The organism is Acinetobacter sp. ANC 4204, assembly GCF_002135205.1.
Lineage (GTDB): Bacteria > Pseudomonadota > Gammaproteobacteria > Pseudomonadales > Moraxellaceae > Acinetobacter.
In genome coordinates this window covers 57,672-115,342 of record NZ_NEFZ01000007.1, presented here as the reverse complement: position 1 = coordinate 115,342, position 57,671 = coordinate 57,672, and the positions used below count along the sequence as shown (strand labels likewise).

The 57,671-nt window shown below is 39.9% G+C and carries 55 protein-coding genes (2 of these 55 cut by a window edge); 31 read left to right on the top strand and 24 right to left on the bottom strand.

Features of this window, described 5'->3' with window-relative positions:
* Positions 1 to 292, bottom strand: partial view of a lysine exporter LysO family protein gene (locus B9T36_RS14220; RefSeq protein ID WP_086210124.1) — the 5' end (the start) only. 617 nt of this gene lie to the left of the window's left edge; only the first 292 of its 909 coding nucleotides appear in the window; it begins with the start codon at positions 290 to 292; its stop codon lies beyond the left edge, outside the window.
* A gap of 45 nt (positions 293 to 337) precedes the next feature.
* Complete coding sequence (locus B9T36_RS14215; protein WP_086210123.1) at positions 338 to 1,852, bottom strand: flavin-containing monooxygenase; 1,515 nt, start codon at positions 1,850 to 1,852, stop codon at positions 338 to 340.
* 149 nt (positions 1,853 to 2,001) lie between these two features.
* On the opposite strand from B9T36_RS14215, the gene B9T36_RS14210 reads away from it, so the two are divergent.
* The 5 genes from B9T36_RS14210 (at position 2,002) to B9T36_RS14190 (ending at position 8,793) form a co-directional block, all read left to right on the top strand.
* A complete protein-coding gene (locus B9T36_RS14210) occupies positions 2,002 to 3,009 on the top strand; it encodes an AraC family transcriptional regulator (protein ID WP_086210122.1) in 1,008 nt (335 codons plus the stop codon).
* A gap of 85 nt (positions 3,010 to 3,094) precedes the next feature.
* A complete protein-coding gene (gene zapE / locus B9T36_RS14205) occupies positions 3,095 to 4,246 on the top strand; it encodes a cell division protein ZapE (RefSeq protein ID WP_086210121.1) in 1,152 nt (383 codons plus the stop codon).
* A 363-nt stretch (positions 4,247 to 4,609) separates the two neighbouring features.
* Entirely contained in the window at positions 4,610 to 6,772 is a 2,163-nt protein-coding gene (locus B9T36_RS14200; RefSeq protein WP_086210120.1) for a malate synthase G, read from the top strand.
* Between the two features lie 76 nt (positions 6,773 to 6,848).
* Positions 6,849 to 7,325 (top strand): hypothetical protein, encoded by a 477-nt coding sequence (locus B9T36_RS14195; protein WP_086210119.1) that lies wholly within the window; start codon positions 6,849 to 6,851, stop codon positions 7,323 to 7,325.
* Between the two features lie 805 nt (positions 7,326 to 8,130).
* The gene (locus B9T36_RS14190; protein ID WP_086210118.1) at positions 8,131 to 8,793 is read left to right on the top strand and encodes an SOS response-associated peptidase family protein; all 663 of its coding nucleotides are present in this window, start codon (positions 8,131 to 8,133) and stop codon (positions 8,791 to 8,793) included.
* 5 nt (positions 8,794 to 8,798) lie between these two features.
* On the opposite strand, the gene B9T36_RS14185 is transcribed toward B9T36_RS14190, so the two are convergent.
* The gene (locus tag B9T36_RS14185) at positions 8,799 to 9,263 is read right to left on the bottom strand and encodes a MarR family winged helix-turn-helix transcriptional regulator (protein ID WP_086210117.1); all 465 of its coding nucleotides are present in this window, start codon (positions 9,261 to 9,263) and stop codon (positions 8,799 to 8,801) included.
* Positions 9,264 to 9,416: 153 nt separating this feature from the next.
* The gene (locus tag B9T36_RS14180) at positions 9,417 to 9,719 is read right to left on the bottom strand and encodes a hypothetical protein (protein ID WP_086210116.1); all 303 of its coding nucleotides are present in this window, start codon (positions 9,717 to 9,719) and stop codon (positions 9,417 to 9,419) included.
* Between the two features lie 537 nt (positions 9,720 to 10,256).
* On the opposite strand from B9T36_RS14180, the gene B9T36_RS14175 reads away from it, so the two are divergent.
* Positions 10,257 to 11,783, top strand: a complete 1,527-nt coding sequence (locus B9T36_RS14175; protein ID WP_086210115.1) for a TerC family protein — start codon at positions 10,257 to 10,259, stop codon at positions 11,781 to 11,783.
* A gap of 241 nt (positions 11,784 to 12,024) precedes the next feature.
* Positions 12,025 to 12,756 carry a hypothetical protein gene (locus B9T36_RS14170; protein ID WP_086210114.1) on the top strand — a complete coding sequence of 244 codons (732 nt, stop codon included), beginning with the start codon at positions 12,025 to 12,027 and terminating at the stop codon, positions 12,754 to 12,756.
* Between the two features lie 33 nt (positions 12,757 to 12,789).
* Here the strand turns inward: B9T36_RS14170 and thiM are convergent, their stop codons facing one another.
* From thiM to B9T36_RS14155, 3 genes are all read right to left on the bottom strand, one after another.
* On the bottom strand, positions 12,790 to 13,662 hold the full coding sequence (thiM, locus tag B9T36_RS14165; protein WP_086210113.1) for a hydroxyethylthiazole kinase: 873 nt from the start codon (positions 13,660 to 13,662) through the stop codon (positions 12,790 to 12,792).
* An 11-nt stretch (positions 13,663 to 13,673) separates the two neighbouring features.
* Positions 13,674 to 14,831: a hypothetical protein gene (locus tag B9T36_RS14160; RefSeq protein WP_086210112.1), complete on the bottom strand. Its 1,158-nt coding sequence runs from the start codon at positions 14,829 to 14,831 to the stop codon at positions 13,674 to 13,676.
* A gap of 185 nt (positions 14,832 to 15,016) precedes the next feature.
* Complete coding sequence (locus tag B9T36_RS14155) at positions 15,017 to 15,274, bottom strand: hypothetical protein (protein WP_086210111.1); 258 nt, start codon at positions 15,272 to 15,274, stop codon at positions 15,017 to 15,019.
* A gap of 421 nt (positions 15,275 to 15,695) precedes the next feature.
* Between B9T36_RS14155 and pepN the strand changes: the two genes are divergently transcribed.
* Positions 15,696 to 18,305: an aminopeptidase N gene (pepN, locus tag B9T36_RS14150; protein WP_086210110.1), complete on the top strand. Its 2,610-nt coding sequence runs from the start codon at positions 15,696 to 15,698 to the stop codon at positions 18,303 to 18,305.
* 251 nt (positions 18,306 to 18,556) lie between these two features.
* Entirely contained in the window at positions 18,557 to 18,772 is a 216-nt protein-coding gene (locus tag B9T36_RS14145) for a hypothetical protein (protein WP_086210109.1), read from the top strand.
* Between the two features lie 67 nt (positions 18,773 to 18,839).
* On the opposite strand, the gene B9T36_RS14140 is transcribed toward B9T36_RS14145, so the two are convergent.
* Positions 18,840 to 19,283 (bottom strand): universal stress protein, encoded by a 444-nt coding sequence (locus B9T36_RS14140; protein WP_086210108.1) that lies wholly within the window; start codon positions 19,281 to 19,283, stop codon positions 18,840 to 18,842.
* Between the two features lie 82 nt (positions 19,284 to 19,365).
* On the bottom strand, positions 19,366 to 19,809 hold the full coding sequence (locus B9T36_RS14135; RefSeq protein WP_086210107.1) for a universal stress protein: 444 nt from the start codon (positions 19,807 to 19,809) through the stop codon (positions 19,366 to 19,368).
* 296 nt (positions 19,810 to 20,105) lie between these two features.
* Between B9T36_RS14135 and B9T36_RS14125 the strand changes: the two genes are divergently transcribed.
* From B9T36_RS14125 to B9T36_RS14115, 3 genes are all read left to right on the top strand, one after another.
* The gene (locus tag B9T36_RS14125) at positions 20,106 to 21,125 is read left to right on the top strand and encodes an alpha/beta hydrolase (RefSeq protein WP_086210105.1); all 1,020 of its coding nucleotides are present in this window, start codon (positions 20,106 to 20,108) and stop codon (positions 21,123 to 21,125) included.
* A gap of 79 nt (positions 21,126 to 21,204) precedes the next feature.
* A complete protein-coding gene (locus B9T36_RS14120; RefSeq protein ID WP_086210104.1) occupies positions 21,205 to 21,549 on the top strand; it encodes a DMT family transporter in 345 nt (114 codons plus the stop codon).
* 5 nt (positions 21,550 to 21,554) lie between these two features.
* Positions 21,555 to 22,112: a TetR/AcrR family transcriptional regulator gene (locus B9T36_RS14115; RefSeq protein WP_086210103.1), complete on the top strand. Its 558-nt coding sequence runs from the start codon at positions 21,555 to 21,557 to the stop codon at positions 22,110 to 22,112.
* Positions 22,113 to 22,178: 66 nt separating this feature from the next.
* On the opposite strand, the gene B9T36_RS14110 is transcribed toward B9T36_RS14115, so the two are convergent.
* The 4 genes from B9T36_RS14110 to B9T36_RS14095 form a co-directional block, all read right to left on the bottom strand.
* On the bottom strand, positions 22,179 to 23,354 hold the full coding sequence (locus tag B9T36_RS14110) for a benzoate/H(+) symporter BenE family transporter (protein ID WP_086210102.1): 1,176 nt from the start codon (positions 23,352 to 23,354) through the stop codon (positions 22,179 to 22,181).
* Between the two features lie 125 nt (positions 23,355 to 23,479).
* Entirely contained in the window at positions 23,480 to 24,130 is a 651-nt protein-coding gene (leuE, locus tag B9T36_RS14105; protein ID WP_086210101.1) for a leucine efflux protein LeuE, read from the bottom strand.
* A gap of 70 nt (positions 24,131 to 24,200) precedes the next feature.
* Positions 24,201 to 25,187 carry a transaldolase gene (tal, locus tag B9T36_RS14100; RefSeq protein WP_010326829.1) on the bottom strand — a complete coding sequence of 329 codons (987 nt, stop codon included), beginning with the start codon at positions 25,185 to 25,187 and terminating at the stop codon, positions 24,201 to 24,203.
* Between the two features lie 92 nt (positions 25,188 to 25,279).
* Positions 25,280 to 26,167 (bottom strand): LysR family transcriptional regulator, encoded by an 888-nt coding sequence (locus B9T36_RS14095; protein WP_063454283.1) that lies wholly within the window; start codon positions 26,165 to 26,167, stop codon positions 25,280 to 25,282.
* A 99-nt stretch (positions 26,168 to 26,266) separates the two neighbouring features.
* Here B9T36_RS14095 and aceI point away from each other — a divergent pair, with 99 nt between their 5' ends.
* On the top strand, positions 26,267 to 26,701 hold the full coding sequence (gene aceI, locus B9T36_RS14090; RefSeq protein ID WP_086210100.1) for a chlorhexidine efflux PACE transporter AceI: 435 nt from the start codon (positions 26,267 to 26,269) through the stop codon (positions 26,699 to 26,701).
* A 706-nt stretch (positions 26,702 to 27,407) separates the two neighbouring features.
* Here the strand turns inward: aceI and B9T36_RS14080 are convergent.
* Complete coding sequence (locus tag B9T36_RS14080; protein WP_086210099.1) at positions 27,408 to 28,925, bottom strand: acetyl-CoA C-acetyltransferase; 1,518 nt, start codon at positions 28,923 to 28,925, stop codon at positions 27,408 to 27,410.
* 240 nt (positions 28,926 to 29,165) lie between these two features.
* On the opposite strand from B9T36_RS14080, the gene B9T36_RS14075 reads away from it, so the two are divergent.
* The 5 genes from B9T36_RS14075 (at position 29,166) to dnaX (ending at position 35,761) form a co-directional block, all read left to right on the top strand.
* Positions 29,166 to 30,557 carry a 3-oxoacyl-ACP reductase gene (locus B9T36_RS14075; RefSeq protein ID WP_086210098.1) on the top strand — a complete coding sequence of 464 codons (1,392 nt, stop codon included), beginning with the start codon at positions 29,166 to 29,168 and terminating at the stop codon, positions 30,555 to 30,557.
* A 148-nt stretch (positions 30,558 to 30,705) separates the two neighbouring features.
* Positions 30,706 to 31,560: a MaoC family dehydratase gene (locus B9T36_RS14070; protein ID WP_086210097.1), complete on the top strand. Its 855-nt coding sequence runs from the start codon at positions 30,706 to 30,708 to the stop codon at positions 31,558 to 31,560.
* A 68-nt stretch (positions 31,561 to 31,628) separates the two neighbouring features.
* Positions 31,629 to 32,879 (top strand): serine hydrolase domain-containing protein, encoded by a 1,251-nt coding sequence (locus B9T36_RS14065; protein ID WP_086210096.1) that lies wholly within the window; start codon positions 31,629 to 31,631, stop codon positions 32,877 to 32,879.
* Between the two features lie 71 nt (positions 32,880 to 32,950).
* Entirely contained in the window at positions 32,951 to 33,406 is a 456-nt protein-coding gene (locus B9T36_RS14060) for a copper resistance protein NlpE N-terminal domain-containing protein (protein WP_086210095.1), read from the top strand.
* A gap of 261 nt (positions 33,407 to 33,667) precedes the next feature.
* On the top strand, positions 33,668 to 35,761 hold the full coding sequence (gene dnaX / locus B9T36_RS14055) for a DNA polymerase III subunit gamma/tau (protein WP_086210094.1): 2,094 nt from the start codon (positions 33,668 to 33,670) through the stop codon (positions 35,759 to 35,761).
* Here the strand turns inward: dnaX and B9T36_RS14050 are convergent.
* Together B9T36_RS14050 and B9T36_RS14045 are read right to left on the bottom strand one after the other, a co-directional pair.
* Positions 35,754 to 36,197, bottom strand: coding sequence for an acyl-CoA thioesterase (locus B9T36_RS14050; RefSeq protein WP_086210093.1), 444 nt, complete (start codon positions 36,195 to 36,197; stop codon positions 35,754 to 35,756). The two genes, dnaX and B9T36_RS14050, sit on opposite strands and share 8 nt — an antisense overlap.
* 51 nt (positions 36,198 to 36,248) lie before the next feature.
* On the bottom strand, positions 36,249 to 37,409 hold the full coding sequence (locus tag B9T36_RS14045) for an iron-containing alcohol dehydrogenase (protein ID WP_086210092.1): 1,161 nt from the start codon (positions 37,407 to 37,409) through the stop codon (positions 36,249 to 36,251).
* Positions 37,410 to 37,522: 113 nt separating this feature from the next.
* Between B9T36_RS14045 and B9T36_RS14040 the strand changes: the two genes are divergently transcribed.
* Genes B9T36_RS14040 through B9T36_RS14025 form a run of 4 tightly spaced genes read left to right on the top strand, consistent with a single transcriptional unit; the run spans position 37,523 to position 41,230 of the window.
* Entirely contained in the window at positions 37,523 to 38,035 is a 513-nt protein-coding gene (locus B9T36_RS14040) for a low molecular weight protein-tyrosine-phosphatase (protein WP_086210091.1), read from the top strand.
* Between the two features lie 9 nt (positions 38,036 to 38,044).
* Positions 38,045 to 39,082: a UDP-N-acetylmuramate dehydrogenase gene (gene murB, locus B9T36_RS14035; RefSeq protein WP_086210090.1), complete on the top strand. Its 1,038-nt coding sequence runs from the start codon at positions 38,045 to 38,047 to the stop codon at positions 39,080 to 39,082.
* A gap of 4 nt (positions 39,083 to 39,086) precedes the next feature.
* Complete coding sequence (locus B9T36_RS14030; protein WP_086210089.1) at positions 39,087 to 40,199, top strand: YdcF family protein; 1,113 nt, start codon at positions 39,087 to 39,089, stop codon at positions 40,197 to 40,199.
* Positions 40,199 to 41,230, top strand: a complete 1,032-nt coding sequence (locus tag B9T36_RS14025) for an alpha/beta hydrolase (RefSeq protein ID WP_086210088.1) — start codon at positions 40,199 to 40,201, stop codon at positions 41,228 to 41,230. Before B9T36_RS14030 ends, B9T36_RS14025 begins: the two co-directional genes overlap by 1 nt.
* A 58-nt stretch (positions 41,231 to 41,288) precedes the next feature.
* Here B9T36_RS14025 and B9T36_RS14020 read toward each other — a convergent pair whose 3' ends face one another.
* Positions 41,289 to 42,959 carry an FMN-binding glutamate synthase family protein gene (locus B9T36_RS14020; protein ID WP_086210087.1) on the bottom strand — a complete coding sequence of 557 codons (1,671 nt, stop codon included), beginning with the start codon at positions 42,957 to 42,959 and terminating at the stop codon, positions 41,289 to 41,291.
* A 298-nt stretch (positions 42,960 to 43,257) separates the two neighbouring features.
* Here B9T36_RS14020 and B9T36_RS14015 point away from each other — a divergent pair, with 298 nt between their 5' ends.
* Together B9T36_RS14015 and B9T36_RS14010 are read left to right on the top strand one after the other, a co-directional pair.
* On the top strand, positions 43,258 to 43,944 hold the full coding sequence (locus B9T36_RS14015) for a LuxR C-terminal-related transcriptional regulator (protein ID WP_086210086.1): 687 nt from the start codon (positions 43,258 to 43,260) through the stop codon (positions 43,942 to 43,944).
* A complete protein-coding gene (locus B9T36_RS14010; RefSeq protein WP_086210085.1) occupies positions 43,941 to 45,839 on the top strand; it encodes a 7TM diverse intracellular signaling domain-containing protein in 1,899 nt (632 codons plus the stop codon). Before B9T36_RS14015 ends, B9T36_RS14010 begins: the two co-directional genes overlap by 4 nt.
* Positions 45,840 to 45,860: 21 nt before the next feature.
* On the opposite strand, the gene B9T36_RS14005 is transcribed toward B9T36_RS14010, so the two are convergent.
* The 3 genes from B9T36_RS14005 to B9T36_RS13995 form a co-directional block, all read right to left on the bottom strand.
* Positions 45,861 to 47,027 carry a cupin domain-containing protein gene (locus B9T36_RS14005; RefSeq protein WP_086210084.1) on the bottom strand — a complete coding sequence of 389 codons (1,167 nt, stop codon included), beginning with the start codon at positions 47,025 to 47,027 and terminating at the stop codon, positions 45,861 to 45,863.
* A 372-nt stretch (positions 47,028 to 47,399) separates the two neighbouring features.
* A complete protein-coding gene (locus tag B9T36_RS14000) occupies positions 47,400 to 47,993 on the bottom strand; it encodes a Maf family protein (RefSeq protein ID WP_086210083.1) in 594 nt (197 codons plus the stop codon).
* Complete coding sequence (locus B9T36_RS13995) at positions 47,990 to 48,376, bottom strand: DUF2237 family protein (RefSeq protein ID WP_086210082.1); 387 nt, start codon at positions 48,374 to 48,376, stop codon at positions 47,990 to 47,992. Before B9T36_RS13995 ends, B9T36_RS14000 begins: the two co-directional genes overlap by 4 nt.
* Positions 48,377 to 48,515: 139 nt before the next feature.
* Between B9T36_RS13995 and B9T36_RS13990 the strand changes: the two genes are divergently transcribed.
* From B9T36_RS13990 to B9T36_RS13975, 4 genes are all read left to right on the top strand, one after another.
* Positions 48,516 to 49,706 carry a phosphoglycerate kinase gene (locus B9T36_RS13990; RefSeq protein WP_086210081.1) on the top strand — a complete coding sequence of 397 codons (1,191 nt, stop codon included), beginning with the start codon at positions 48,516 to 48,518 and terminating at the stop codon, positions 49,704 to 49,706.
* Positions 49,707 to 49,854: 148 nt separating this feature from the next.
* A complete protein-coding gene (locus B9T36_RS13985) occupies positions 49,855 to 50,130 on the top strand; it encodes a hypothetical protein (RefSeq protein WP_086210080.1) in 276 nt (91 codons plus the stop codon).
* A gap of 121 nt (positions 50,131 to 50,251) precedes the next feature.
* Positions 50,252 to 51,289 carry a class II fructose-bisphosphate aldolase gene (gene fba / locus B9T36_RS13980; protein WP_086210079.1) on the top strand — a complete coding sequence of 346 codons (1,038 nt, stop codon included), beginning with the start codon at positions 50,252 to 50,254 and terminating at the stop codon, positions 51,287 to 51,289.
* 93 nt (positions 51,290 to 51,382) lie between these two features.
* Positions 51,383 to 52,240, top strand: coding sequence for a DMT family transporter (locus tag B9T36_RS13975; protein WP_086210078.1), 858 nt, complete (start codon positions 51,383 to 51,385; stop codon positions 52,238 to 52,240).
* On the opposite strand, the gene B9T36_RS19270 is transcribed toward B9T36_RS13975, so the two are convergent.
* Positions 52,200 to 52,433 carry a hypothetical protein gene (locus tag B9T36_RS19270; RefSeq protein ID WP_086210077.1) on the bottom strand — a complete coding sequence of 78 codons (234 nt, stop codon included), beginning with the start codon at positions 52,431 to 52,433 and terminating at the stop codon, positions 52,200 to 52,202. The two genes, B9T36_RS13975 and B9T36_RS19270, sit on opposite strands and share 41 nt — an antisense overlap.
* A 123-nt stretch (positions 52,434 to 52,556) precedes the next feature.
* Positions 52,557 to 53,210, bottom strand: coding sequence for an oxygen-insensitive NAD(P)H nitroreductase (gene nfsB, locus B9T36_RS13965; RefSeq protein ID WP_086210076.1), 654 nt, complete (start codon positions 53,208 to 53,210; stop codon positions 52,557 to 52,559).
* A 338-nt stretch (positions 53,211 to 53,548) separates the two neighbouring features.
* Between nfsB and B9T36_RS13960 the strand changes: the two genes are divergently transcribed.
* Positions 53,549 to 54,070 (top strand): YbhB/YbcL family Raf kinase inhibitor-like protein, encoded by a 522-nt coding sequence (locus tag B9T36_RS13960; protein ID WP_228147013.1) that lies wholly within the window; start codon positions 53,549 to 53,551, stop codon positions 54,068 to 54,070.
* Positions 54,071 to 54,208: 138 nt separating this feature from the next.
* The gene (locus B9T36_RS13955) at positions 54,209 to 55,018 is read left to right on the top strand and encodes a helix-turn-helix transcriptional regulator (protein WP_086210074.1); all 810 of its coding nucleotides are present in this window, start codon (positions 54,209 to 54,211) and stop codon (positions 55,016 to 55,018) included.
* A 66-nt stretch (positions 55,019 to 55,084) separates the two neighbouring features.
* Here B9T36_RS13955 and B9T36_RS13950 read toward each other — a convergent pair whose 3' ends face one another.
* Positions 55,085 to 55,804: a UDP-2,3-diacylglucosamine diphosphatase gene (locus B9T36_RS13950; RefSeq protein ID WP_086210239.1), complete on the bottom strand. Its 720-nt coding sequence runs from the start codon at positions 55,802 to 55,804 to the stop codon at positions 55,085 to 55,087.
* Positions 55,805 to 55,893: 89 nt separating this feature from the next.
* Positions 55,894 to 56,403, bottom strand: a complete 510-nt coding sequence (locus B9T36_RS13945) for a peptidylprolyl isomerase (protein ID WP_086210073.1) — start codon at positions 56,401 to 56,403, stop codon at positions 55,894 to 55,896.
* Between the two features lie 233 nt (positions 56,404 to 56,636).
* On the opposite strand from B9T36_RS13945, the gene B9T36_RS13940 reads away from it, so the two are divergent.
* On the top strand, positions 56,637 to 57,671 hold the 5' portion of the coding sequence (locus B9T36_RS13940) for a glutamine--tRNA ligase/YqeY domain fusion protein (RefSeq protein WP_086210072.1). 684 nt of this gene lie beyond the right edge of the window; 1,035 of the gene's 1,719 nt are visible here — the first part of the coding sequence; its start codon is at positions 56,637 to 56,639; its stop codon lies beyond the right edge, outside the window.

Genomic DNA, 57,671 nt, shown 5'->3' with positions numbered 1-57,671 from the left:
TGCCATGACTTGGTTGATAACCTAAAAGTTTGAATAAGATATAGCAACAAACAAAAGCCCCGAGGCTGGTCATAACTGCTAAAAGAGCCGCATGATTAAGTATCTGCAAAGGTTGGGCAATGCTATGTAATGTGGTTGAGAATTCAACCGCAATTGCAATTAAGAGAATATAGGTAAAATAAGGCAGGATTTGAAACGCAAGTCGTTCAAGCCATTTGGGTAAACGACGCGCCAAAACAAATCCAAGTGCCAAACAAATAAGAAGCTGGAAAATCAACCAAAAAGATTGCATGTCAAATAAAGTGTGAAAAAATACTGACTTATTATGACCGCGATCTTAATTGATTGCTTGACTATCTTGCTTGGAATTTAAAAAACGATAGTCTGCAGGATTTACTTTTCGTGTTTTCAGCCAATATTTCCAGGTATAGGTAGGCCATAAAGAGAAATTTTTCCCGTCCTCTTGTTGATACCAACTCACACAGCCAGATTGCCAAATGGTATTGGTAAATTGACTTTGTAGATGTTGATTAAACTGATCTTGAGTATCTGCTTTCACAACGATCGCTTGAGATTGCGTTTTTTGTGTCATCTCGATGAGCTGTAAAATGTAATTCACTTGTGACTCAATCATAAAAATAACCGAGTTATGACCTAAGACCGTATTGGGCCCTAAAAGCTGGAATAAGTTAGGGAAGCCTTTGGTGCTAATCCCATAGTAACTTTCGGCGCCATTTTTTTTCCATGCCTCTGTCAGCTCGACATGATTTAGTCCTGTACAGCTAAAAGATTTGAGATAAATACGAGGGTCAGTCACAAAACCTGTGCCATAGATCAGGCAGTCAATTGCACGCTTTTTCCCATCTTGGGTGATGATACTGTCCTCAGTTAACTCCAAAATATCATCGGTAACCAATTCAACATTTTTACGGTTAAAGCTTGGATAATACTTGTTAGAGACCAATATTCGTTTACAACCCATAATATAGTTAGGAACTAATTTCTCAGCAGTCGCAGGGTCTTTGACTTGATGGCGAATATAGGCTTCTGCTAGTTTTTGTGCATATTTCATGACCTGTGGTTTCATAATGGGAACTACACGAGATTCATTTGTCCAATAGAGTCGGGCACGATGAATTTTTCGAAACCAATCAAATCGATCAAACAGCCTTTTTTCAATCGGTAAATAACGACGTTCATCCCGAGGAATAACCCATGCAGCTGTCCTTTGTAGTACGTAAAGTTGTTTCACTTTTTCTGCAATTTCAGGAATATATTGAATCGCACTGCCGCCTGTGCCAATGGAAGCAACATTTTTATTGTTAAGGTCGTAATTATGATCCCACTGTGATGAGTGGAAAACTTTGCCTGTAAATTTCTCAATGCCTGCAATATACGGGATTTGTGGTACATGCAATGGACCTGAAGCAAAAATCACAAATTGAGCAGTCAGTATTTCTGTTTGATTGAGTTTCAACTCCCAAATGCATTTATTTTCTAAGTAACGGGCTGAGCTGACTTCGGTATTAAAACGGATATAAGACTGCAATTGATGTTGAGTAGTCAGTGTTTGCATGTATTGATAAATTTCAGGTGCTTCAGCATAACGTTTAGACCAATCAGTCTTGGGTGAAAAAGATAGAGAATATAAGTGAGACTGCACATCGCAAGCAGCGCCTGGATATTGGTTCTCACGCCAAGTTCCGCCTATTTCACTGGCTTTTTCTAAAATGATAAAGTCTTGAATATTACTTTCTAACAGGCGAATCGCCATAGCTAAGCCACCAAAACCTGCGCCAATAATAGCGATCCGTGCATGAGGAGCGTTTAAGCTTGAATTTGCTGCCTGCATAAGAATTTCCTTTTTTGTTCTGATTGATTGTAGAGCAATGTTTAACAAGATCTATGATAGAGCTGACATTAAAATTGATAGATTCGGCAATTGTTGAGTGCTGGATGGTTGTAGTAAAACATAGCCCAATATTTTGCTTTTAATTGATTATGAAACGTTCTGTACTTGGCTTGATGTATTTGATTCAAGGAATGCGTAAAGCAGGAGTCGCAGTCGATCAAAAGTTACAAAGCATTGGTTTGCGTGTAGAGTCGCTTGATCCGAATGCGATCATCCATCCTGCTCTAGAGTGGGATATTTTGAAAATCATTGCAGAAGGTATTGAGCCTGAGCAGGGCTTGTTCATCGGTCAGCATTACGCTCTGGCAGGTTACGGTCCTTTACTCATGTTATTGATGACCAGCCCGACGACACACACAGCATTGGAACAGGGTATCCGCTATCAGAGTTTGACGCATTTAAGTGGCTTATTAGGTTTGAAAAAACAAAATGAGCAAGTGGCACTGTGTTATTTACCACGTGACTTGCAAACACCATTGGGACAGTTACGAGCACATTCTGAAATCGCGGGAACCTATAAGTTCCTACAAGATATTTATAAGATGATTGGGTTAGAGATGCCTGAGATTCGGATGACTTTACCTGTTGCACGACCTGAAGATGCGAAGAAGCTTGCGCTCTATCGGCAGGTTTATGGTCAGCAAGTGAGTTTTGGTACACAGCAAGCTGAATTTTGGTTTGATGAGCGTATGCTTAATATACCTATTCCTTCAGCAGATGCTATGACCTTCAACGTGTATGCGGGCAAATGTCAGGCAGAATTGCAACGTTTGGAAGAAACCGCTGAACAGCCAAGTTTGATTCAACGTGTACAAGATTATTTGGAGTTGCAGCGGGGGTTACTACCGACTATGGCAGAAACAGCACAAGCGCTGAACTTGCCAGAGCGAACATTGAGGCACCAGTTGCAACAGTTAAATAGCAGTTATAAACAAATTCGTGAGCAATTAATGAAAGATCGTGCACTACATTTGATGGAATATCAGGAATATTCCATTGAAATGATTGCAGAGTTATTGGGCTATTCAGAGCCAGCAGCTTTCAATCATGCGTTTAAGCGTTGGTTTGGTTATAGTCCACGACAATATGGGAAATAGCCTAAGCATAATCATGCCAAAGTGTTATAGATTAACTTTTCCACTCCGCTATAATTGATATAGCCTAAAAATAGTATTAAATGATATGTCAGATTTTAATTCACCTACCGCATTCAGCCCTTTATCTCCTGCCGAGCGTTATGCTCAAGCCTTAGCATCTGGACAGTTTATGCCCGATGACGCGCAAGCACAGGCCGTACACGAGTTGGATCGCGTTTGGCATGAATTAATTCAACGTTTTAAGGCATCAAAAAAGGCATTCCGTCGTTTCCGCCGTCAAACCTCTCCACGTGGTGTATATATGTGGGGTGGTGTAGGCCGGGGTAAAACATGGCTGATGGATCAGTTTTATGACTCAATTCCGTTTCGCCGTAAAACGCGCATGCACTTTCATCATTTTATGCAACACGTGCATCGTGAGCTCAACAAGCTTTCAGGTCAGCGTAATCCTTTAGATGCAGTTGCGGATCAAATTTATAAAGAAGCGGTGGTCATTTGTTTCGATGAGTTTTTCGTCTCGAATGTGACGGATGCCATGATTCTCAGTGATTTGTTCCAAAAGCTTTTTGCACGTGGCATTACCTTGGTGGCGACCTCAAACATTGCACCAGATGGTTTATATAAAAATGGCATTCACCGTGATCGTTTCATTCCAACCATTGAAATGGTGAAACAACAGTGTGTGATTTTAAATGTGGATGCGGGCGTGGACTACCGTTTACGTGTTTTAAAACAGGCGCAACTCTTTAAATCGCCTTTAACACATGAACACCAACGTTGGATCGCACAGCGTTTTAGCGCATTGACACAAACCCAAACCATTTCAGATGAGCCGATTATTATTAATAATCGTATTGTGGAAACGGTGGGACATACTGAAGATGTCTTATGGTGTGAGTATTCTGAGCTGTGTTTAAAACCACGGAGTCCTGCTGACTTTATTGAAATTGCAAATATTTATAATACGGTGTTGGTAAGCAATGTACCGCACTTAACAGACTATCTTTCTGAAGGGACACGTCGTTTTATTTATTTGGTCGATGAGTTTTATGACCGTGGGGTAAAACTGATTTTAACCTCAGAAGATACGATTATTGATTTGTACTCTGGTGATAAATTAGCCTTTGAAATTGAACGCACGCGTTCACGTTTATTGGAAATGCAATCAGATGATTACTTGAATGAAGCGCATCGACAAATACAAGCTGAAGCAAGTAAACAACAAGAAGAAATCTAAAAGTTAAAGCATCCGAAAGGATGCTTTTTTTATGTGCATTTTCATTGTTTATTTTATCGACTTTTTTTTATAAACATGGCTTAATCAGGGTTGAAAAACAGGGAGAATATTGGTTTTAAGTGTGAAATATAAGCAAAACTGCACTTAAGTCTAATTTCGACATTTCAAAAACTTAATAAACTATTAAAGAGCATTTTGTAAATTGATAGTGCTTGTGCTTTGAGCAGTATATTATTTGGTAGCTTTTTTACGGTATTAAATAAAAAATGATCACTATTTCGCACGGTGATATTACTATTCAGCCAAGTTTAAATCGGTATACTAGAATCTCTTGTATAAAAAGTAGCAATATCAGGAAAGACAATGACTGCACGTATTCAAAAAGGCAAGTTAGCGATTGCTAAAGAACTTTACGATTTCATCGAAAATGAAGCACTTCCAGGTTCAGGTTTGGACAGTGAAGCTTACTGGAAGAACTTTGAACAAGTCGTTGTCGATCTTAGCCCAAAGAACAAAGCACTATTGGCTAAGCGTGACGACATTCAAGCGAAGATTGATGAATGGCACCGCAACAACAAATTTGAACTTGGAGCTTACAAAGCTTTCCTTACTGAAATTGGCTACTTGGTACCAGAAGTAGAAGATTTCCAAATCAGCACAGAAAATGTAGATGAAGAAATCGCATTATTGGCTGGTGCGCAATTGGTGGTACCTGTACGTAATGCACGTTACTGCTTAAATGCTGCAAACGCGCGTTGGGGCTCTTTATACGACGCACTTTACGGCTTTGACGTGATCCCTGAAGACGGTGGCGCTGAGAAAGGTAAAGGCTATAACCCAGTACGTGGCGATAAAGTTATTGCATTTGCTAAAAACTTCTTAAATGAAACCTTCCCATTAGCAAATGGTTCACATGCTGATGCGACAAAATATGCAGTTGAAGGCAAAAAGTTAGTTGTGACCTTGAAAGATGGTTCAACAACAGGCTTAGCACACGAAGCACAATTTGTAGGTTTCAATGGCGAAGAATCTGCTCCAACAGAAATCGTACTTTTAAATAACGGCCTACACGTTATTATCGAAATTGATGCAAATAGCCCAATTGGTCAAACAGATGCGGCTGGCGTAAAAGATTTGGTTCTTGAGTCTGCATTAACCACAATTCAAGATTTAGAAGACTCGATCGCTGCTGTAGATGCAGAAGAGAAAGTTGAAGGCTACCGTAACTGGTTAGGGTTGATGAAGGGTACACTTTCAGAGTCTATCGAGAAAAATGGTAAAACCGTTACGCGTACTTTGAATAAAGACCGTACGCACAAAAACTTGATCGGCGGTGAAACGAAACTTCATGGCCGTTCATTGATGCTTCTTCGTAACGTGGGTCACCTCATGACCAACCCTGCGATCCTTGTAGATGGTGCTGAAATCTACGAAGGGATTATGGATGCATTAATCACTCCGCTATTGTCTTTTGCAGATATTAAAGGTGAAAACGAAAACAAGAACTCGCGTAAAGGTTCAATGTATATCGTAAAACCTAAAATGCATGGCCCTGAAGAAGTTGCTTTTGCGGTTGAGTTGTTTGAGCGTTCAGAACAAGCGCTTGGCTTGCCTGCAAAAACGTTAAAAATCGGTATCATGGATGAAGAGCGTCGTACTTCTGTAAACTTGAAAAACTGTATTGCTCAAGCAAAAGACCGTACTATCTTCATTAATACAGGTTTCATGGACCGTACAGGTGATGAAATTCATACTTTCATGGAAGCAGGTCCATTTGTTCGTAAGGGCGAAGTGAAAGCACAAATTTGGTTCCCAGCATATGAAAACCGCAATGTGATGATCGGTCTTCAAGCGGGCTTACGTGGTAAAGCACAAATTGGTAAAGGCATGTGGCCAAAACCAGACATGCTTCTAGACATGTACAAAACCAAGATTGAACATCCAGAAGCGGGTGCAAGCTGTGCATGGGTTCCATCTCCATCTGGTGCTGTCATTCATGCGATTCACTATCACCAATGCAACGTGTCTGAGCGTCAAAAAGAACTCTTGAATACTCAGCCTTTATCATTAGACGATTTGTTAACACCGCCTTTAGCGACAGATACTAACTGGACTGAAGAAGAGAAAACCAAAGAACTTGAAAATAACCTTCAAGGGATCTTAGGTTATGTTGTACGTTGGGTTGACTTAGGTGTAGGTTGTTCGAAAGTTCCAGACATCAACAATGTTGGTTTAATGGAAGACCGTGCAACTTTGCGTATTTCATCTCAACACGTTGCAAACTGGTTGCGTCATGGCATCGTATCTGCAGCGCAAGTTGAAGAAGTGATGCAGCGTATGGCGAAAATCGTTGATGAGCAAAACGCAAACGATCCGCTTTATACACCAATGGCACCAAGCTTCGATGGTTATGCATACAAAGCAGCTTATGACCTAGTGTTTAAAGGTGGTGAGCAACCATCAGGTTATACAGAGCCACTTCTACATGCTGCACGTTTGAAGTTAAAAGGTTATACAGGTGACTAATCTGTAAACCTAAAAAAGCCTCTTCGGAGGCTTTTTTTATCAGCAATTTTAAATAGTATAAGAACAAGGAATAACAATGTACTTCTGGAATGTTAATAAATTAGTAGAAGATTTGAAGTTAAATAAAGTCTCAGAAACAGATTTTAAAAATTATTATATCGTGAGTGCCATTATTATCTTGTTGAGTTCTTTAGCACTTACACTTGCACCCGAATCTACCGTATCCGCAGCGTGGGCATCATTTATTCTGCAAATTGGTTTGTTGATTAGCTGGATAAATGCAATCTTTAAAGTGAATGGGGGTGAAAAAGGTCGTGATTTTTTAAAGCGTATTATTGCTTTGAGTCTACCTATTACAATTCAATCACTTGTGTTGTTTTTGATAGTTGGTATTTCCTTGCAAGTCATAATTTTGGTTTTTGCTTCCAGTTTGGAAGAGGCAATGCTTAAGCAATTAAATATAGTCATGGATCTTATTTTTGAAGTTATTATCAGTACATATATTTATTGGCGAATTTATGTGGCAGTAAAACAAATTAATCAACTGAGATGAAAAAGGTTTATATTCATAGAGAACTTTTATTGAGCTTTCGACAGGATATATAGTCCACCAAGCACTTGGTTTGCTCTAAAGCCAAGAGTAAAAATAAGGTCTATGTCTACTAGATTTGTTCTAAGATAAATGGATTTCTTGCATAAGTCATTTTTTGAGCTGTATTGAAATCACAATGAAAGTTCCTTCTTCTTTTAAAAGGAGAAGGCTAGGGAGAGGATTGATAGGAAGAATCCGTCATTCTAAGGTTTTCACCAAGAGTGAAGTGACGTTCAGCACTTATTATATTACCAATGCATGATCATTTTTTGACTTTTGCAAGAGCTCTAATGCATGTATTGGCCTTACAGAGCGTATCAATCTTGATTGCTATATGGTGCGAATTTATGGATGAAGTTTCGACATCAATAAGCTGACCTCGATTTAAATATTTCACTAACTGATTGGAAAAAATATCTTATCGAGTCTTTATCCCATTTTATTTTTAGTCGCTTTGACTGGTGCAGACTCATTATTTAGGGCTGAAACTTAGATAAATAGCTAAGATTATACTTTTTCCGTACGGTAGTAGAAAAGTATGCTTTAACAAAAGCTAGGTTGTCGTTTGTTGTGCTCAATATTGGCAGATGGTATCTACAGGTCTCGCATATCTTTTCTAGCTCAAGCTAAGTGATGTATTTTGAAGGCTTTAGTTTGGGCTTTTGTTGATTATGCCTTATGGGTAAAATATCCAAGATGATATGTTACTCTATTGATTAATTTTAGAACTTCGCTTGAGACAAAAAAGCGAAAATGATTTGATGCTATGTGTGCTAATTTTAAACCTCTAACCCTTGCTCAAGTACAGCAGTTTGGTCTACCTGAAATTCCTTTTGATTATGTGGAAGAGGTGTATCCAGGTTATGAGCTGCCCTTATTGTTCAAATCAAATATAGGATTTGAATGGCGTAAGGTGCATTTTGGTTTAATACCGAAATGGGCAGAAGATAAGAGTATTGCAAGCAAAACCTATAATGCCCGAAGTGAGACACTTCTGCAAAAGGCTAGTTTTATTGAAGCGACTTCAAAATATCAGTTTGGGGTAATTCCAGTTTTTGAATTCTATGAGTCAAAATATATAGAGCAAAAACCACAGAGATGGGGTGTTAGACGACGGGATGGGAAGGTTGTTTTTGTTGCCGCTCTTTATGAAATCTGTCGCATAGCAGGCGAGGTAGTGCGGTCAGCAACCATGCTGACGATGGATGCTATAGACCACCCAATGATGCGGGAGTTCCATGAGCCGGGGGATGTGAAGCGCTCAGTGATTGTGATTCCACATGACCGTTTAGAGGAATGGCTTAGCTGGAAATCGTCAAATATTCAATCTTTTGTACAAGGCTTTCCTGTTGAAGAGTTTGAATGTTCTTATGTACCCAAAATAAAAGTCGAAAAAGAGAGTCCCCAGCTCAACTTTTTCGACTTTTAAACGGTTTAGCGCGCTAAATTTTTAAACACGTGTTTCAAGCTTTCCATCATTTTTTCAATTTGCAAAGGTGTTAAACCTTCAAATGATTGCTCAAGTACTACACTGGTTAAATCATTAATTTTACTGGTCATCTCCGTGCCTTTTTCTGTGAGGAGGACACGAGTGATACGTGCATCATCTTCACAAGAATAAGTTTCAACCAATCCTTCATCTTTCAAACGATAAACAATTTTGGTGGTTGTCGACATTTTTGAGACGACCATGTCAGATAGATCAGAAACACTGGCATGTGGTTTTGATTTGAGAGCAAGTAAAATACGACGACGAGAGTTGTCTAAACCATATTTTTTCAAAGCGTGATCGACATTGAGTACATATTGAGCATGTACTTGAGTTACCCAGTAAAATGGAAAGTTTTCCAGTGAAAAATCTTCAGAACCTGGTAGGAACTTACTATACTTTTTGGTCATGTGACGGATTCCCCGTGAATCGTATTTTTATTTTATAAATCAATTGAACACATTTTATGTGAACACTCATATACTTAGCAATATAAAATTACTGTTAAAAGAGATTTGCAGATGAAATATCTTTTAACAGTAATTTGAAGCTAAGTGTGGCTATTAAACAGATAGGGTATAACTGCTTTTATTTTGGTGAAAGCCAACAATAGTCTGCGCAAATTGTATAACTTCATCTTCTACTTCAGCATTCTGGTGAGAATCTAAAGAAAGTTTAGCCATTGGGGTACCGTCTTGTAGAACGATAGGTAGGAGCATTTCAAACTTTTGGTTATTATGCGAAACCACAATTTTAACTTGATGCTGATCAAATGATGAGTCTAAGTTGAGATATGAGCCTTCATAGCTAGTATTGCTAAGCATTTTTGACGTTTTATTAAAAGTCAAAGCCTTTTCATTGGTCATAGCAATGAATCCTATTCTGTATTACTTGATTGGATTAGAAATCCGCGCATCCTTGGTTTTAGCAATTGATTATTTTTACAACAATCTTGGCTGTGTTTCATTTTAGTGAAAAAAATGGATTTGTGAACTAGTGTTTTTAACAAAAAGTTTCAATGCGTAAGGTCATAAATATTATAAATTGATTTTTTTTAACTATTATTAAAATAAATAATGTATAAAAAACATTTATTTGATTCAAATAAATTGAGTCTGAAAATTAATTTTTTAAAAAATGACCAATGCGTCTAGAATTTTTAAACATCGAATATTGGCATTAAGTGACAATATCTAAAGTCAAGTTTGGCGCTTTAAGGGTAAATTTCACTCTATAAGTATCTAAATATTAAAATTTTGTTAAAAACCATAAAAAAAATATTACAAAGCAAACATCTCAGGCATAATTATTTCATCTTTAGTTGAACAGGTCACAAAAATGGATCCGTCGCCGTGTGGGTTTATGCTTTTAAAACAGAAACATAATTCTGGAGTAATGAAATAATGGAATTTCTATTAGATCCGGGAATATGGGTTGGTTTGCTTACTCTTATTATATTAGAAATTGTTTTAGGTATTGATAACCTAGTCTTTATTGCCATTTTGGCTGAAAAACTTCCCCCTGAACAACGTGATAAAGCGCGTGTCATAGGTTTATCCCTTGCACTTATTATGCGTTTGGGTTTGTTATTTGCAATTTCTTGGTTAGTCACATTGACTCAACCGCTTATTTCTATATTGGAATGGACATTCTCTGGACGCGACCTCATTTTACTTTTTGGTGGCTTATTCTTGGTATATAAAGCCGTTACTGAGTTGCACGAAAAAATTGAAGGTAAGCCTGAGCTTAAAGTTACAAGCAATGTTGTCTATGCAGGTTTCACCGCAGTCGTTGCACAAATTGTTATTCTAGATGCTGTTTTTTCACTGGACTCAGTAATTACCGCCATTGGTATGGTAGATAACATTTATGTCATGATGGCAGCGATGATTGTTGCGATGGCCGTGATGTTGTTGGCATCTAAGCCTTTAACTGCTTTCGTAAACCGTCATCCAACCGTGGTTATTTTGTGTCTTAGTTTCCTGTTATTGATTGGTATCAGCCTAATTGCGGAAGGTTTCGGCTTCCATATTCCTAAGGGTTATATCTATTCGGGTATTGGTGTCGCGATTGCGATCGAGGCATTTAACCAGTTTGGTGAGCGTAATGCGGCAAAACATGAAGCTAAAATTCCACTACGTCATCGTACTGCGGATTCTATTTTAAAACTCATGGGCGGAAAAATCGAAGCTGAAGACCCGGAACAGCGTCAAGCACAAGAAGCTTTTGCGGATGAAGAGCGTTATATGATCGGTGGTGTGCTGACATTGGCCGAACGCTCTGTGGCTTCAATCATGACGCCACGTAGCCAAATTTCATGGGTCAATTTAGACGATTCCCCTGAAAAAATTCGTGAGCAGGTATTGTCTGTACCACACAGCTTATTTCCAGTGTGTCGTGGTAGTCTAGACAAGGTCATAAGTATTGCACGTGCCAAAGAGCTGCTTGATGTACTCGATGATGAAGAACAGTTAAAAGATCTGATCAAGCGTCATCGCCCAATTTACATCTTCGAAAAAATGAAAGTGATTGATGCCATTAATACTTTGAGAACATCAAAAGGTTCTTTGGTCTTGGTGAGTGATGAGTTTGGTAATGTACAAGGCTTGGTGTCACCGCTTGATGTGTTTGAAGCAATTGCTGGTGAGTTTCCTGACGCTGATGAACAGCTTGATTTGATCAAAATAGATGATCAGACTTGGAAGGCGACAGGAATGCTAGACTTGTACCAACTTGAACTCGAACTTGGAATGCTGGATTTGGTCGAGGAAGATGCAGGCTATATCAGTGTAGCTGGATTAATTCTTGATAAAACCCATGGTGATGTTCAGGTTGGAACTCAGTTAGACTATCGTGGTGTTCATTTTGAAGTGCTTGAGTTAGATTCAAATCGAATTAAAACTGTCAGTATTGTTCATCGTCTAGTTTAAGATTTGCTTTAAGCTTTTGTAAAAAAATGTCAGCTTTATGTTGGCATTTTTTTTGTATATAAATTAACCATTAGATGTTTGATTAAAAAATCGCTATGCTATGCGCAAAATTTAGTGGCGATGTGCGTTTATCCTTTTTGAGCTGGTGAAGTTTAGTAAAGGTAGGTTTTTATCCCATAATTTAATATCAGATAATAAATAAAGGTAGTGTGGCTACCAAAAATAAAAATGGAAAGAGCTCATGCATCTTATGGAAAAAATGGTTGATTTCACTAAGCTTTCGACTGAGAAGCAACAGGCCTTATTTAAGAAATTGGAAAGCTTTGATCGGAAAATTTTTCCAAATGCAGTTCAAAATGAGTTATATCAACTGCTTTATAATCATGATGTCGTTGCATTACCGATTATTCGTTTTTATCATCGAGGTAAAATCGTCGGTCAAAATATTATTGCCATTTTAAAGCTTAATAGAGAGCAGCAGACCTTGTATATCGTGAATTCACGAGCAGCCTTTTTACCTGATTATAGGAATCAAAACAGAAGTTTGATGTCTGCGATACGAGTGGCTTTAGGTTATCGCCTCAAATATCCCACGCGACAGCTGTGGTTTGTTTCAAGCTTGATGCAACCGAAAGTGTATCGCTTGTTTGCTTCACGCTCTAAGCGATTTTATCCACGTGTTGGTGCTAAGATGCCTGAAGAGTATTTGCAGGTGCTTGAGCTCATGCAAAATCGTCATGAGAATGTACAGCAACGTAGTGAGGATGTATTTGTACATCCTTGTGTGCTGCCACAAACAACCCCTGAACAATTAATTCGACTACGTAATCGGGCGAGTCCACATATCAACTTTTATATGCAGCATGCACCTGACTATTTTATCGGTATGGGGTTGATCTGTATTTGTAAATTAGATCTTTTTACATTAGTAGATGCTGCACTTAACTTGCTCTTAGGGCGAGAAGTCGCCTAACAAGCGAGTCAAGAACAGCTTTATTTGCGCTTATCAAGATGTTTGAATCAGTTGTATATTTGCATATTCATAAATCATTTCAGCTTTGAGTTGGTGAATTTGATCCATAAAAGCTACGGCAAAGCTTCCAATGCTTTGACTTTGGGTATAAGCAAGTTGTCCAGCAATCGCAAAGTGAATATGCGCAGACAGTGCTGCAATAACAGGATTGGTCACCGCACTATAGGCAGCGATCAATGCGCCTAAAGCACAGCCTGTAGCGGTTACTTTCGGTTGTAAATATGAACCACCATTGACTTGAATCACAGCATTAAGTTCTTGAGACAGGATATAGTCAGATTCACCTGAGATAGCAATCACACCTGAATGTGCAAAAAGCGTTTTTGCTTGTTGGTAGACATCTGCGCTATTGGCAGTACTGTCCACACCTTTGGTTTCGATGTGGTTGCCTGCAAGTGTGCTGATCTCTGAAGCATTGCCACGGATAATCGTGGGTTTAAAGGCTAAAAGCTGATCGACCATTTCAGAGCGCCATTTTAAAAATGCACCATAACCAACAGGATCTAGAACCCATGGAATGCCTTGTTGCTGCGCAGTTTGAGCTGAGATTTGCATGGCTTGCATTTGTTCAGAGGTTGGTGTTCCTAGGTTGATACTAAGTGCTGCACTAATGCGGGTGAAACTTTCCGCTTCAAAGGGATTATCAATCATGGCAGGTGAGGCACCCGAAGCCAATAAAACGTTAGCTGCATAGTTGGCTGCAACACTGTTGGTGATACATTGCACCAAAGGTTGTTGTGTTTGCAGGGCAGTCCAAGCTTCAGCAACATATTCCACCAAGACATCGGTTTGGTCTTGAATTGATTGTTTTGAGTTAAGCAAGGAAAGGTCTAAAAGCTCGGTCATAGTGGGTGCCCTTATTTGGTGAAATAGTGGTCTTGGTGCTTACATTTACGACAAAATAATGTCACATATTGGTCAGCATCGTAGTCTACAGTGAGTTCATTTGAACCACAGTACATACAGCGCTTTTGCGAATAGAAACTTAAACGCGGTTCAATTTTTTGCCATGAACGTGAAACAGGTTGGAAGAAAATAGTTTCGTCATAACCCAAGAAGCGGAAAAACAAAATTTCGCTCATTTTACTGAATGCTAAGTTATGAGGACGAGGCAGAGTTGAGGTTTCCCATTTTTCAGCCACACTACGTTCACGGTATTGTTGCAAGGTTTTTTTCAACAAGTTGGTATTGATAAAGTTTTCATTGCGTATTTGTAAGGCTTTACGTTCGTACAAATACTCCAATGCAGTTTGGATTAAATAATAAATTTGTCCGACTGCGAGTACATCGAGTAAACGATAACAAAACACTTGGAAACTGTTATTTCCCGCAATTTGAATGCCCCAAGTACGGCAGTAAAACTGCATAAACTGGATAATTTCCTGATAAAGCAATTGGTACAAGGCATTTTTGACTTCATCTGAGGTTTTAAATGGAACACCGAGGCTCAGGTTCTCGTAAAACCAATAACGAAGCTGTTGGGTAATGCTAAATAAGCTGGGTTCCGAATAACCATCTAAACGGACATTGATATAGTACTGATGTGCTTCACTGGCAAAATCTTTGGCAACGAGGATTTGTTCTTTTACCAGTTGTTTAACAAGGCTATTTTGAAACAGGTAATTGGGGCTGATGCTAAAATATTTGATCTGTTCCCAATCAATAAACTCTTGGTGTTGAGTATGTTCTTGTACGTAGTCATCAAGCAGGGCCAATAAAAATAATTTATGCATAAAACTGAGCTGGCCCAGTTCAAACTCATAAATGTCCTTAGTTTTGGTTTTCCGTTGTTCTTGCTGGCGAGTTTCTTTTAATATTTTTTTGCGCTGCGCTAAACAGCTGTCACAGTGACAATTTAGATTTGAATTACTAAAAACACGATGTTGGCAGTGGCTACATTCATGAAAGTTAATTTCTTTATCGTATTGTTCAGCATCCACCCAAAACATAGCCGCCTGACACAGTGGACATGGCGTGCTTTCATCAAGTTGTTTGTGCAAAATTTGAAGCGACATAGGATGAATCTGAAACTCAGGATTTTCTCAAATTATACACGCTAAAATTTCAGAAAGGCGTTGTAAATTGCAGTGTAATTGAACAAGCAGAGGCGCTTTGTGACGACGAGTTAGAAGAAGGGATACAGGGGCGAATATCGGGCAAAAAAATACGGCATGCGCCGTATTTTTTGTAGAAGTCGAATTTAAACGGGGCAAGGCAAAGAGTCGTCTTCTCTACCTAATTTTTTGGCTTCAATCATAGCTTGAACCTTCCTGTTGGGGAGCTTTTTGCGACTAAGGTTGTCATAGTGGTTTAAGATACTGGTGACGTCATGTGCTTGTAATGGCATTCCTTCACAGCTCATAAACATAGCAATCACTTTATGATCAATTTTTGCAGCATCCAGTGCTTGCAGCATTTTTATATTTTCGACGCGGACGATATGGTCTTTTAAATACATCTCACACCTCTTTTATTTTCTCTAAGTTTTATCATGCGCTATGCATAATGAGATACAAGCAAGAACTGTGCACAAAATGTAGACGATTTGAAAATTAAGTTATAAATTCGAAAACGTCTTTCTTATAGTGCTATAGGGTTTTGAGAAAGCCTGATTTTATTGAATTTGTACCATTTGTATGAAATTGGTTTTGAGTGCTGGTGTAAATATTGCAGAACAACACCAGCACAATGAACGGAATTGCCTATTTCTTATTCAATTGATAAAGATAGTGGATAGCGACAAGGGAAATACAATTGAAAAGCCAATTCAATGTGCCCATATAAATATCATTCAACGAACACAGACAGCATGACAAACTTGTCGTATGATCAAAACATACACAATATAAAGCTGTAGACCAATAGCATTAGGACATGACATGAATATTGCGGCAAATCCAATTATTGAGGCAGATCAAACTGTTTATTTAAAAGACTACCAAAAGACATCTTTTTTAGTAGACAGCATTCACCTCGATATTCAAGTCTATGATGAGCATAGCAAAGTTGATGCTGTACTGGAGTTAACGCGCCAAGCTGAAGGTGATTTGGTTCTACTCGGGCGTGATTTAGAGCTAAAGCGTTTAGTGCTGAATGGTCAGCAACTCAGCCAAGAGCAATATGTACTTGATGCTGAGAAGTTGGTAATTCGCAATGCACCAAATCAGATCAAGCTTGAGACATCAGTGATCATTCATCCTGAGTCAAATACACAACTTGAAGGTTTATACCAAGCCGCATCAGATTTGTTCGTAACCCAAAATGAGCCTGAAGGTTTCCGTAAAATTACCTTTTACCCAGACCGTCCTGATGTTCTTTCAGTGTTTACCACACGTGTAGAAGCTGACAAAAAATATCCTGTGCTACTTGCCAATGGTAACTTAATTGAAGCGGGCGAGGCAGGAGAAGGTCGTCACTATACCGTTTGGCAAGACCCAACCAAAAAACCAGCGTATTTATTTGCTTGTGTGATTGGTGATTTGGCTGTTTTAAAAGACCGTTATGTGACTTCCGAAGGTCGTGATGTGGCTTTGGAAATTTATGCCGAAGAAAAAGATATTCCGAAATGTCATATTGCGATGGAAGCTTTAAAGCATTCAATGCGTTGGGATGAAGAACACTATGGTCGTCCCTATGACCTAGACAATTATATGATTGTGGCGACCAGTGCTTTCAACATGGGGGCGATGGAAAACAAAGGTCTCAATATTTTTAATACCTCATGTGTTTTGGCTGATGAAGAATACACGACAGATGCCGCGATCATGCGTGTACAGTCGGTAATTGCCCATGAATACTTCCATAACTGGACAGGAAACCGAATTACTTGCCGTGATTGGTTCCAATTGTGTTTAAAAGAAGGCTTAACGGTTTTCCGTGATCAATCTTTCTCAGAAGATTTACAGTCTGCTGCAGTTCAACGTATTGACGACGTTGCGGTACTCAAAGCGCATCAGTTCCCAGAAGATTCAGGCCCATTGTCTCATCCACCGCGTCCAGACCATTTTGTGGAAATCAATAACTTCTATACGGCAACAGTCTATGAAAAAGGTGCGGAAATTAACCGCATGATGGCAACCTTATTAGGCAAAGAAAAATTCCGTAAAGGAACCGATGAATACTTTGAACGCCATGATGGTCAAGCTGTGACAGTTGAAGATTGGGTCGCTGCTTTGACCGCGGGTTCAGGTGTAGATTTATCCAACTTCTTAACGTGGTATAACCAACCAGGTACACCAAAGTTAGAAGCTGAAGGTCACTATGATGCTGCTGCACAAACTTATACCTTAAAATTTAAGCAAAGTTTAAAAGCACATCCTAAGTATCCGAACCTAAAAGCTGTTCCAATTCCTGTTGCTTTAGCACTGTTCGATGCTGCAACAGGTGAGCAATTGCTTTTAAACTCAGACAGTTTATTTGAAAATGCAGTCAAAGACGGTGTGTATCTTTTTGATCAAGACCAAGCCAGCATTGTATTTAGCGGTTTAAGCACGAAGCCGGTCGTGTCATTACTGCGTAATTTCTCTGCGCCCGTCAACTTAGAGTTCAACTATACCGATGAAGAGTTGGCGTTCCTGATTCAATACGAAACCAATGGATTTAACCAATGGCAAGCAACGCAAACACTGCTTGAGCGTATTTTACTCAATGGTCATGATGCGCATATTTATATTCAAGCCATTAAAAACACATTGCCTGCGCTTGTTGAGCAAGATCCACTCTTGGCATCGCGTTTATTTGATGTGCCAAGTGAAGGATATTTAGGTAGCCGTATCGACACCGATTATGAACCTGAGAAAGTTCAAGAACAGCGTAATGCTTTGATTGATAAACTTGCACGTGAGTTAGGGGCGTTCTGTAAAGACACGTATTTGGCTTTAGACCCAGATTTGCAAAAAGAGTTCTCACAAGCCATGGGTGTCCGTGCACTGAAAAATATCATGCTCAGTATGATGGCTCGCCAAGGTGATGAAACTGCTTTTGAACTGGCGTATCAGCAATATGAAGCCACAGGCAATATGTCTGAACGTTTAGGCGCATTACGTGTCTTGGTGTGGAACGATGCACCACAAGCAGAAGCTGCATTACGTGATTTTTATCTACGTTTTAAAGATGAGGCTTTGTCATTAGATCAGTGGTTTATGCTACAAGCGGCACATCCTTGTGCGACAGAAGAGACGATTAATTACCTTACTTCACATGCAGACTATGATTTGGGTGTACCAAACCGCATCCGTTCAGTGAGTGGTGGCTTAAATGCAAACCCAGTGAACACATGGAGTTTTGGTGTGGATCATTTCATTGGACTGGCAAAGTATTTGGATGAGAAAAACCCAATTGTAGGCTCTCGTTTATTGCAAGTTTTGTCACGTTGGTACACATTGGCAGAACCACAGCGTAGCGAAGTGAAAGCAAAGCTTGAGGACTTAAAACCACAAGTGAAATCTAAAAATGTCAGTGAGACTTTAAGTAGTATGCTAAGCATTTAACAGATTTCTTTTAATAAAAAACCAGTCATATGACTGGTTTTTTTTTATTAAAACTGAAGAATGACTGCATGAGGTAAATCTATATCAGTATTTATTTTAATAATGACTTTTCATGTGAATAGTGTGAAATGAATCGCATTTTATGAGCTATAATAATCTGCAATAATCATTGATTAGCTCATATTCTGCATTTTTTTCGGCCTATGTATGCAGGATGTTGAGTGAATAGAACATGTAGAGTGTAAACAGATATGTTAGTTAAGATTGAAGATGGGTTTTATTTAAATACTGTTCATATTATTGCGATTCGTATTGTAAAAAGTGTTGAACTGGGAACATTTCAAGTCAATATTGAATATAGTCCACATAACCATCATGCCTCAGGTTTATTTCAAAAAACCTTTATTCAACAGTCAGTAGCAGAGCAATATTTACAAAATTTGCATCAGCAAATTTCCAAAAGCTAGTGCAATATTAATATTTTGCTAAATAAAAAAGACTGCCTAGGCAGTCTTTTTTATTTAGCACTATGTATTAAACTTTCACAATTAAGACAGGAATAGGAGACTGAGTCAGGACATTTTGTGCCACACTACCTAGCATCATTTTTTTAAAACCTGTGCGTCCATGTGAACCCATCAAAATCAAATCTGCACTGACTTCATCGGCGACATGAATAATACCTTCAGAGGGAGATATACCGCGGATGACTTTAGTATCTGCTTCAATTTCATCACGGTCAAAAGAGAGTTTGACTTCAGCTAAACGTGCCTGAGCAGCTTGTTCTGCATGTAGGAAATAGTCTGTGATTGCAGGTGCAACTTTATAAAAATCGACTCCGACAAATGGATCAACGGCAATGACACTCATCAACGTTACACGACTATTGAGGTCTTTAGCCAAAGCAAGTGCCTGCTCAACGGCAGCATAAGACATAGGTGACTCATCAACTGCCACCAAAATGTGTTTATAGCTCATTGGTATTCTCCTTGTTTTTCTTCGCGATGGCTATTTTATGCAGAGAGAATCGTAGTGCATCGCAAAGAAAGTTTATTTTGGGTTAGGCTTTAACAATGAGAACAGGAAGCTCGGTAGACTTCAGCACATCTTGAGCGAAGCTACCTAAAAGAAACTTTTGGAAGCCTTTACGGCCATGTGAGCCCATGACAATTAAGTCTGTTTTCAGCGAAGTTGCTGCTTCAACCACAGCATCTTCCGAAACTTGACCTTTGATGATTTTTGACTGAGCTGCTACACCATTTTCTTGTGCAATTTTAACGGCATCTTGCAGGGCTTTTTCAGCATTGTTATATGCTTCAATGAAATATTCTTTCATGATTGGAGCTGTGTAGTAAAAGTCAGCATCTTTCAAGGGATCCTCAGCGACTAAGCTGATGAGAGTTAATTGACTGCCGAAAACTTTGGCAATTTCACTTGCTTGTTTTACAGCAGAAAAAGAAATCTGTGAACCGTCAACAGGGACTAAAATATGTTGGTAAGCCATCAGTGGAACTCCTGATTGTATAAGATTTAGTTCTTGTTTTATTGATAACATACTGTACTTAAATGTTCAATTTTGATTGCGCTAAAAAATTGAAAATTCATGAAATTTTCAGAAAATAATGTCATTAAATGTGGATTTAGCCAGAATAAATCTTGAGCAAAAAACTCAAGTTTCAAGTTTGAAGGATTTTTTTCAGCGCTTAACTCGAGAGCTATAAAAGGGGCGAATTGGTCTGTTTTAAATATATCTTGCGCAAGATATTGTATTAGAATCACTAAAAAAATTGAGCAAACAATATGGTTTTTCAGTCTCTGATTAAAACAATCAGTATCATTTTTATGATGGTCGTGTTAAGTGCATGTCAAAGTGTCGAAAAAAATACCAAACTGATTGCGGGTACATTTAATACAGCAACCCATATTCAAATGAAAATGCTGGATCGTTTTGCTCCCCCTGATGTCATTGTACATCACAATATTCCATATCAAGCTAGTCCTGCGCTGAATCTTGATATTTATCAACCACAAAATATTGAACAATTAGATACAGTGCCTACAGTAGTTTGGGTTCATGGTGGTGGCTGGGTTTCTGGTTCTAAAGAACATGCACGTGGGTATTTCAAGCTTTTAGCCAACCAAGGTTTCAATGTTATTTCAGTTGAGTATCAGTTTGCCCCCGAGGCGATTTATCCAACGCAACTACATCAGCTCAATCAAGCACTTAGTTTTTTACAAAAACATGCTACTCAGTACCACATTAACGCGAACCAATTGTATCTTGCTGGAGATTCTGCTGGAGCCAATATTGCCAGCCATTATGCTGCACTTTTGACTAATTCTAGCTTTGCTGAAGCATCCGGCTTTCAACCTTCGATTCAAGCTAAACAACTAAAAGGATTGATTCTGCATTGCGGGATTTACGATTTATACAGTTTTGTGAATACGGCTCCTGAAGAGTTAAAGTTGATTGAATGGGGTGTATATAATTTGGTACAGGCTTATACAGGCGAGCGTAAGGACGATGCTGCATTTTTAAAGTCGATTTCAACCAGTGAACATATTACATCACAGTATCCTGCTGTATTTATTAGTGGGGGAAATAAAGACTTTTTAACCAAAACTCAGTCTTTACCTTTTGTTGAAGTACTGAAGCAGCATCAGGTGGCAGTTACAGAAGCTTTTTACCCAGACTCTAAAGAGTATTTGGTGCATGAATATCAGTTCATGATGAGTAAAGAGGCGAGTCAGATCACCTTTGATCGAACCATTGATTTTATAAAAAGAACTTCAGATTTAGTGATAAATTCATCCAAATAATCATGTTTAAAAGACTTGCTTAACTTTTGGGGTTTTATTAACATACCGACCGATCGGTATGTTAATAATTGAGTTTAGTATGAATCCTGTATTAATGGCTTATGCTTTGCTAGCGATGGCAATTATTTCTGAAGTCATTGGTTCGACCTTTTTAGTTAAGTCGGAAGGTTTTACCAAACTATTGCCTTCGCTGGCGGTGGTGGTTTTATTTTCGCTGGCATTTTATTTATTGTCACAAGTGATTAAAGTGATTCCTTTAGGTATCGCTTATGCAATTTGGGCGGGTGTGGGGATTGTTTTAACTGCATTGATTGGCTACTTTATTTTCAAACAAAGTTTAGATCTCGCCGCAATGATTGGTATTGCGTTGATTGTTTCTGGTGTAATCGTAATTAATTTATTTTCAAATTCGACAGGGCATTAACTTCGATGCAACAAACAACTCCACGTAAAAAAGCACCTGAACAGGTTCGCCACAGTATTTTGCAACATGCCATCCGTTTGGCAGCTGAAAAGGGTGTGACTGGGGTTTCTATACAGGCCGTAGCTGATTTGGTTGGCGTGAGTAAAGGAGGGGTTTTTCATCATTTTCCAAACAAGCAAAAGCTACTTGAGGCAATGATTGTAGAACAGCTTGAACAATTAGATCGAGTGGTGGATCAGTTGATAGCCAAAGATCAAGAGTATTACGGATGCTTCACGAGAGCCTATATCGAAATTACATTAGAAAAGCAGGTGCTGGGTTTAGAACACTCTTGGTCAGCTATTTCGATGATCATGCTGACGGATCGCACCTTTAATGAGTATTGGATTGAGTGGCTAGAGAAACGTTTGGCTCGACATCAGGATACAGACAATGATTTGGAGCTTAAAATTTTGCGTTATGCTGCGGATGGTATTTGGCTCACAGCATTTACTGAGGTGGAAAATCTGTCTGAGACGATGCAACTCAAGCAAGAATTGATTCAACGAAGTTATCAGCATTAACTTTTTAAGTTAGCAGTATTTGAAAATAAAAAAGCACCCATCGAGGGTGCTTTTTTATATGAGGGCTTAAACTTTTTTGGTTTTAAACTTAAATATAAGCATAACTGCAAAACCAAAGAGTAGTCCCCAAAAGGCAGAACCAATGCCAAAAAACTGAACGCCTGATGCACTAAATAAGAAAGTCATGAGGGCTGCTTCACGGTCTGAGACTGCTTCAAATGCAATTGCAATGTTATGACTAATCGTGCCAAATAAAGCAATGCCTGCTAAGGCTGTAATAAAGATTGCAGGGAAAGACAACAAAAGACTGGTGAGGGTTGCTGCAAATAGTCCCATTAAGATGTAAAAGAAGCCGCAGCTCATGCCCGCAATATAGCGTTTTGATGGGTCAGGGTGAACTTGTTCATCTAAACTGACAGCGGCACTGATGGCTGCAGTATTCACACTATAGCAACCAAATGGTGCGAGTAAGGCTTGAGCGGTACCCGTCCAACCAATCAGTTGATTGACATGTGGGTTATAGCCATAGCTTTTAATCATGGCAATACCTGGTAAATATTGGGATGCCATATTGATCACAAACAAAGGCAGCGCTAAACCTAAAATAGCAGACATACTGAATTCAGGCGTCATCCAAACAGGTTGCGCTAGGCTCCATGTGATTTGAGGTGTATGGAAGTCTAAGAACAATGGGCAGAGTAACAAGCCTGCAATCACGGTAATGACGATACAATAACGTGGGGTAAGTCGCTTAGAAACAATATAAGCCGCCAGCATGGATAAAATAAACCCCCAATGGTCTTGCATACTGGCGAACAATGAAATACCAAACTTCAGTAGCACACCTGCCAGCATGGCACTGGTTAGGCTTTGCGGGATATAAGTCAGAACTCTCTCAAAGATCCCGAAAAAGCCCAAAATAGCGGTAACTAAACCACAGACCAAAAATGCGCCAATTGCTTCATGTAAACTATAGCCACTGCCCGTAGCAATAATTAAAGCCAGTGCCGCAGTAGACCATGAGGTCGATACAGGATATTTAAGTTTCCAAGATAAAAGCAATCCACTCAAACCAATACCCAGACCTAAAGCCCAGAACCATGAGTTGATTTGTGCGGTATTTGCACCTAAGACTTGGGCGGACTGAATGACCAAGACTGAAGACACACTAATGCCAATGAGGAAGGTAATAAAACCTGCGAATACTGCTGGAACTGAGAAATCTTGAAATAATTTTTGCATGAAGATCAAAACATAATTTGAATGAGTGAAAATAGCGATTGTTCAAGGATCATACGCTGGTTCTTGAAAAAGAAAACAGCATACAATGGTTTTTTTATCGAAAATAACGAGATTATTCACGAGAATTACAGGGTGGAAAGTGCGAGCTTTAAACCAAAACCACAAAACAGTAAACCAACAGTTGCCACTGCGACAGCGGCAACTTTAAACTGACGGTTAAAGTAACTGGCCAATTTAATCCCTGAGAAAATCAAAATGCTAAGATAAGCCATGCTGATGATCTGCAAGATGACTGAAAGTAAAGTAAAGCTGAGTGCAGGATAAGCGTATTTAGGGTTAACAAACTGCACAAAGAAAGACAAATAGAACAAAATAGCTTTAGGGTTTAAAAGACTAATGGTCAGAGCTGATCTAAACGGGTGTAGCGTTTGCAAAGTATTCTGGTTTGCACTTGCTTCAAGATGTTGTGGGGATGAATGCCACGTTTTGACGCCAGCAAATAAGAGTTTTCCACCTAGGTAGGATAGGTACAAAGCCCCTACAATTTTTAATAAAATGAACAGCCAAGGAAAAGCATGTAAAAGAGATGCTGCGCCTAGTACTGTGCATAGAATGAGGATCAGGTCACCCGTGAAAACGCCTAATGCTCCCCAATAGCCGATCTTCGGACCAAAACGCGAGGCAATGGACATCACATAAAGAGAATTTGGGCCTGGTAGAATCACAATTAAAATTGTACCGATGATATAGGTACCGATGTCGATAATCCCAAACACAACATATTCTCAATAAAAAAGCCGATATTGCATGATAGCAAAATCGGCTTTTAAAAGAAGAAAAATCAAGTTAAGCTGAAATTTCTTCATCTAGACCAAAAGACTGACGCAATAGTGTGTTCAGCTGTTGACGGGCTTTAATAAATCCATCAATACCGCCTTGTAACAACTGCGTTGCCATCAAGTCATGTTCAATTTGATTCCTAAACTCAGTTTCACTGAGTGTGTTAAGTGCAGTTGTCGCTGGCGCAATATCACTTGCTGACAGTTGGGCTTTAACTTCACGTGTGTCTTGTTCAAGAGCTGCCAATAAGTTAGGCGCAACAGTAAGAAGGTCACAACCTGCAAGTCCTAAGACTTGGTCAACACTGCGGAAGCTTGCGCCCATAATTTCTGTTTTGATCCCATGTGCTTTATAGAACTGGTAAATTTGCTTCACAGAAAGTACGCCAGGGTCTTTCTCAACTGGATAGCTGTCCACGCCTTCGGCTTTTTTGTACCAATCTAAAATACGTCCAACAAAAGGTGAAATTAAAGTGACATTTGCCTCCGCACAAGCATGGGCCTGATGCACACCAAACAAAAGCGTTAAGTTGGTATGGATACCTTCAGCTTCTAACACTTTCGCTGCTTGAATACCCGCCCATGTTGAAGCGATTTTAATTAATATACGATTTTGATCTACGCCGTAGTTTTTATATAGCGCCAACAGCTCTTTGGCTTTTTCAATGGTGGCATCGGTATCGTATGACAGTGCAGCATCCACTTCTGTAGATACACGACCCTCAATCAATTTGAGAATTTCCACCCCAAACTTGACGGTAAGAATGTCGATTGTGCGTTCAATGAGTAAGTCTTCTTTATAGCCCTCAGTTTTGGCTTGAGCAAAAGCATCCTCAATCAACTCTTTATTTTCAGGTTGAATAGCAGCCGCTGTAATCAGCGACGGATTAGTCGTTGCGTCAAGCGGGCGAAATTGGTTAATCGCCGCTAAATCGCTACTGTCAGCAACAATGGTGGTTAAGCTTTTTAATTGGTTTAATGCAGTTTGTGTCATTGATCGTTAGTTCTTAAAGTTATTACCCATAAAATATTTATAACACAAACTGCTTCTAACCCAAGTGGATTCGGATGTTTTAACAGCAGTTATCACGATTTTTTACGTTGATTTCGGATGTATTGGATTAAAAAACGTGCAGCTGCACCCAATTCACTTTCACGACTCCAGACCAAATCGACAAAATATTCAAACTTTGGGGTGAAATCTAGCAGATCTAATATTTTCAACTGGGTTTTGAGCTGAGGGTTTTCATTCAGCATTTCCAAGGGTAAAACCCCCCAACCGAAATTTTGCATAATGAGTGCGCAGGCAGAGTGATGATTGTCAGTCCGCCAGTATTCTTTAGAAAAAAGTAGTTCAGGCTTAATGCTTTTATCTCGGCTGGCAACCACGATCTGGCGACTGTGTTGAATTTGTTCAAAGCTGACTTGTGAAAATTGCGCCAGCTCAAAGTCTTTGTTTGCGACAGGGACTAAAGTTTCCATTTTTAATTCAACAAACTGTTCGCTGCTTTCCAGCTGTTCACGTTCGAACATCAGTGCAAGTTGCGCTGTACCGTTGAGTAACATTCTTTGTGCATCTTCCTGAGGTGCAGAAAAAATGTTGATCTGTAGACTGGGAAATTCAGCTTCTAATATTGCGATGTAGTCGATCCATTGCATATGGAGCAGTTCGGATACAACGACGATATTGAGCGAGGACTCCAAACCGTGGCTTAGGGCATGAGCATGCTGTTTCCATTGATTCATTTCGGTCAGTAGTTGCTCGGTCTTTTCATACAAGGTTAGGGCTTGCGCTGTTGCTGTAGGCTCACGTCCTTCGCGTAAGAAAAGTTGTAGGTTTAAGTCTATTTCCAAGTTGGCAATTGACATACTCACGGCCGATGGCACTTTGCCCAATTTTCGTGCGGCAGCTGAAAATGAGCCTGACTCAATCACGGTTTTAAAAATGATCAGTTGTTCTTGATTGATATTCATAATTTTCTATCTTTCAGTTTTACTGAAAGAACCTGACTCGATTAATCAATATTATAAAAATAAAATAGCCAACATCCAATCATGAAAGAGTAATTAAAAATGTTGATTTCCAAAAGAAGGATTATTCATGCGCTCAGCTATGAAATCATCCTATTGGTGATCATTGCTGTAGCTTTAAGTTTCATATTCCATATGCCTTTAGAGGTCACAGGCGTACTCGGTATTGCCATGGCAGTCACTTCGGTCATATGGAATATGGTGTTTAACCATTTTTTTGAAAAGTTTGAAGCGAAAAGAAAACTCAAAAGAACCATCGGCGTACGTGTTCTTCACGCGATTGGTTTTGAAGGTGGTTTGATGCTTGCAACCATTCCAATGGTCGCATATGCAATGCAAATGAGTATTTGGCAAGCCATCGTACTCGACTTCAGTTTAACCATGTGTATTTTGGTTTATACCTTTATTTTCCAATGGTGTTATGACATGGTGGAGGCCAAATTGGGTATTCAATCCGAAGCGCAATATTCAAATTAAAAATTAAGCCACGCAATGTCGTGGCTTTTTTAATGTGATGCAATTCTTATTTGAATTTTCTGACATTTAAAATATAAGGGATCATTAAGGCAAAAAAGACGGTGATGGCAGCATGAAAACTATTTGCTATAGCGCTTATATATGGATGCGCAAAGCCTTTGAGATAGATCATGGTTGCGCCTTTCTTTGTACTGGAATTTGTGTATGGGATTTCATCACTGATCAAAAACCAACTTAAGCAGAAAAAGAGCAACATAAGAATAAAAAACACTAAGCCTAGTGGATTAAACATTGAGCGTTGTTGTGTATTCAGTTTTGCGTAGTGTTGCCTGATGTGCTGAACTTGTGGTCGGTTGAGTTGTACACGAAAATAATTGATCAAAATAAGGGCAAGACAGATGAAAGTACAAATAGCAAAAAAGTCATTGAGAAATTTATGCGGGCTGGACAAGTTGGATGCAATGCAGGTTGGAAACACGCCTTGAAAGTGAAAAGTCGAAGCTGACAATCAAAAGCGCTATGACTAAGGGAATGAGGTAAAAATAATAATAGCGAATCGGGGTATTGAGATAAACAATAAAGGGCGGTGAATTTCGCATAGTTTGTATTTGGTTATTTTATGTTTTTATCTATAGAGTAAATTGATGGTTTTGACCAGTAAAAAAAAGCACCTCAAAAGAGATGCTTTTTTACAGCGAAGGCGAGATTATTTCTCAATAATTGCTGTCACACCTTGACCACCTGCAGCACAGATTGAAACCAGTACGCGACCTGAACCTTTTTGGTTAATCAACTTCGCAGCAGTGGCAATGATACGACCACCTGTTGCAGCAAATGGGTGACCTGCTGCAAGTGAAGAACCTTTGACGTTGAGTTTAGTGCGGTCAATTGAACCGAGTGGAGCATTTAAACCTAAACGGTCTTTACAGAATTTCGGGTCTTCCCAAGCTTTTAATGTAGAAAGAACTTGTGACGCAAATGCTTCATGAATTTCGTAGTAGTCGAAGTCTTGAAGTTTAAGGCCAGCACGCTCCAGCATACGTGGAACTGCATAAGCAGGTGCCATCAATAAGCCTTCTTTTTTCTCAACGAAATCAACAGCAGCTGTTTCTTGGAAGGTTAAGTAAGCAAGCACTTCGTGATCGTTTGCTTTTGCCCATTCTTCAGATGCTAAAAGTACACAAGATGCACCATCCGTAAGTGGTGTTGAGTTGCCCGCAGTCATGGTGCGTGCATCGCCTTTACCAAAAGCTGGTTTGAGCTTAGCAAGTTTTTCAACCGTAGAGTCAGCACGTAAGTTGTTGTCACGCTCTAAACCTAAGAATGGTGTGATCAGGTCATCGAAGAAGCCTTCTTCGTAAGCCGCAGCCATTTTTTGGTGTGAAGATGCAGCAAGTTCGTCTTGCGCTTCACGTGCAATACCCCATTCAAGCGCGGTAATGGCTTGGTGATCACCCATAGACAAACCTGTACGTGGCTCACCATTTTTCGGCGCATCCATCAAGTCTTTTAGGTTGATTTTGGTTAAAGCTTTTAAACGGTCTTTACCTGTTTTTGCAATGTTGAGTTCAAGTAATGCTTTACGTAAACCATCACCAAACGCAATTGGTGCATCAGAAGTCGTGTCTACACCACCAGCAACACCCACTTCAATTTGGCCCAGTGCGATTTTGTTGGCAACTAAGAACGCTGCTTGTAAGCCAGTACCACATGCTTGCTGAATATCGTAAGCAGGTGTTTCTGGCGCAAGTGCAGTGTTTAGTACACATTCACGGGTCATGTTAAAGTCACGGCTGTGCTTAAGAACAGCACCAGCAACCACTTCACCAAGGCGTTGACCTTGAAGATTAAAACGTTCAACAAGACCGTTTAGCGCTGCTGTGAACATATCTGTATTCGAAGCGGTGAAATATGCGCCATTTGAGCGAGCGAAAGGAATACGGTTACCACCGATAATAGCCACGCGGCGAACAGTGTTTTGACTCATGGTTTGATCCTGTTGAACAGCAGTTTGAGTTTTTGGTTTTGAAGCATTTGTAGAAGAAGCAGGGCTTTTACTACGAGTTGACGCAGCGCGAGTGCGAGTCGGCTTAGTCGTGTTATTTACTGATTGGGTTGTTGTGCCAGTACTTTTAGTTCTACGCGGTGTACTTTTTGATGTATTTGACACAGTTTCCGTAGCAGAATTTTCTACTGCTGGATTTTCTTGAGTTGTTTTGCTCATAAGGCTTTTCCAAGCATGTTAATCTATTCTTAGGGTGTACATTAGCATATTATAAAAAGGGCTGAATTGACTAGAATGACATTGCAACAGGCTTTCAGGTCAAGACATATCCTCTATAACTCAAGTATGATTCTATAGAAACCGATGGAACTATTGAAATATAAGACTCTAGACATCACTTTGAAGTTAAAAGGATATCTTTGAATCCATCAACAATTCATTTGTATGAGAGATAAAAACATGACTGATCAATACCAAACATTCGCAAAATCTCCGATTGGTAAATTTGTCATTAAAAATTTGGGTTTACCTGCACCAACTTTTTTAGACCGTTTTGAGTCAGCAACGCCTGTGATTAAAGGTGCTGTTTTACTGGGTGCAGCAGCAAACAGTTCACTATCTGGTGCAATTGCGCAAGTGTTGGCAAATGTCCACGCCAATAGCTATGCGGGTAACAATGCGCAACTACAACAAGCTGCGGCTCAAGTGGGCTTAAACTTAAGTGCATTTAATGCAGGCGACAAAGAGTCTAAATTCAAAGTTGTTATTTTTGATGCATCTGGCATTGAGTCATCAGAGCAACTTAATGAGTTATATAACTTCTTTAATCCGATTGCACGTCAAGTGGCTGCTTCTGGTCGTGTGATTGTGGTAGGCACGACCCCTGAAACTGCGGGTAGCGTTAAAAAAGCGATTGCACAGCGTGCACTTGAAGGCTTCGTGAAGTCAGTCGGTAAAGAGTTTAAGAAGGGGGTTGCAGCACATTTGATCTATGTGGATGCAGGTGCAGAAGCAAATCTTGAGTCAACTTTACGTTTTGCAGCATCTCCACGTTCTGCTTATGTCTCTGGTCAAGTGATTCGTGTTTCTAAAGCTGAAGTTGTAGATGTGGACTGGGCGAAACCACTGGCAGGAAAAACGGCTGTAGTAACAGGTGCGAGCCGTGGTATTGGTGAAGCGATTGCGCATGTCTTGGCACGTGATGGCGCGCATGTGATTTGTTTAGATGTACCACAGCAACAAGCAGATCTTGACCGTGTTGCAGGTGAGATCGGCGGTTCAACACTGGCAATTGATATCACAGCAAACGATGCTGGTGAGAAAATCAAAGCTGCGGCAGCTGCTCAAGGTGGTTTAGACATTATTGTGCATAACGCAGGTATTACCCGTGACAAAACTTTGGCAAATATGAAGCCTGAGCTTTGGGACTTGGTCATTAACATTAACCTGTCAGCGATTGAGCGTGTAAATGATTATTTACTTGCGAACGACGGTTTAAATGCCAATGGTCGTATTGTTTGTGTATCATCAATTTCAGGTATTGCAGGTAACCTCGGTCAAACCAACTATGCGGTATCAAAAGCTGGTGTAATTGGTGTGGTTAAATTTACTGCTTCAACGTTGACGAATGGCATTACCATCAATGCGGTTGCACCAGGTTTCATTGAAACGCAAATGACCGCTGCGATTCCATTTGCAATCCGTGAAGCGGGTCGCCGTATGAACTCGATGAGCCAAGGTGGTTTACCGGTAGATGTTGCTGAAACGATTGCTTTATTTGCAGCGACAGCATCGACTGGTTTAAACGGCAACGTGGTACGCGTTTGTGGTCAAAGCTTGTTGGGTGCTTAATTTAAAAACTTGAATTTATCTCTCCTTTAGAGGGGAGATGAATTCTTTATATTATAAATGGGATGGCATTTTTCCCTCATCCCAACCTTTTCCCTGAGGGAGAAGGAACTTTCAAAATATTGAAATAAAAACTTCTCAAAGGTTCAGTATGAAGACTCGCCATTTTAGTCAACTTCCAAAACCATACATGGCTTATCCGAAAGTCATTCAAGGTTTGATTTTTAAAAAACCAAAAGGTGAAAAAGTCTTACCGCAGGTTGAGTATGTGGTAGATTCTTTTAATGTCGATCAAAAGCATTTGAAAGCCTATAACGAAGTATGTGGCTTTAAGAATAATGGTTATATTCCTGCGATTTATTTGGCTGTATTATCGCAAAGCTTACAAATGCACATGATGGGGCAAGAGCCGTTTCCATTTCCAGTGTTAGGTTTGGTGCATATTCGCAATCAAGTCAAACAAATGCGTAAAGTTGGCGTCAATGAAACCCTCACTTTATCATGTAAATATGGCGCGCTTGAGCCACATGATAAAGGTGTTCAGTTTGATTTTATTACTACGGTGAAAGTTGGTAATGAAGTCGTGGTTGAAGCTTTAACCACGTATTTAGCACGTCAAAAGACCGATGGTAAAACAGCACCAAAATTAGTCGAAGCAACGACTCCAGATTATCAGCCGAATGTAGTCTGGGAAGTCTCTGAAAATACAGGTCGTCGTTATGCAATGACTTCGGGCGACTTTAACCTGATCCACATTCATGCGGTGACAGCAAAAGCCTTTGGTTTTAAACAGGCCATTGCGCACGGCATGTGGAGTAAGGCACGAGCGTTGGCTTCGATCACATTGCCTGATGCTTATGAAGCAGATGTTTGGTTTAAACTGCCGATGTATTTGCCGTCAACAGTCGATTTTATGACTGCGACAAAAGGGGCAAATACTGCTTTCTTAATTCGAAATAGTAAGAATCAAAAACCGCATGTGACGGGACAGATCAAAGCACTATAATTTTAAAAAGCCCAGTTTAGATTACACTGGGCTTTTTTATGTCAGCTTTAAAATACATGGATGTGTAAATGAAAATTTTAAAACAATATTTACAAGCGAATCCGAACCATTACCAAGGCTACGTTGACCCACGTTTTCAAAGTGTTGCCCATCTCTTTAGCCGCTTACAAGATGCTCGTTCAGCATATGGCGGTGCGGCCTGTGTTCTATATTTTCAGGGTGAAAAAGTTGTCGATATCTATACGGGTTTGGCAGCGGTAGATTCTCCTTGGCAGGCCAATACGATGTCGGTGTGTTATTCGACAGGCAAAGGCGTGCTCGCAACCTTGGCGCATATTTTAGTCAGTCGAGGTGAGCTGAGCTACGATCAACCGATTGCGGATTATTGGCCTGAATTTGCCCAAAATGGTAAAGGAAAGATGACGCTAAGACATGTACTGAGTCATCAAAGCGGATTATTTGATATACGTAATACCATTGCCGATGCGACAGAAATGTTGAACTGGGCATATATGTTAGACGTATTTGAAAAGGCGCAACCACGCTTTGCAATTGGTGAAGATGCTGCCTATCAACCTTTATCCTTCGGTTGGCTAGTCGGTGGTGCTTTGGAAAAAGCAACGGGGAAAAGTTTAACTGAGCTTTTTCAAACCTATTTAGTTGAGCCGCTAGAGCTAGATGGAGCCTACTTTGGCGCACCCAGTGCTGAATTAAAACGTATCGCACGACCTATTACTCGTCCTGTACCTATCCAAGCAAATCAAACAAGTCCCACGAAGGTGCGTAAAGTTTCAGTGCTTGATAAAGCGATACAGTGGTCAGGGCAAGATCCACAAGACTTTCAGGATGGCATGATTCCCAAAGGCATGAAAAAGGTCAGCTTTTATCATGATGATGCGATTCAGGCGATCATTCCGGCGGCAAATGGTGTCTTTACCGCCAATAGTTTAGCCAAAGTGTATGCGATGCTATCTCAAAAAGGGATTTGGAAAGGTCAGCAGTTGATTCGTCCCGATGTGTTTTCTGAATTGAGTCGAGTGCAATATAGCTATCGAGATCGCGTGATGCCGATACCGATGCATTGGCGCTTGGGATATCACCGTATATTAACCCTAGGCAAAACCGCAGAGCAGGGTTTTGGTCATATGGGCTTTAATGGTTCAGGGGCTTGGGGCGATAGTGAGCGAGGCTTAAGTTTTGCTTATACACATAACTTTGCTACAGGTTCTTTAACTGGGGATTATCGACTTTGGGCTTTGAGCCAAGAAAGTTTACGTTGTGCGGACGCAGTCTTAAAAGGTAAAAAAGGCTGGTTTTGACAGGTCTGAGATTTAGTCATCGTCTAAAATATGTTATGTTCGTCGCGGTTTAGGTTTTGAAGATTTGTGACATGAAGGCTCCTATTCTTATTCCTCTGATGGCTACAGGACTATTGTTGGGTTGTTCCGAGGCGAATCAAACGCAACATGATCAGTCTAAACTCCAAGTGGCAGAACAAAAGCAGATTATTCCTGCGTGGGTTGGGGGTTATCAGGGCACAACGCCGTGTATGGGATGTTTGTCCCGTTGTGAAGACTGTCCGGGTATGGCAGTTGCACTTGAGCTGCATGAAAACATGACCTACACCCTAAAACGAGAAAGTTTGAGTGGCCATAACGAAGTCGAAACTTTGACTGGACTACTTCGTTTTAATGCTCAAGATCAGCACAAGATAGAGTTGGTGAACGTGACCAAGCGAAACTTACTTTATGTCGATTTAGAGGATCGTGTTTTAGAAATACGTGAAGATGTGACCGGTAAAAAATACCAAATGCAGAGTGATTTTATTCTGGTGAAGTCGGCTTAATTTTCTAAATAGCTGTATTTTACGAATTCATTTTAATATTTACCTCTTTTTTACTTTTGCAAAGCTCTCATTTTATTTCAAATCCATAATCTAAATGTATAAATAGCTTGAGATAGAGAGTGGGATAAAAATGGAGCGAATGGTTTTTGGATTATTGATCTAAATCAGGTTTATAGCTTAGAAAAGCGAGAACGGGGTGAAGTAATTCATTCACTCTTTGGCAAAAAAACAGTATGCTTAGGCCTATAAAAAGGAGCATACATGTATCAAGTACTTGCACGGAAATATCGTCCTCGCAATTTTAATGAGCTAGTGGGTCAAAACCACGTTTCTCGGGCACTAACCAGTGCTTTAGAGCGCGGACGTTTGCACCATGCTTATTTATTTACAGGAACGCGTGGGGTCGGAAAAACCACCATTGCCCGTATTTTGGCAAAGTGCTTGAACTGTGAAACAGGTGTGACTTCAACACCATGCGAAGTTTGCCCAACCTGTACTGCCGTGAATGAAGGCCGTTTTATTGATTTGATTGAAATTGATGCGGCGTCACGGACTAAAGTTGAAGATACGCGTGAGCTTTTAGATAATGTGCCTTATGCACCGACGCAAGGTCGTTTTAAGGTCTATTTGATTGATGAAGTACATATGCTATCTACGCATTCTTTTAATGCTTTACTCAAAACATTGGAAGAACCGCCTGAACATGTGAAATTTCTTTTTGCAACGACAGATCCACAAAAGCTCCCAATTACCGTGATTTCACGTTGTTTGCAATTCACTCTACGCCCGTTGGCTGTAGATGAAATTACCGAGCATCTGGGTAATATTTTAAATAAAGAAAGCATTCCCGCCGAGCAGGATGCGATTTGGCAAATTGCGGAATCTGCCCAAGGCTCATTACGTGATGCACTTTCTTTGACAGATCAAGCGATTGCCTATGGTCAGGGCTCTATCCAGCACCAAGATGTCAAAGAGATGTTAGGTTTAATCGACCGTACCATTATTTATGATCTGATCCTTGCGATACATCAAAACCAGAAACAACGGGTGAGTGAGTTGCTGATACAATTCCGCCAGCAAGCACTGGATGTATCTTTAGTTTTGGATCAGTTGATTTCGACTTTACATGAATTGGCATTATTACAATATTTACCAGAACTAAGCCTCAAATATAGCGCTGAAATTAATAAAAAAATCATGCAATTGTCTCAGCAGATTGCTGCGCAAGACCTACAGCTTTATTACCAAATTGCATGTAAAGGACGTGCTGAATTACAGTTAGCAGTCACGCAAGAGCAAGGCTTTGAAATGACGGTGCTACGCATGTTGGCGTTCCGTCCATTACAACCGAATGAAGTACTGGTGACTCAGGCCAATAGCGCTATAGCTGAATCTGTACAACAAACGGTAATACCGACTTCTGCTCCAGCAACGGCTTTGCAACAAGATGCTCAAAGCTTAGATATTGACGCGACATTTGAAGATGCTGCGATAAATGAGGATGCAGAGACTGACTTTAATTCTGAACTTGATGATGTGAATCTTTCAGAAAGCGCCAAAGAGAATAAACCATCAGTTGAAGTATCTCAGCAATCCGATCAAATCGTTTTCGATCCTTCCAGTGATGAAGTTTTATTTGATTTGGATGAAGCTGATGAATTTAATGCACAAAGCAATGATGATGAACCAAATAGTGATGATTTCTTATTTGATGAAATTGTACCGTTAGAAGCAGAAACTCAAAATGAAGCACCCGTTGAACCTGCTGTAGCAATAGTTGAGGTTGTACAAGCGGAATCTTTTGATTTAGCAAGTGAAGTGCTTTCAGTCGCGAATGTTGAGGATACTCAAGTTGTAGAAAATGAAAGCCTACAAACTGTTACTGCCCTTGTAGAGCTTGCTCAACCTGAACAGGTCTCATCTACACCAACCGATTTAATGCCACAAGATATTTTGCAACTACAAGCACAGCAGTTAGTCGGTGAATGGACAGTGGAGAAGTGGGAGTATTGGTTTAGAAACAGCGATTTATCACCCGCGGTACAAGAGTTGGCACAGCAAGGCTTAATGACGGGACAGATTGATGCAGAATCGGTGTTTATGATACCGCAACGCTATGAGCAACTCCTCACCCAATTACGTCATGTCTTGGAAGATGCGCTCAAAGCTGAATGGCCTCAGACGCGTTTTGATGTGAAATATGCAGAAGTTGAAACCATTACGCCATATACGATGCAAGCGCAACGTAAGGAAAAGGCATTCCAACGTGCACATGAGTTACTACAAAACGAAGACACAGTGAAAAGTCTAGTGCAAACTTTTGATGGTGAATTACACAATATTCAGCTTAAGTAATGTCATGGCTTAAATAGTGGCGCAAAGCACTCCGCATTTCAGATGGAATCGGGGTGCTTTTTCGCGTTTCACGGTCTACAAAAACATGGACGAAATGTCCTTGAGCCGAAGCCGATTCTTGACCAAATTTAAAAATGGCGAGTTCGTAAGTAAGTGAGGAGTTTCCTATTTTGGAAATAGTCACACCTACGTCAATAATCTCAGGGTAAGACAACTCATGTAAGAAACTACATGCTGAGTCGACCACTAAGCCAATAATAGGGGATTGGTGAATATCAAAATTTGCTTTTTCAATCAGTAAGGCATTTGCGGCAGTATCAAAATAGCTATAGTAAGTGACGTTGTTGACATGGCCATAGAGGTCATTGTCCGACCAACGTGTCTGAATCGGTAAAAAATAATGAAATTGGTCACGTGTCTTTGCGGCTTGTCTCATCGACGTCATCCTTAAAATCTGATTATAAATAGCCTAAGTTAATTATATGGGTTAGCTGTAAATGGCTTGATAAATCTCGCGTGCCTGTTGCCACTCCAGTTCTCTTGGGTTGTTTTGTAGTAGGCGTGTTTGCAACATGGCGTCTGTTGCAAGTTGATCTAGACTGTGTTCAGGAACATTCAACGCCTTGAGTTTTAAGGTTAAACCGCTACGGTCTAAATGGTTTTGTATATGATCGACAAAGAGATCAGAAAGACCATCAGTACAACCTGTACTTTTTGGGTCGAGCCAGCAGATCAACTCTGCATAATGGTGCTTGGCTTGCGGAAGATTAAACTTTAAAACCTCTGTCAGCACTAAGGCATTGCTATGTCCATGTGAAATGTGAAAATGTCCACCCAGTGGATAAGCAAGTGCATGTACAGCACCTACTGGGGCATTGGCAAAAGCTTGCCCTGCCAACATTGAACCGACCAACATATTTTGTCGGGCTTCTAAATTTCGACCATCTTCTAGCACCAAACTGAGGTTTTGATTCAGCAGTTTTAAAGCCTGTTTCGCTAACATGTCTGCATAGGGGTTTTTCTTGATTTTAGAGGTATAGGCTTCAATGGCATGTACCATCGCATCAATGCCTGTAGCTGCACTAATATGACGCGGCAGCTTTTCAGTAAAAGTCGCATCCAAAATCGCTACATCGGCAAAAAGAACAGGTGCGACGATTCCAGTCTTTGTCGTTTCACCTGTGGTAACAATTGAAATCGGTGTGACCTCAGAACCTGTCCCTGCTGTGGTTGGGACTAAAATTAACGGCAGGCGAGGTGTTTGGGCATTATTTACCCCATAAAGATCAGCTAACTGTTGCTGCTGTGCAGGATGGCTGAGTATGGCAATAATTTTTGCAACATCCATAGAGCTACCACCACCAAAGCCTAAAACGAGATCTACCTTTTGCTGTTTGGCAAAATTAACCGCATTTAAAACAATCTGCTCACTCGGGTCGGCTTTAACCTCACTGTATATACTGTAAGTGAGAGAGAGATCCTCTAAAATTTCTAAGATGGGAAAATGCAGTTGATGTTGTAGCATGCCTACATCTGTAACCAATAACAGATGTTGATAAGGGCGTGCTGTTAAAATGTCTCTGAGTTGCTGAATGCTGCCCAAGCCTGAAATAATATTCGGCACAGTTTGAAATTGAAATGAGTTCATACAGCATCCTTTTTTATATCTTATTCAACAATAATGTTTTGTACTTCTATAGGATTCATCCTCTAAATAACTTAACATAAGACACTTGAAAATAAAGCTGTTTCGAGGTGGTTATGTCATTCACAACGCCCTATAAGGTGTTATGTGTCTGTTTAGGAAATATTTGTCGTTCTCCCACGGCAGAAGTAGTTCTCAGACATTTTTGTGATGCGCATCAACTTAATATTGAAATCGACTCAGCAGGGACGAGTAACTATCATCCGAATAAGGCACCTGACTTACGCAGCCAAGAACATGCTTTGAAACGTGGTTATGATTTGTCTGGTTTACGTGCACGACAGTTACAGACCCGTGATTTTGTCCATTTTGATTTAATTTTAGCGATGGACCACAATAATTTTGATGAGATTCAGATGCTGTATCAAACAGCATCACGTGAATTTGGTACGGGGCAACTACGTGCTAAAGTCGCTCTCATGTCCGAGCATGATACGCAATATCCACAGCAAGCCTTACCTGATCCTTACTATGGTGGATCTGATGGTTTTGAGCGTGTATTGGATCAATGTGAATCAAGTAGCCAAGCATGGGTTCACATTTTTAAACAACAAATTGAAAGTTATTAAGGTTAGCGCATGCAAATCGAAACACTAAAACAGCTTAAACCTTTTAATACTTTAAGTTTACATGCAGTTGCATCGCATTATGTTCAAATTCATAGTGCAGATGAATTGGTTGAAGCCCTAGATTATGCGCAGCAACAAGCGCTGAATGTCATGATTTTATCAGGTGGAAGTAATATGCTTCTGCCTGCACAAATTGATGCTTTGGTTGTGCATATGAATATTCTAGGTATAGAGAATCTGTCTGAAGATGCGAATACCCAAACCATAAGAGTTGGTGCAGGGCAAGTTTGGCATGACTTTGTACTTTGGACGACAGAACAGCGTTTATTTGGTTTACAGAATTTAGCCTTGATCCCAGGCTTAGTCGGTGCATCCCCAGTACAAAATATCGGTGCTTATGGTGTCGAAGCAGGTGAGTTCATTGAAAGTGTGCAGGTCTATGACAGACAACTGAAACAATTTAGTGATATTCCTGCTGAAGATTGTGCATTTAGTTATCGCCATAGTATTTTTAAGGATGATCCGAATCGCTATGTGATTACTCATGTCACATTTAAACTCTTGAAACACGAAGACTTAAAAATTAGTTATGGTGATTTAAAACAGGCTGTAGGGGATAACTTAACTGCATTAAATTTGCAGCAACAAGTGATTCAGATTCGCCAAAGTAAATTACCCGATCCTAAAGAGTTTCCAAATGTAGGGAGTTTTTTCAAAAACCCAATTATGAGTCAGCAGGCGTATGACGATTTAGCCCAACAATTTGACAAATTGCCACATTATCCACAGTCAAATGGTGATGTTAAAATTGCCGCTGGTTGGTTAATCGACCAGTCGGGGTGGAAAGGCAAGCAACTTGGGGCGGTGGGTATGTTTCATAAGCAGGCGTTGGTCTTGGTGAACTATGCCAATGCAAATTTAGACGATGTACAGAGCACATACCGAGCAGTACAACGGGATGTGTATAATAAATTTAAAGTTTTACTAGAGCCTGAGCCAGTTTTATTTAATTCGCTCGGTTTAATTCAATCTCATCAGGATCATTAAAAGTATGAGTAAAACCCATAAAATGGTACGTTTAGTGCAAATCGCTTCGGTGTTATTTGCACTTTTCGGCTGTTTAATGATTTTTATTTATACGCCTTTTTATTCTAAGCTCATTGTTGCTGCGCTTAATACTTTTGTTCCTGTCGATGTTAACGAAGTGGCCGCACAGAGCCAAAAGATGGCAGCACTGAGTGAGCAAGAAAGCTTAGAACCGGGTTCTGATTTGTGGATAGCACGTCAAGCTTATTTACAGCTCATGGAAGAACAGATTAAAGAGCATAATTCACAAAACTTAACCACCATTCAGGCGCGCTACAAAGCCTTACAAGAGTTGATTGTTGCTGAGCAAAAAGAGGAACAGGAAAAAGAACAGAAGCCTCAAATTCCTTTGGTGGTTGAGACTGCAAGTTCAGAAGTAGACCCAACAGAGAATGTAAAAGAACTATTAGAACTCAACAGTAAAGAAAATAAAGCGTTAATGGAGCATTATCTAGCGTTCTTAAAAACGCATAAGGTTGAACAACTCGAAGAACAGCCCGTTGATGAGCAAATTTATCAAGATATTGCACAAATCTATGCACAAAATGAAGAGAAAAAAGCAGCTTTAAATATGCCGAATGCCATCGTTGTTCTAGGAGGCGGGTTAACTTTAGATAAGAATGGTAAGGATATCGTCGTGAATGAATATACCCGTTTGCGACTTGAAACCACATTACAAGTTGAACAGCAGTTTAAGCTGCCTATTGTACTGAGTGGGGTAGAAGCACCGTATATGCAAAAATGGTTAAAGGCACGAGGAGTCGATGCAAAACTGTTGGAAGATCGTAGTATGAATACCTGCGAAAATTCACGTTTTAGTTCCTTGTTACTACAGAAAAAAGGTGGCGCACCTAGAGTGATTCTAATTACAGATCAATACCATATGCCACGTACCCGTCGTTTATTTGCCTTAAATGGTATAGAAACCCAGCCGATAGAAGCACCTATGCCGACCCAATTAACACGTTGGCGACCAAGTCAACAAAACTATGATCATAGTCGCCGTGCCAATTATGAAATGCTTGCAACTGTGCGTGATGTACTTGTCGGCTCAAGTGACTGTAGGGAGATTCCATAATGCCTGAACTTCCTTTTTTAAATCCTTCAGTACTCAAACAACTTGAGCTTCCTGTCCCAAGTCGTGAGACCACACCACAACTTTTAGAACCACTCAATTTAAACCAGTCTTATGAAGCGTCTGTTGAAATTATTTCATACCGTAGGCTCTATGGCTTAGACACTTTGGACTGTGAGCAGTGGCAAGGTTATGTACAAATGCCTTTGTTTAAATTGCATGTACAGGTCTTTGCGCCTAAAATTCAGAAGATCAAGGGAACCGTATGTTTATTACACGGTTACTTAGAACACAGTGGTATTTACCAACCCATCATTAAAGAGCTGCTTGAGCAAGGGTTTAGCGTACTGACTTATGATTTGCCTGGGCATGGTCTGAGTGATGGATCGCCTGCGAATATCCAAAACTTTGACCATTATCAAGATGTGCTTCATGCTGTAGTGCGTTATGTAAAGCATGCTGATCAGCTACCACAGCCGTGGTTAGGCATCGGGCAGAGTACGGGTGGTGCAATTTTAATGCATCATTTACTCGAATTTGCCGAACGCCGTGAAAACCCTTATGTACAGCGTGTTCTGTTGCTTTCACCATTGATTCGTCCTGCGAAATCGGCTTGGTGGCATAATTCAGTTGGATTAGGCATTATTCGTCGGATAAAGCGTCAAGTACCGCGTCATTTTAGACGCAATAATCATAATCCTGAATTTTTGCGCTTTGTCCGTTTAAAAGATCCCTTGCAACCGCGTATGATGGGTATGGATTGGATTTTGGCGATGTCAAAGTGGATGCTGGAAATGGAACAACGTCCAGCCTGTCGTATTCCTGTGTGGTTGGCTCAAGGCGCTCTGGATCAGACGGTAGATTGGCGGTATAACATCGAGTTCATTCGAGAGAAGTTTCGTTTACAGACCTTGCTAATGCTAGAGGAAGGTTCGCACCAATTGATCAATGAACGTGCTGACATTCGTGCTGCATTAACAGGTTTAATCCCCGCTTTTTTACATGCGCAGGGTTCATCTAGTGGATATTACTAATAGTCTGTGATTTTGCTTATCGAGAATAAAAAGGAGGCTCTATCAGCCTCCTTTTTATTTAGAAGTTTTCTAATTGGGACATGTTCCACATACGGAAATAAAAATTTTCCTCGTCTTTATTTTCACAAGACAGCAGTTCGCCTTCTTTTAACCAAAAGTGGAGTTGCGCATAGTTTCGAATTTCTCGGTCATTAATGCGCTGTGCTAAATGGCGGGCTTTAATTTCTGCTGGATGTTTCAAACCTGCTGAGGCAATCATTTCTGAAAGGGCTTTCAATGTATTGTCATGAAAATGTAGAACCCTTTCGGCTTTGGTGGGAACGTGTAGTGCTTTTTGACGTTCTTTATCTTGAGTTGCAACACCTACAGGACACTGGTTGGTATGACAACTTTGTGCTTGAATACAGCCTACAGCAAACATGAAGCCTCGTGCAGAATTCACCCAGTCCGCACCGATTGCCATAATGCTTGCAATATCAAAGGCGCTGACCAATTTACCACTGGCCCCAATTTTGATTTGATCACGTAAACCTGCACCAATCAGCGTATTGTGTACAAAAAGCAAGCCCTCACGTAGCGGTACACCCATATTGTCAATGAGCTCAATCGGTGCGGCACCAGTACCACCTTCGGAACCATCAACGACGATAAAATCGGGAATAATTTGGGTGTGTAGCATGGCTTTGACAATACTCATAAATTGCCAAGGCTGACCAATACACAGTTTAAAACCGATAGGTTTTCCTTCAGATAATTCACGCAGTTGTTGAATAAAATGCATCATTTCAATCGGTGTTTTAAAAGCCGAGTGACTTGAAGGAGAAACACAGTCATGGTCACGACTGACACCTCGTATTTGAGCAATTTCTTCAGAAATTTTATCTTTAGGTAGAATACCTCCATGTCCAGGTTTAGCACCTTGAGATAGTTTGATCTCAATCATTTTAACCTGAGGGCGTTTAGCTTGAATGGCAAATTTTTCTGGGTCAAACTGGCCATCTAAAGTACGGCAGCCAAAATAGCCACTACCGAGTTCCCAGACAATATCACCACCATATTCTAGATGGTAAGGGCTTAAGCTGCCTTCACCTGTATCGTGGTAAAAACCACCCATTTGTGCGCCTTTGTTTAAAGCACGAATGGCATTGGCACTCAAGCTGCCAAAACTCATGGCAGAAATATTAAAAATAGATGCACTATAAGGCTGAGAGCATTGCGCATTGCCTACTAATATACGGAAAGTTTTTGGGTCGGCAGGTTTGCATGGACTTAATGAATGCGTCATGAAACGATAGTTGTCTGCATAGACATTGACAATAGAACCAAAAGGCTTATCTGCATTTTGGTTTTTTGAGCGTTGATAAACTAGACTGCGTTGCATTCTTGAAAATGGCAGTGCATCTTGATCCGCTTCAATGAAATACTGGCGGATTTCAGGTCGAAAATCTTCAAAGATAAAACGAAAGTGTCCCATGATCGGGTAGTTCTTCAAAATAGAATGTCTGTTTTGCAAAACATCATGTAAACCGACAAAACTGAGTAAACCTGTAATGAGCCAAATACTGTTTAAGAAAGTGTTTGAGATAAAGTAATTGATGTAAATAGGGGTATGGCTATAATGAAAAAAGCTAATACTTAAAAAGATAAAAATACAAAGCAGCCAAATAGAATGTCTGGAAAAGAAAGTGTTGAGTAATTTGTGACGTATGGATTGAGCAGGGCTAGACATATGGCTTGGCTTCCTTCCGTGTTGTTTTAGGACTAATGTGCCAAGTCTTTGTTTCATCTACAAGTAATAAATTGTTGTTCATTCTGTGAATAGATTTTGAATATGGCGAATGTTAAAAATGGAGGAATCAATTACACATAGATTAGTATCTTTCAGTTTTTAAAGTCGATAAAATGATTTTAATGAATGCGTATTCTTCAACAATAAAAATTGATAAATTACTTACTTCTAGGGATAGGTTGCTTCGAGTTAGCATCGGTATAGTGTTGTTAAAGAATGATAAAAAGGGGATGCTTCAGTGAAAAATACGGAAACAGTTTTGCCTGCACCTGTTTTAATTGTAGAAGATGAAGCGATGATTCGCTCTCGCCTAGACCTTATTCTCTCGGAATTAGGTTATAGCCATGACATGTTGATTTTTGCTAAGAATTTAGCGGAGGCAATGGCAATAATTGCATCGCAACCAATTTCTTTGGCATTGGTCGACTTGGGTTTACCAGATGGCAATGGTATTACGCTGATTGAAAAACTCAGAGACATTGACCAAAGTGCTTTAATTTTAGTGATTTCGGCTTGGAGTACACAACAAAGCCTATTTGCCTCGATTAAAGCAGGGGCGAATGGTTATGTACTGAAAGAGCGTGATGATGCTGAAGTACTTATGTCTATACGTAGCATTTTACGTGGTGGGGCTCCTATAGATCCATTCATTGCTCGTGAAATTCTGAATCAAATTTCAACATCAACTACACCCCAAACAGAACGTGTAGATCAGTTAGATGGTCAAGATTATGACGAATTGACGAATCGAGAAACTGAGATTCTAAACTTAGTTGCACAGGGCTTAAGTAATCGAGAAATTGCAGAGCAGTTATTTGTGTCTCGCTATACTGTTGAAAGTCATATTAAGCATATTTATCGAAAGCTTTCAGTTACCAAACGCACCAAGGCTGTGAGTACAGCACGTTCTTTAGGTCTTTTATGAAAAATGGCTGGCTGAGCCTTTTTTTCACACTATGTTTGTGTGCGTTTAGTCTTGCCAGTTATGCAGAAACCCGCTTCAGTGTTGGCTCCACTTGTAATGTGATTGTCGATAAAATTTCTGCAGTCAAAACAACATCTATGAATGAAGTGCCTAAAACGGGCTGGGTCGAAGTTAAAAATCCTGATGTTTGGACCAAGCGTTGGCCATATTATGATGGTGGTGTTTGGTACCATTTTGCGTGGCATTGGAGCTGTAGCGATAGTCATGAGTTAAAAGAACCGATCGCATTTTCAGTAGAAGGTATGAGTAGTGCGGGTGCTGTCTTTTTTAACCGTAATTTGATGTGGAAAGATAAACATTTAGTTGAACCTCTATCAAAAAGTTGGAATACTCCGCGTTTTTGGATTCTTCCTGTCGAAAGTTTAAAACAACAAAAGAATGATATTTGGGTGTATGTGGTTGGTAATAGCTATGAAAGCCCCGGTTTAGGAAATTTAGAATTTTCAGATATTACAAAAGCCTATGATAAGCAGCAAAGACGGCTTTGGAATAAAAGAGCACTGTTTCAGGTTAATTTGGTGATTTCGACAACCTTAGGTTTAGTATGCTTTGTCATTTGGTTTTTTAGGCGCAATGAAACAACTTTTCTTTGGTTCTCCATTAGTTGTTTGTTTTGGGTGCTGTTTATTTGGAATGTGATCAATCGGGAAGTGTTTCCTTATCCAAATTCTTTATGGGTTATGAAAGCTAACCTAACTTATTTTGTTTTATACAGTGTTTGCTTTTCTATTTATTTGCTCCGTTTTGTTAAGGTGAAGTTTGCTGAGTTAGAAAAAACATTATTTTTGGTTGCAGCGGTTTGTATTGTTACGATTTTATTTATCCCGAGTCTGATGGTCAAAACCGTTTTTGCGATAATTTTTCTTCTGTGTATTGCCTTATTCTTAGCCTCTTTTTTATTTGTGGTTTATCGTGCGAATAAAACAAAGCGTCGTGATTACATTTTACTTGCTGTGTGTTTGAGTGTTGTTTGTATTGTAATGATGTATGACGTTTCACTATTATTTGATGAGCGTATCAATGATCATCAGCCATTATCCCCCTATACTTCACCGATTATCACTTTCTTTATTGTGATCATTCTTGCAACTCGTTTAGATAAAAATATCAAAAAAATACAAAGATTTAATAATGAGCTAGAACAACGTGTGAACTTTGTCACCAGTAATTTATCTTCAAGCCTATACGCGCGACATCAATTAGAGCTTGAAAACGTTCGGCTACAAGAGCGTATTCACTTGTCACATGATCTACATGATGGTCTGGGTGCATCTTTGGTTCGTTCGATGATTTTGGTGGGGCAGAGTTCTAGTGCTATGTCGAATCAACAATTTCTTTCGATTCTTAAATTATTGCGTGATGATTTAAGGCAAATTATTGATAGTGGTTCATCTACGAATAATAAAATTCCAGACAATCCAGTGCTGTGGATTGCACCTGTTCGGCACCGTTTTAGTCAAATTATGGATGAATTGGATATTCAAGCGACTTGGACGATACCAGCTACATGGGAGATACAACCTACGGCTTTACAGTGTTTGACTTTGATTCGTGTACTTGAAGAAAGCTTGACAAATATTGTGAAGCATAGCCAAGCAAGTCATATTGAAGTCAAAATGTATTATCCAAGCACAACTCGATTGGTCTTAATTGTTCAAGATGATGGTGTTGGATTCGACGTAGAGTGTGTGCTGAATCATGGAATGAGTATTGGTATGCGAAGCATGAAGATGCGTTTAGAAAAAATTGGTGCTGAGTTGGAAATTGAGTCTAAAAAAGGCTGTACCAAAATCAAGGCTTGTTTAAGTTTTGGAGAAGGTGAAAGTGCTGAGTAAGAGACTCAGCACTTGATGTTGTTAAACTTCTTCAGGAGGTAGAAGCATCAAAACAGACTCGTTCATAAGCATTGCGATATCTTCTAGAATATCGGCATCATATAAACTTTCATCAAGCAATAATGCCTCACCATCAGCTAAACTTTTAAGTAATGGTGCAAATTGGTCTGAAATACACAATCCTTCACCATTAGCCCAGAACAAGAACGCATTTTCGTCATACGTATAAAGTAGGCGAGATGCAGGCTCTAAAATGAGTTGGTAGCCTTGGTCTAAAATACCTTCCAAATCTCCCGTGCCAATTTCTTCAGCTTCAGGAATATTTTCAGGATATTTCGGCTCTGACATCAAGGTCATAATAGCATCTTCAAGCAGAGTTGAATTTTGTAATTGAGCTAGAATTTCTGCTTTTAAATAATCCAATTCGTTTTGTGTTAATTGACCGATCGGGCTTTGTTGGTCACGGACAATATCGAGCAAAGGATTACGCAGCAGGGCATTATCTGATAGTTTGTCACCTACACGGTCAACCATATCAGTGACGTTTGGCATACGGAAGCCAAAAGAGAAGGTCAGGCAGTCATCTTCAGCGACGCCATAATGAGCTAAACCTGGTGGTACATAAAGTAGGTCACCTGGGGCTAATACTTCATCGAAATGGGTGTCTATTTCAGGCAGTAATTTTAAAGGCTGGCCTGCAACAATCTCAGATTCAGCATCGCACATTTGACCCAACTGCCAACGACGATGACCATAGCCTTGCACCAAAAAGACATCATAAAAGTCAAAATGTTTTCCTACAGAACCACCCTTAGGTGCATAAGAGACCATGATGTCATCACGACGCCACTGTGGAATAAATGGAAATTTTTTCCATAGCGCTGCCAAATCAAAAGAGTAATGGTCGACGGCTTGAACCAACATAGTCCAAAGCTTCGGCATCTTTTGAAAATCTGCTTTTAAGAGTGGAGAAGACTTTACCGACCATTGATTTGGATCGCGATCTTTTTGTTTGATGAGACGGGCTGTGACATTTTCATCCAAAGCCAGTTCCATTACATCACTTGGTTCTAAGAGATTGGCAATTTCAGGAATAGCATTACGCACCAATAAAGGCTTTTTTTGCCAATATTCGGTAAGGAATTGTTCGGCTGTAATACCGCCAAGAACATCAAGAGTTTGGGACATGAAAATAGCCTAAGCAAATTTAAAACAATATTGTGTATTGTCTTATGATCGAAGGCCTATGCGCAAGTATCGTTAGATTTATTTGAAAGTGATTCGCTGATTTAAATAACTAACGCCTGCATCAGCCGTTAGGCTACTCACATTAAAATTTTTACAGAATAATATGTTTAAAACATAGCAAATAAACATAATGTTAAATAAAGACAATGCCCAGAAAATAGCGAATCAGATATGACAGAAGGAAATCGAAAAGAGTGAGTATAACTTATGAAAGAGATCTAATCATGTGATTAAGCTTAGTACTAAAAAGAGAACAGCAACACTTAGTGCTGTTCAATTTATTAGACATAAACTAAAAATCTTTCTATAGAATTAAGGCACAAGCACTTTTAATTCACGCAGAATATTACATAACTGGATCATCGGCATACCCATAAGAGTAGTTTGATCTTGTCCTATCATTTGTTCAAATAAACTGATCCCTAAGCTTTCACATTTAAAACTACCAGCGCACATGAATGGTTGCTCAAGTTCAATATAACGTTGAATTTCAGGCAGGCTAAGTTTACGGAACTTAACTTTATAGTGTTCAACTAGACTATGTTCAAATCCAGTAGAATGCTGTTGAACACTCAAAGCGGTACTGAAGTAGACAATCTTGTCTGAATTGGCTTGTAATTGTTTAATCGCCTTTTCAGCAGACAATGGTTTTCCAATAAAAATATCGGGCGCACCTTCACGCCATGCGACTTGGTCGGAACCAATCACAATCGCATCTGGATGTTGTCTAGCAATTACATGCGCCTTTTCAAATGCCAAGCGTTTAGCCAAATCATCCGCATGGCTTTCTCCACGAGGCGATTCGTCTATATCAGGGACAATGCAACGGTAGTCTAAGCGTAAGCGATTCATCAAATCTTTACGAGTTTGACTGCTGGATGCCAAGATAATTTCGGAAGTATTCATTCGACTGCATATTCCATGAGCACATTCAGCGGTACGTAAGACAGTACGGCCTGATGGCAAGCTTGAACTTTGACTGGAGGAGCAAAACCTGCTTGATACGCTTCTACCCAACGAGTCACACAGATACACCAAAAATCTCCCGGTTGTAGTCCCGGAAAGTTAACTTCAGGCACAGGGGTAATGAGGTCATTGCCCACTTGTTGCGAAAAATTTAAAAACTCAGAGGTCATTTCGACACAGATGGTGTGTTGTCCCAAATCTGAGGGTGCTGTATGACAAAAACCATTACGGAAATAACCAGTAATTGGGGAGTAACAGCAGCTCGCTAAAGGTTCACCCAAAACGTTTAAACGGTTCAGATTTGGATCAGGATGAATAGACATAAATGATAAATCGAGTGAGACTTTTCACTATGATAGCAAAACTTTGCCTTTCGTTTGCTTTTCTGCAAAAGAAGCTAACCTTTTTCTGCATAATCATTTAAAATCGACGCGATTTTTATATATAGAAAGAGAGCTCTACATGAATTTTCAGCGTATGACTGACCTCGATTTAACAGGTAAACGTGTTCTTATTCGCGAAGATTTAAACGTTCCTGTTAAAAATGGTGTGATTACAAGTGATGCGCGTTTACGTGCCGCTTTACCAACAATTAAAGCAGCGTTAGCACAAGGCGCAGCCGTAATGGTTTACTCTCACCTTGGTCGTCCTGTTGAAGGTGAGCCAAAACAAGAACAATCATTAGCACCTGTTGCTGCATATTTGACTGAAGCATTGGGTCAAGACGTTCAATTAGTGACGGACTATCTCGATGGCGTTGACGTTACAGCAGGTCAAGTGGTACTCCTTGAAAACTGCCGCTTTAACGCAGGTGAAAAGAAAAATAACCCAGAACTTGCAGCAAAATATGCGGCGCTTTGTGATGTATTTGTAATGGATGCATTTGGTACAGCACACCGTGCAGAAGCATCAACTGAAGGTGTAGCACGTTTAGCAAAAGTTGCAGCAGCAGGTCCACTCCTTGCAGCTGAACTTGATGCTTTAGGTCGCGCATTACAAACGCCTGAAAAGCCAATGGTTGCGATTGTTGCGGGTTCTAAAGTATCGACTAAGTTGGATGTGTTGACATCACTTTCTGATATTTGCGATCAGTTGATTGTGGGTGGCGGTATTGCTAATACGTTCTTGGCAGCAGCAGGCTTCAATGTCGGTAAATCATTGTGTGAAAATGATTTGATTGACACCGCAAAAGCGATTGCTGCAAAAGTTTCTGTACCGCTTCCAACGGATGTTGTCGTGGCGGATGCTTCTGAAATTGATTTTGCAGACTTCTTGGGTTCATTGGCTGCTGCTAAAGCAGTCGTGAAAAAAGTTGAAGATGTGACTGACAATGACATGATTTTGGATGTCGGCCCAGAAACAGCAAAAGCATTTGCAGACATTCTAAAAACGTCAAAAACGATCTTGTGGAATGGCCCAGTCGGTGTGTTTGAAGTCGATCAATTTGGCGAAGGCACTAAAACTTTATCTTTAGCGATTGCTGAATCGGCTGGCTTCTCGATTGCGGGTGGTGGTGACACTTTAGCTGCTATTGATAAATACGAAGTTGCAGACAAAATTGGTTATATCTCAACTGGTGGTGGTGCTTTCCTTGAGTTTGTCGAAGGCAAAACCCTTCCAGCAGTTGCCGCATTACTAGAACGTGCACAATAAGTATCTTGTTTAAAGTTGTTGTAAAAAAGGTTGACTTAGGTCAACCTTTTTTATGGGCTTAACAAATCTATTCATCATTTAGTCATGAAAATGAAATATTGCTGAAATAAACTACAGGGCATTAAATCATCTGTTCTAGGAAAACATTATGAATTTAAAAATGACTCTTGCTGCACTTTTGTTAGCACCACTAGCTTTGACTGCTTGTAAGAAAAATGAAGCACCAGAACAACCCGTTGCAGCATCTGAAACAGCAGCAGTTGAAGAAGCTGTAACAGCTGAACAACAAGCAGCAATTGATGCGATTGATCAGCCAGTATTAGATGAAAAGAATAAAGATATTCCTGCTGAAGTCGCAAATGCACCAGCCGATGCTGCAACAGCGGATACTGCGGTAGAAGCTTCAGCGGCTCAAGCACATTAATTAGATGTGAAATTTGTAAAAAGTCCCTGCAATTGCGGGGATTTTTTTTAAATAGTGTTATTTGTTGCTGAATTGAAACCTTTGACCATGTAGAATATGTCGCATCAACTGGGAGGACATTATGGCTCTTATTTCATTGCGCCAGCTCTTGGATCACGCCGGCGAACATGCTTACGGCGTACCAGCATTCAACGTAAACAACTTAGAACAAATGCGCGCAATCATGCTTGCAGCAGATGCGACAAATTCACCTGTTATCGTACAAGCATCAGCGGGTGCGCGTAAATATGCAGGTGCTCCATTCTTACGTCATCTTATTTTGGCAGCAATTGAAGAATGGCCACACATTCCAGTGGTAATGCACCAAGACCACGGTACAGATCCAGACGTTTGCCAACGTTCAATTCAATTGGGCTTCTCATCAGTGATGATGGATGGTTCATTGGGTGCAGACGGTAAAACACCAACAACTTATGAATATAATGTTGATGTAACACGTCGTACAGTACAAATGGCGCATGCATGCGGTGTTTCAGTTGAAGGTGAAATCGGTTGTTTAGGTAGCCTTGAAACGGGTATGGCGGGTGAAGAAGATGGTGTGGGTGCTGAAGGTGTACTCGATCATTCTCAACTTCTTACTTCTGTTGAAGAAGCACGTCAGTTCGTTGCAGATACCAATGTCGATGCACTTGCAATTGCAGTCGGTACTTCACATGGTGCGTATAAGTTTACACGTCCACCTACAGGCGATATTTTGGCGATTGACCGTATTAAAGAAATTCATGCGGCGCTTCCAAATACCCACCTTGTTATGCACGGTTCAAGCTCTGTTCCTCAAGAATGGTTAGCGATCATTAACCAGTATGGCGGTGACATCAAAGAAACCTATGGTGTTCCTGTTGAACAACTGGTTGAAGCAATCAAGCACGGTGTTCGTAAGATCAACATTGATACAGACTTGCGTTTAGCATCAACAGGTGCAATGCGTCGTATGATGGCTGAACAACCAAGTGAATTTGACCCACGTAAATTCTTCGCAAAAACTGTAGATGCAATGAAACAAATTTGTGTTGACCGTTATGAAGCATTTGGTACAGCGGGCAATGCTGACAAGATTCGTCCAATTTCTTTAGAGAAAATGGTTGAACATTATAAATAATTCATTTTGAATGATTTATATTGGAAAAGCCCACCTTGATGTGGGCTTTTCTATGTGTGTTTATATTCAAGGCGACAATAATAAGAGTGTGCTATGGAACTGATATTTGCTGCGGCCTGTTGTAGTGTGGTGGTCTCCATTCTTTTAAAATGGGGTAAAAACAAAGGCTTTGATCCAATTCAGATGATCAGCTGGAACTATGCTTCAGCCAGTTTGTTGTGCTATTTCTGGTTTAAACCTGACCTTAGCCACGTTTCTATTTCAAATACGCCTTGGTGGTTAATTGTTGCCCTCGGTGTCTTGTTGCCGAGTGTATTTTTATTTTTAGCCAAGTCTTTGCAATATGCAGGTATTGTCAAAACAGAAATCGCACAACGCTTATCGGTAATTTTGTCCTTATTGGCGGCTTATTTTATTTTTCAAGAACAGTTTAATCAGCTGAAAATTGTTGGGGTAGGGTTAGGTCTTGCTGCCGTGATGTGCATTTTATTTACCAATGCATCGGGTGGCGGAGAGGGGCAAAAGCAGGCTGTATGGTATTTAGCACTTGTTTGGTTTGGTTATGCGCTGATAGACATTTTACTCAAATATACTACAGGCTTAGGTGTCCAATTTTCTGTTGCATTAAACCTGATGTTTATTTGTGCATTTTTATTGTCAGTTAGCTATGTTGCCGTGACCACAAAAAATGTCGGCTTAACCAAAAACGTTGTGGCTGGTTTATGTCTTGGCGTGTTGAACTTTGCCAATATCGCACTGTATGTCAAAGCACATCTGCTACTCAAGGACAGCCCTGCGGTGGTTTTTGCGGGCATGAATATTATGGTGGTACTTTTAGGTGTGCTGAGCGGACTGGTTTTATTTAAAGAAAAGCTGAAGCCCGCAACAGCGATTGGACTTGTATTGGGTATTACCAGTGTAGTTTGTTTAGCTTATGCAATGTCTGTTTAAAAAAATTGCGGACAAAAGACTGAGGGTGTTTGAGTAGATCTTCAAGCACAGCAATACCGAGTAATAAACCTGGTTGCTCACAACTGGGACAGTTAGGGTAATGGGTGTGTATTTTATTTTCATACTGACGTAAATAGATTTTATTGCAACGAGCACACTCAAACTTCATTGGCATATACGGTGTAACTGACATCAGTAACCTCACTATTTTTGTTTTGTTTAGATTGAAATGATTTAGCTTAAAAATAAATAAGCAATTTTCAGACCTAAAATATAAAGAAGGGACTTAGAGTCCCTTCTTTATATATAGCTATCATTACAGCTGCGTGAAAATATCTACGTTGTTTAGTCGAGACTTGGGTAATTTGGCATTAAAGTCGGCATCGCTACGGTAGCCCAATGTGAGTAGTACAGAGGGAATTAGACCTTTCGCGACTAAATCGAGTTCTTCACTAATGATTGACTCATCAAAGCCACCGATCGGTGTTGCATCAATTTTTTCACTAGCGGCTGCTAATAGAATTTGGCCTAAAGCAATAAAGGTTTGGTTTTCCGCCCAACGCTGAATATCGCCTTTTTCATTACGATAATAGTCTACATAACCAGAGCGACTGTCTTTTTGTCCTTGTTTAGCGGCATCGTCTTTAAAACGTCCGTTGAGCTCATCCTGATGAAGTAAATTTTCTAAATGCTGTTCAGAAATGTCGGCTTTAGTACAAAATAAAATGGTATGTGATGAATCTAAAACTTTGGGTGCATTGTATGCATATTTACCCACCAATGCTTTGGCAATTCGCTCTTTGGCGTTTGTATTTTCTGCAATGAAGAAGTGCCAAGGCTGGATGTTAATAGATGATGGCGTTAAGCGGAGAATTTCTAATAATCGAACAAACTGTTCATGAGGGATCTTTCTATTCGGGTCATAAGCTTTAGTTGTATATCGTGTTTTTGCAGTAATCAGAGTGTCCATTAGTCATCAGTCAAATTGAACTTAAAATAATTGTAATAGATAAAATAAGTTTTAGGTCCAATTTCAGCATATTTTTCGCAATGGCTTAGAGTTGTTTTATATCTATAAGTTTTCTCTTGGTCACTGTAAAACGTTAATGGTTGGGATAGCCGTAATCTATCGGGCTTATGGCAATTGATTTAAATTGATTTGTATTTGACACCTAAAAGGATAAAAGTTGCTAGGTTTTGGGATAAGTGACTGGATTTAGATATTTTATACTTTACATATCAAGAGGTATAACAATAGGGTTATCTTATATGCGTCATTTATTTTTTAAGTTATTGATTTCTAGTTGTATGTTGGGTATTGGTGCAACATCTTGGGCCGATGAATTCATACTGAAAAGTACCGATATTTCACAAGATCAATTAATGAGTCAAGCTCAGGAGTTTCAAGGGTTTGGGTGTAATGGTCAAAATCTATCACCACAACTTTCTTGGCATGGCGCGCCAAAAGGAACGGAAGCATTTGCTGTTCTAGCGTATGACCCCGATGCTCCAACGGGGAGTGGGTGGTGGCACTGGCAAATTGTTAATATTCCGAAAGATGTGACTGTATTAACGACAGGGGCAGGTGATCTTAGTCGAAACTTGGCGCCGAAGGGAAGCCTAAGTATTAAAAACGATTATGGTGTAGCAGGCTTTGGCGGTGCATGCCCACCCCAAGGACATGGTGTACATCGTTATCAATTTACAGTTTTTGCTTTATCTAAGAAGTTGGATCTACCTGAAAATGCATCAGGTGCTTTAACAGGGTATATGGTTCGAGCAAATGCTCTGGCTTCCAGCACAATAACTGCTTTATATCAGCGTGATTAATCTATATAGCCAAATACATCTCACACTGTTTCAAGCATTTACTCTGCTTTAGACAGTGTTTTTGGGAAAATTTGAATTTAATATGACTTTATTCACATTAGGTTGTATTTTATCAAAAATTAATATGATTATTGATGTATGCAAGAAGTATTAGGGTTAGTAAAAAAACTCGTAAATGAAAAGAAAAAATTACCTTTTTCGTTGTATTCATCTAAACAAGAGCAACTTATATTGAGTGCTCCGATTATAAAACCGTTAATCATATTTGTACTTTCTGGTGAAAAGCAGCTCGGCTCTAGTGGTGAGATTGTATGCCCACAAGGCTCCTTTGTATTTTTATCGAATAGCCCAAAAATAGATATGAGAAATATTCCAAATGAACATGATGAATATGTTGCAGTGCTTATAGAGTTTGATTATCAGGATTTTGTTCAATTCAAACATGCAGGGGTGAGTCAGAAAAATTATTTTCAAGGGGAAATACACGATATTTTAAAAACAACGTTAATGCAATTGATTGAATGGTCACTCGTCTCCCCACCTGAGACGTGGCACTTTAGAAGGCAGGAAATACTACAGCTACTTTACTGTTTAGGGTATGCAGATGTGGGCGCGATTGCGAGAAATCCTTCTCTTGGGCATCGAATACATGACATTATCAGTCATGATGTGAGTATTGCATGGAATATGAAGCGGGTATCAACGCAACTTGCAATGAGTGAATCGACCTTAAGAAGAAAACTTATTGCCGAAGAAATTGATATTTTATCTTTGATTCGCCAAACCAAACTAGGGTATGGTTTACATTTGATACAAACAACAATGGAACCAATAGGACTAATTGCAGAGCAATGCGGCTATCATTCACAATCAAAATTTACCAGTAAATTTAAACAGTTATTTGGAATTACACCCACCGAACTTAGAAAAACACGGACACATAAGTAATGAATCATTGTAGTACTTTAAGTTAATGGCGACATAGTGTGCTTGGATTAGATGTTTAAAAGATGATTAATACCGCCACGTGTTTAAATACAATGCATGATCATTTTGTGTCGGGTCAATTTCTAAAATCTGAGCAGAATCTTCTTTCCAGTCACCAAGTACAATTCTTTTTTTACTTTCGACATCATGAATATTGGCACGGTGAGTATGTCCATGGATGAGTAAATCGACATTTTTTAGGGCTGTTTGAACCGCGTCTTGATTCACATCCATCACTTCATAGCTTTTCAACTGCTGTGCTTGATGACTTTTTTTACGGAAGCCGTTGGCTAGTTTTTGTCTAAAGCTGAGAGGTGTATTTTTTAATAATTTCAGCAATAGTGGGTTTCGAATAATCTTCCGGAAACGCTGATAAGATATATCGTCCGTGCAGAGTAGGTCACCATGTTCAATACGAATGATACTCCCTGCAATATGAAGTGTCGTGATCTCAGATAAAAGTTCCCCATTGAATTGATCAAGAAATGTTTGTCCAAGAGCAAAATCACGGTTACCTGTTAAGAAGTAGATATGATTGCCTGCATTTGAAAATTGTTGTAGCGCACTTACGATTTCATCTAGCCAAGGAGCTGTGTAGTCGTCGCCAATCCATGCGTTGAACCAATCACCTAAAATATACAGCTGGGTATTCTTGTTTTTATAAGCATCTAATAAATCTAAAAACCCCCGAATGAGTCGAGGGTGATCTGGTGACAAGTGTAAATCGGCGATAAACAGATAGGTCACGGAAGTTTCCATTTTAATTTAATCTCCCTAAATCCCTCTTTAAAAAGAGGGACTTCCTCCCTTTTTTAAAGGGAGGTTAGGAGGGATTTTTATTCAGAAATAATCTTAGCAGATTCAATTACAACGTTTTCTAGTGGAACGTCAGCATGGTAGCCACGGTTGCCAGTACGAACGCCTTTAATTTCGTTTACTACGTCTAGGCCTTCAGTTACTTTACCGAAAACTGCATAACCCCAACCTTGAGCCGTTTTGCCCGAGTGGTTAAGGAACGAGTTGTTACCCACGTTAATAAAGAACTGAGCAGATGCCGAGTGAGGTGCTTGTGTACGTGCCATTGCAATTGTACCAAGGTCATTGGTTAAGCCGTTATCAGCTTCGTTTTCAATTGCATCACGTGTTGCTTTTTCTTTGAAGTTTTCATCCATACCACCACCTTGGATCATGAAGCCGTCGATCACGCGGTGGAAAATTACGCCGTCATAGAAACCGTCACGTACGTATTCTAAGAAGTTAGCAACAGTAATCGGTGCTTTTTCGTTGTTAAGTTCAAGAATAATACGACCTTTATTGGTGTTTAATTCGACTTGAGGAAAACTCATTGTGTAATCTCCTGATCATGGACATCAAAGCCATGGGTTTTTTGGTTGTGAGAAGCATAAGCAAACTGTAAACTACAAGGCAAGTAAAAACGTTATTTTCTTTGTAAAATAGATCAAATATCGTTTAAGGGGCTGTAAAATATTCATAAATTAGCCGATAGATCGGTTAGAATTATGCTGATGTAGCACAGCCTGTTTTTCCTCAATTTTTTCATCAAAGTGATTTTTAAACTATGAAGCCGAATGATGTTGTTTCAACACTGCCAAATAACCCGACACCAAGTAACAATGCCTCTGTCGCAGCGCAGCAAGAACAACAGCCAGGCTTAGACTTTGTGCGCCAAGTGATTACCGAAGATTTGGCCGAAGGACGTACGCAAAAAGTTGTCACACGTTTTCCACCAGAGCCGAATGGTTATTTACATATTGGCCACGTGAAAGCGATTTGCCTAAACTTTGGTATTGCTAACGAATTTGATGGTTCTTGCAACCTCCGTTTTGATGACACCAACCCTGATGCAGAAGAACAAGAATATGTCGATGGGATCGCCAATGACGTTAAGTGGTTAGGTTTTGAATGGAATGGCGAACCACGCTATGCGTCAAGCTATTTCGATCAACTCCATGCATGGGCGATTCAACTGATTAAACAGGGTGATGCTTACGTTGATTTACAGTCACCTGAAGAAATCCGTTTGAACCGCGGTAACTTTATTGAGCCAGGTAAAAACTCGCCTTATCGCGATACTTCAGTTGAAGAAAACCTTGCGCGTTTTGAAAAAATGAACAATGGTGAGTTTGCAGAAGGTGAAGCTGTTCTGCGTGCCAAGATTGATATGGCATCTCCAAATGTGCATATGCGTGACCCTATTTTGTACCGTGTACTCCATTCAGAGCATCACCAAACAGGTGATAAATGGAAAATGTACCCAATGTACGACTATGCGCATCCATTATCAGATGCAATTGAAGGGATTACTCACTCATTGTGTACCCTAGAGTTCCAAGACCACCGTCCGTTTTATGACTGGGTGGTTGAAAAAGTTCACTCGGAAGCAGTACCACGTCAGTATGAGTCGAGTCGATTAAATGTAGACTACACCATTACCTCTAAGCGTAAATTACGTAAATTGGTTGAAGGTGGTTATGTTAATGGCTGGGATGACCCACGTATGCCAACGGTTGTCGGTATGCGACGTCGTGGTTTTACCCCAGAAGGTCTACGTGACTTCTGTAAGCGTGTAGGTGTATCGAAGTCAGATGGTATT

Coding starts and splice junctions, on each gene's coding strand:
- B9T36_RS14025 (WP_086210088.1), top strand. CDS start 40,199: ATGCCTGAACTTCCTTTTTTAAATCCTTCAGTACTCAAACAACTTGAG.
- nfsB (WP_086210076.1), bottom strand. CDS start 53,210: ATGGACACTCTGATTACTGCAAAAACACGATATACAACTAAAGCTTAT.
- B9T36_RS14060 (WP_086210095.1), top strand. CDS start 32,951: ATGAAGGCTCCTATTCTTATTCCTCTGATGGCTACAGGACTATTGTTG.
- B9T36_RS14210 (WP_086210122.1), top strand. CDS start 2,002: ATGAAACGTTCTGTACTTGGCTTGATGTATTTGATTCAAGGAATGCGT.
- zapE (WP_086210121.1), top strand. CDS start 3,095: ATGTCAGATTTTAATTCACCTACCGCATTCAGCCCTTTATCTCCTGCC.
- B9T36_RS14145 (WP_086210109.1), top strand. CDS start 18,557: ATGTTAGTTAAGATTGAAGATGGGTTTTATTTAAATACTGTTCATATT.
- B9T36_RS14200 (WP_086210120.1), top strand. CDS start 4,610: ATGACTGCACGTATTCAAAAAGGCAAGTTAGCGATTGCTAAAGAACTT.
- B9T36_RS14215 (WP_086210123.1), bottom strand. CDS start 1,852: ATGCAGGCAGCAAATTCAAGCTTAAACGCTCCTCATGCACGGATCGCT.
- B9T36_RS14020 (WP_086210087.1), bottom strand. CDS start 42,959: ATGTCTAGCCCTGCTCAATCCATACGTCACAAATTACTCAACACTTTC.
- B9T36_RS13990 (WP_086210081.1), top strand. CDS start 48,516: ATGAATTTTCAGCGTATGACTGACCTCGATTTAACAGGTAAACGTGTT.
- B9T36_RS14080 (WP_086210099.1), bottom strand. CDS start 28,925: ATGAGCAAAACAACTCAAGAAAATCCAGCAGTAGAAAATTCTGCTACG.
- B9T36_RS14110 (WP_086210102.1), bottom strand. CDS start 23,354: ATGCAAAAATTATTTCAAGATTTCTCAGTTCCAGCAGTATTCGCAGGT.
- B9T36_RS13945 (WP_086210073.1), bottom strand. CDS start 56,403: ATGAGTTTTCCTCAAGTCGAATTAAACACCAATAAAGGTCGTATTATT.
- B9T36_RS14180 (WP_086210116.1), bottom strand. CDS start 9,719: ATGACCAATGAAAAGGCTTTGACTTTTAATAAAACGTCAAAAATGCTT.
- B9T36_RS13955 (WP_086210074.1), top strand. CDS start 54,209: ATGCAAGAAGTATTAGGGTTAGTAAAAAAACTCGTAAATGAAAAGAAA.
- B9T36_RS14155 (WP_086210111.1), bottom strand. CDS start 15,274: ATGTATTTAAAAGACCATATCGTCCGCGTCGAAAATATAAAAATGCTG.
- B9T36_RS14045 (WP_086210092.1), bottom strand. CDS start 37,409: ATGAACTCATTTCAATTTCAAACTGTGCCGAATATTATTTCAGGCTTG.
- B9T36_RS14140 (WP_086210108.1), bottom strand. CDS start 19,283: ATGAGCTATAAACACATTTTGGTGGCAGTTGATGAGTCACCTATGTCT.
- thiM (WP_086210113.1), bottom strand. CDS start 13,662: ATGACCGAGCTTTTAGACCTTTCCTTGCTTAACTCAAAACAATCAATT.
- B9T36_RS14120 (WP_086210104.1), top strand. CDS start 21,205: ATGAATCCTGTATTAATGGCTTATGCTTTGCTAGCGATGGCAATTATT.
- B9T36_RS14125 (WP_086210105.1), top strand. CDS start 20,106: ATGGTTTTTCAGTCTCTGATTAAAACAATCAGTATCATTTTTATGATG.
- B9T36_RS13960 (WP_228147013.1), top strand. CDS start 53,549: ATGTTGGGTATTGGTGCAACATCTTGGGCCGATGAATTCATACTGAAA.
- murB (WP_086210090.1), top strand. CDS start 38,045: ATGCAAATCGAAACACTAAAACAGCTTAAACCTTTTAATACTTTAAGT.
- B9T36_RS14010 (WP_086210085.1), top strand. CDS start 43,941: ATGAAAAATGGCTGGCTGAGCCTTTTTTTCACACTATGTTTGTGTGCG.
- B9T36_RS14175 (WP_086210115.1), top strand. CDS start 10,257: ATGGAATTTCTATTAGATCCGGGAATATGGGTTGGTTTGCTTACTCTT.
- B9T36_RS14170 (WP_086210114.1), top strand. CDS start 12,025: ATGCATCTTATGGAAAAAATGGTTGATTTCACTAAGCTTTCGACTGAG.
- B9T36_RS13995 (WP_086210082.1), bottom strand. CDS start 48,376: ATGTCTATTCATCCTGATCCAAATCTGAACCGTTTAAACGTTTTGGGT.
- B9T36_RS14030 (WP_086210089.1), top strand. CDS start 39,087: ATGAGTAAAACCCATAAAATGGTACGTTTAGTGCAAATCGCTTCGGTG.
- B9T36_RS14160 (WP_086210112.1), bottom strand. CDS start 14,831: ATGTCGCTTCAAATTTTGCACAAACAACTTGATGAAAGCACGCCATGT.
- aceI (WP_086210100.1), top strand. CDS start 26,267: ATGTTGATTTCCAAAAGAAGGATTATTCATGCGCTCAGCTATGAAATC.
- dnaX (WP_086210094.1), top strand. CDS start 33,668: ATGTATCAAGTACTTGCACGGAAATATCGTCCTCGCAATTTTAATGAG.
- B9T36_RS14075 (WP_086210098.1), top strand. CDS start 29,166: ATGACTGATCAATACCAAACATTCGCAAAATCTCCGATTGGTAAATTT.
- B9T36_RS14185 (WP_086210117.1), bottom strand. CDS start 9,263: ATGACCAAAAAGTATAGTAAGTTCCTACCAGGTTCTGAAGATTTTTCA.
- pepN (WP_086210110.1), top strand. CDS start 15,696: ATGAATATTGCGGCAAATCCAATTATTGAGGCAGATCAAACTGTTTAT.
- B9T36_RS14065 (WP_086210096.1), top strand. CDS start 31,629: ATGAAAATTTTAAAACAATATTTACAAGCGAATCCGAACCATTACCAA.
- B9T36_RS14095 (WP_063454283.1), bottom strand. CDS start 26,167: ATGAATATCAATCAAGAACAACTGATCATTTTTAAAACCGTGATTGAG.
- tal (WP_010326829.1), bottom strand. CDS start 25,187: ATGACACAAACTGCATTAAACCAATTAAAAAGCTTAACCACCATTGTT.
- B9T36_RS14115 (WP_086210103.1), top strand. CDS start 21,555: ATGCAACAAACAACTCCACGTAAAAAAGCACCTGAACAGGTTCGCCAC.
- B9T36_RS19270 (WP_086210077.1), bottom strand. CDS start 52,433: ATGTCAGTTACACCGTATATGCCAATGAAGTTTGAGTGTGCTCGTTGC.
- fba (WP_086210079.1), top strand. CDS start 50,252: ATGGCTCTTATTTCATTGCGCCAGCTCTTGGATCACGCCGGCGAACAT.
- B9T36_RS14195 (WP_086210119.1), top strand. CDS start 6,849: ATGTACTTCTGGAATGTTAATAAATTAGTAGAAGATTTGAAGTTAAAT.
- B9T36_RS13985 (WP_086210080.1), top strand. CDS start 49,855: ATGAATTTAAAAATGACTCTTGCTGCACTTTTGTTAGCACCACTAGCT.
- B9T36_RS13975 (WP_086210078.1), top strand. CDS start 51,383: ATGGAACTGATATTTGCTGCGGCCTGTTGTAGTGTGGTGGTCTCCATT.
- B9T36_RS14050 (WP_086210093.1), bottom strand. CDS start 36,197: ATGAGACAAGCCGCAAAGACACGTGACCAATTTCATTATTTTTTACCG.
- B9T36_RS14040 (WP_086210091.1), top strand. CDS start 37,523: ATGTCATTCACAACGCCCTATAAGGTGTTATGTGTCTGTTTAGGAAAT.
- B9T36_RS14005 (WP_086210084.1), bottom strand. CDS start 47,027: ATGTCCCAAACTCTTGATGTTCTTGGCGGTATTACAGCCGAACAATTC.
- B9T36_RS14190 (WP_086210118.1), top strand. CDS start 8,131: ATGTGTGCTAATTTTAAACCTCTAACCCTTGCTCAAGTACAGCAGTTT.
- B9T36_RS14135 (WP_086210107.1), bottom strand. CDS start 19,809: ATGGCTTACCAACATATTTTAGTCCCTGTTGACGGTTCACAGATTTCT.
- B9T36_RS14000 (WP_086210083.1), bottom strand. CDS start 47,993: ATGAATACTTCCGAAATTATCTTGGCATCCAGCAGTCAAACTCGTAAA.
- B9T36_RS14070 (WP_086210097.1), top strand. CDS start 30,706: ATGAAGACTCGCCATTTTAGTCAACTTCCAAAACCATACATGGCTTAT.